At 49.1% G+C, this 49,472-nt stretch carries 34 protein-coding genes and 1 tRNA gene; 29 read left to right on the top strand and 6 right to left on the bottom strand.

What is annotated here, in order from left to right; genetic code table 11:
- Positions 1-60 precede the first annotated feature (60 nt).
- From DXC51_RS27570 to DXC51_RS27505, 13 genes are all read left to right on the top strand, one after another.
- Entirely contained in the window at positions 61-654 is a 594-nt protein-coding gene (locus DXC51_RS27570) for an ABC transporter permease subunit (RefSeq protein ID WP_330413887.1), read from the top strand.
- 17 nt (positions 655-671) lie between these two features.
- Positions 672-1,565 (top strand): carbohydrate ABC transporter permease, encoded by an 894-nt coding sequence (locus DXC51_RS27565; RefSeq protein ID WP_117545858.1) that lies wholly within the window; start codon positions 672-674, stop codon positions 1,563-1,565.
- A gap of 49 nt (positions 1,566-1,614) precedes the next feature.
- On the top strand, positions 1,615-3,354 hold the full coding sequence (locus tag DXC51_RS27560; RefSeq protein ID WP_117545857.1) for a type 2 periplasmic-binding domain-containing protein: 1,740 nt from the start codon (positions 1,615-1,617) through the stop codon (positions 3,352-3,354).
- A 269-nt stretch (positions 3,355-3,623) separates the two neighbouring features.
- On the top strand, positions 3,624-6,266 hold the full coding sequence (locus tag DXC51_RS27550; protein ID WP_181970219.1) for a glycosyl hydrolase family 2 protein: 2,643 nt from the start codon (positions 3,624-3,626) through the stop codon (positions 6,264-6,266).
- A 55-nt stretch (positions 6,267-6,321) separates the two neighbouring features.
- Positions 6,322-7,428: a glycosyltransferase WbsX family protein gene (locus DXC51_RS27545; RefSeq protein ID WP_117545854.1), complete on the top strand. Its 1,107-nt coding sequence runs from the start codon at positions 6,322-6,324 to the stop codon at positions 7,426-7,428.
- A 207-nt stretch (positions 7,429-7,635) separates the two neighbouring features.
- Positions 7,636-8,436, top strand: a complete 801-nt coding sequence (locus tag DXC51_RS27540; RefSeq protein WP_117545853.1) for a MurR/RpiR family transcriptional regulator — start codon at positions 7,636-7,638, stop codon at positions 8,434-8,436.
- Between the two features lie 86 nt (positions 8,437-8,522).
- Entirely contained in the window at positions 8,523-9,860 is a 1,338-nt protein-coding gene (locus tag DXC51_RS27535) for an alpha-L-fucosidase (protein WP_117545852.1), read from the top strand.
- Between the two features lie 31 nt (positions 9,861-9,891).
- The gene (locus DXC51_RS27530) at positions 9,892-11,034 is read left to right on the top strand and encodes an extracellular solute-binding protein (protein WP_117545851.1); all 1,143 of its coding nucleotides are present in this window, start codon (positions 9,892-9,894) and stop codon (positions 11,032-11,034) included.
- 97 nt (positions 11,035-11,131) lie between these two features.
- Positions 11,132-12,142: an ABC transporter ATP-binding protein gene (locus tag DXC51_RS27525; RefSeq protein ID WP_117545850.1), complete on the top strand. Its 1,011-nt coding sequence runs from the start codon at positions 11,132-11,134 to the stop codon at positions 12,140-12,142.
- Between the two features lie 18 nt (positions 12,143-12,160).
- Positions 12,161-13,867, top strand: coding sequence for an ABC transporter permease (locus tag DXC51_RS27520; protein WP_117545849.1), 1,707 nt, complete (start codon positions 12,161-12,163; stop codon positions 13,865-13,867).
- A gap of 43 nt (positions 13,868-13,910) precedes the next feature.
- The gene (locus DXC51_RS27515; RefSeq protein ID WP_117545848.1) at positions 13,911-15,347 is read left to right on the top strand and encodes a phosphoglucomutase/phosphomannomutase family protein; all 1,437 of its coding nucleotides are present in this window, start codon (positions 13,911-13,913) and stop codon (positions 15,345-15,347) included.
- A 227-nt stretch (positions 15,348-15,574) separates the two neighbouring features.
- Entirely contained in the window at positions 15,575-16,762 is a 1,188-nt protein-coding gene (locus DXC51_RS27510) for a cellulase family glycosylhydrolase (RefSeq protein WP_117545847.1), read from the top strand.
- A gap of 129 nt (positions 16,763-16,891) precedes the next feature.
- Entirely contained in the window at positions 16,892-19,084 is a 2,193-nt protein-coding gene (locus DXC51_RS27505) for an alpha-L-rhamnosidase (RefSeq protein ID WP_181970218.1), read from the top strand.
- 176 nt (positions 19,085-19,260) lie between these two features.
- On the opposite strand, the gene DXC51_RS27500 is transcribed toward DXC51_RS27505, so the two are convergent.
- Positions 19,261-20,622, bottom strand: a complete 1,362-nt coding sequence (locus tag DXC51_RS27500; RefSeq protein WP_117545845.1) for a carbohydrate ABC transporter permease — start codon at positions 20,620-20,622, stop codon at positions 19,261-19,263.
- A 15-nt stretch (positions 20,623-20,637) separates the two neighbouring features.
- A complete protein-coding gene (locus tag DXC51_RS27495; protein ID WP_025489014.1) occupies positions 20,638-21,537 on the bottom strand; it encodes a carbohydrate ABC transporter permease in 900 nt (299 codons plus the stop codon).
- Between the two features lie 253 nt (positions 21,538-21,790).
- On the opposite strand from DXC51_RS27495, the gene DXC51_RS27490 reads away from it, so the two are divergent.
- From DXC51_RS27490 to dapA, 4 genes are all read left to right on the top strand, one after another.
- The gene (locus DXC51_RS27490) at positions 21,791-23,203 is read left to right on the top strand and encodes an extracellular solute-binding protein (protein WP_025489015.1); all 1,413 of its coding nucleotides are present in this window, start codon (positions 21,791-21,793) and stop codon (positions 23,201-23,203) included.
- A 113-nt stretch (positions 23,204-23,316) separates the two neighbouring features.
- Positions 23,317-25,254, top strand: coding sequence for a cache domain-containing sensor histidine kinase (locus DXC51_RS27485; RefSeq protein ID WP_117545844.1), 1,938 nt, complete (start codon positions 23,317-23,319; stop codon positions 25,252-25,254).
- Positions 25,251-26,789, top strand: a complete 1,539-nt coding sequence (locus tag DXC51_RS27480; RefSeq protein WP_117545843.1) for a response regulator transcription factor — start codon at positions 25,251-25,253, stop codon at positions 26,787-26,789. The genes DXC51_RS27485 and DXC51_RS27480 overlap by 4 nt, the downstream gene beginning before the upstream one ends.
- A 126-nt stretch (positions 26,790-26,915) precedes the next feature.
- On the top strand, positions 26,916-27,821 hold the full coding sequence (dapA, locus tag DXC51_RS27475) for a 4-hydroxy-tetrahydrodipicolinate synthase (RefSeq protein ID WP_117545860.1): 906 nt from the start codon (positions 26,916-26,918) through the stop codon (positions 27,819-27,821).
- 117 nt (positions 27,822-27,938) lie between these two features.
- Here the strand turns inward: dapA and DXC51_RS27470 are convergent.
- Positions 27,939-28,009: transfer RNA gene (locus DXC51_RS27470), tRNA-Trp, on the bottom strand.
- Positions 28,010-28,223: 214 nt separating this feature from the next.
- Between DXC51_RS27470 and DXC51_RS27465 the strand changes: the two genes are divergently transcribed.
- Positions 28,224-29,018 carry an HAD family hydrolase gene (locus DXC51_RS27465; RefSeq protein ID WP_021639637.1) on the top strand — a complete coding sequence of 265 codons (795 nt, stop codon included), beginning with the start codon at positions 28,224-28,226 and terminating at the stop codon, positions 29,016-29,018.
- A gap of 73 nt (positions 29,019-29,091) precedes the next feature.
- On the top strand, positions 29,092-31,140 hold the full coding sequence (locus tag DXC51_RS27460) for a beta-galactosidase (protein ID WP_021639636.1): 2,049 nt from the start codon (positions 29,092-29,094) through the stop codon (positions 31,138-31,140).
- A 137-nt stretch (positions 31,141-31,277) separates the two neighbouring features.
- Here the strand turns inward: DXC51_RS27460 and DXC51_RS27455 are convergent, their stop codons facing one another.
- The 3 genes from DXC51_RS27455 to DXC51_RS27445 form a co-directional block, all read right to left on the bottom strand.
- On the bottom strand, positions 31,278-32,069 hold the full coding sequence (locus DXC51_RS27455; protein ID WP_021639635.1) for a class I SAM-dependent methyltransferase: 792 nt from the start codon (positions 32,067-32,069) through the stop codon (positions 31,278-31,280).
- Between the two features lie 105 nt (positions 32,070-32,174).
- Entirely contained in the window at positions 32,175-32,765 is a 591-nt protein-coding gene (locus tag DXC51_RS27450) for a TetR/AcrR family transcriptional regulator (RefSeq protein WP_035323912.1), read from the bottom strand.
- Between the two features lie 310 nt (positions 32,766-33,075).
- Positions 33,076-33,753 (bottom strand): VanZ family protein, encoded by a 678-nt coding sequence (locus DXC51_RS27445; RefSeq protein ID WP_083493059.1) that lies wholly within the window; start codon positions 33,751-33,753, stop codon positions 33,076-33,078.
- A gap of 330 nt (positions 33,754-34,083) precedes the next feature.
- On the opposite strand from DXC51_RS27445, the gene DXC51_RS27440 reads away from it, so the two are divergent.
- The 10 genes from DXC51_RS27440 (at position 34,084) to DXC51_RS27390 (ending at position 49,467) form a co-directional block, all read left to right on the top strand.
- Positions 34,084-34,965: a VIT1/CCC1 transporter family protein gene (locus DXC51_RS27440; protein ID WP_198168687.1), complete on the top strand. Its 882-nt coding sequence runs from the start codon at positions 34,084-34,086 to the stop codon at positions 34,963-34,965.
- Positions 34,966-35,410: 445 nt separating this feature from the next.
- Complete coding sequence (locus tag DXC51_RS27430; RefSeq protein ID WP_025489024.1) at positions 35,411-39,202, top strand: phosphoribosylformylglycinamidine synthase; 3,792 nt, start codon at positions 35,411-35,413, stop codon at positions 39,200-39,202.
- A 275-nt stretch (positions 39,203-39,477) separates the two neighbouring features.
- Positions 39,478-40,665 carry a carbamoyl phosphate synthase small subunit gene (locus DXC51_RS27425; RefSeq protein ID WP_025489025.1) on the top strand — a complete coding sequence of 396 codons (1,188 nt, stop codon included), beginning with the start codon at positions 39,478-39,480 and terminating at the stop codon, positions 40,663-40,665.
- 1 nt (position 40,666) lies between these two features.
- Positions 40,667-43,861: a carbamoyl-phosphate synthase large subunit gene (gene carB, locus DXC51_RS27420; RefSeq protein ID WP_035323905.1), complete on the top strand. Its 3,195-nt coding sequence runs from the start codon at positions 40,667-40,669 to the stop codon at positions 43,859-43,861.
- A 10-nt stretch (positions 43,862-43,871) separates the two neighbouring features.
- Positions 43,872-44,528, top strand: coding sequence for an epoxyqueuosine reductase QueH (locus tag DXC51_RS27415; RefSeq protein ID WP_021639623.1), 657 nt, complete (start codon positions 43,872-43,874; stop codon positions 44,526-44,528).
- 178 nt (positions 44,529-44,706) lie between these two features.
- A complete protein-coding gene (argS, locus tag DXC51_RS27410) occupies positions 44,707-46,476 on the top strand; it encodes an arginine--tRNA ligase (protein WP_021639622.1) in 1,770 nt (589 codons plus the stop codon).
- A 291-nt stretch (positions 46,477-46,767) separates the two neighbouring features.
- Entirely contained in the window at positions 46,768-47,673 is a 906-nt protein-coding gene (locus DXC51_RS27405) for a DUF6017 domain-containing protein (protein WP_025489027.1), read from the top strand.
- A gap of 178 nt (positions 47,674-47,851) precedes the next feature.
- Positions 47,852-48,202, top strand: coding sequence for a DUF7768 domain-containing protein (locus DXC51_RS27400; RefSeq protein WP_021639619.1), 351 nt, complete (start codon positions 47,852-47,854; stop codon positions 48,200-48,202).
- 102 nt (positions 48,203-48,304) lie between these two features.
- On the top strand, positions 48,305-48,787 hold the full coding sequence (locus DXC51_RS27395; protein ID WP_021639618.1) for a PcfB family protein: 483 nt from the start codon (positions 48,305-48,307) through the stop codon (positions 48,785-48,787).
- Complete coding sequence (locus DXC51_RS27390; protein WP_243003283.1) at positions 48,784-49,467, top strand: type IV secretory system conjugative DNA transfer family protein; 684 nt, start codon at positions 48,784-48,786, stop codon at positions 49,465-49,467. Before DXC51_RS27395 ends, DXC51_RS27390 begins: the two co-directional genes overlap by 4 nt.
- The last annotated feature ends 5 nt before the right edge of the window (positions 49,468-49,472 follow it).

Below are 49,472 nucleotides of genomic sequence, written 5' to 3'. Positions count from 1 at the left end.
AGCGGAAGGTGCCAAAAAGAGATTTAGTGTAACTTTCATGCAAAGTTCAGATACAAAAGAATTATTCAGACACTGACATCTTTTCCTAACTTTATATCATGGATTATTGTGTTTTCAATTGCGGCAACTTTTTTTTCAGTTGAAGACGGATTAATTAATCAGGTCTTTTTTGACAAGCTTGGCTGGTTGAGTGTGCCTACCAACTTTTTGGCAAACGCAGACATTGCAAAAGTTTTTCAGACCTTCTTTTTAAGTGTATGGAAAAATTGCGGATGGTCTGCAATTATATATCTGGCTGCAATTACAGGAATTGATCAAAGCCTTTATGAGGCAGCTAAGGTCGATGGAGCAGGTCGTATTAAAAGAATTATTTACATTACAATTCCGGGTATTATGCCAACATTTATTGTATTGTTGGTTTTGGGGGCAGCGAATATTTTAAACACGGGATTTGATCAGTATTATGTTTTTACAAATGCAGTTACGCTGCCGGTATTAGATAACTTGGATACATATATTTATCGAACTGGAATACAAAACCTGAATTTTTCATATGCGACAGCAGTAGGTATGAGCCGCTCAATTGTGAGTGTATTACTTCTGACCGTAATTAACCGGGTTGCTTACCATGTAAATGGTGCAAAAATTATATAGGAAGGAGGGGTGGAAATATGTATCGAAGAAATAATCTGGGCGATAAAATTTTTATGGGAGTGGTTTGGCTGATTTTGACTTCATTTGCTTTTATTTGCCTGTATCCATTTTATATCGTAATAATAAATTCTTTTTCTAACCCGGATGCGGTATTGGGCGATATGGCTTTAGTTTTACCCAGAGAACCGACGCTAATTAATTATGTTGAAGTAATAACCAGAAATAATATTTTTAAACCTTTCTTTGTTTCCGTTGCAAGGACCGTTATCGGTACTATACTGTCGGTTACCGGCTGTTCTATGCTGGCTTATGGCCTTACAAAAAAAGAATTGCCGTTCCGTAAACTGATGTATCGGATATTGGTATTCAGTATGTATATATCTGCAGGTGCAATACCGGTATATGTAACTTTTACAAAATATGGCTTTCGTAATAATTTTTTAGTATACGTAATACCGGGGATGATTTCAGTTTATAATATGATTCTGGTAAAAGTATTTATTGAGCAGCTTCCTGCTGAAGTAGAAGAAAGTGCAATGATTGATGGCGCGAATTATTATCAGATTTTTTTTCGGATTATATTACCTGTGATAACGCCAATCACAGCTACTATTGCGACATTTACGGCAGTTGCCCAATGGAACAGTTGGGTGGACAACCTGTGGTATTGTTCTGATAAAAATCTGGAAACCTTACAGCTTATGCTTTTAAATTTTGTTCAAAGTCAGTCTATGAATTTAAGTGAAGCGGCTCGTTTGAGTGGTGACGCACTAAAAGAAAAACTTAGGGTCAATCCAACATCGATACGTATGGCGGTAACGGTTATTACAATTACACCAATTATGCTGGTGTATCCGTTTACACAAAGGTTTTTTGTAAAAGGAATCATGATTGGGGCAGTCAAGGGCTAACGTGCGTAGCCGCACAGTTAATATATAAATTTAAATGGAGGATAAGTGTATGAAACTAAAAAAATGTATTGCTGTATTGATGTGTTCGGTACTATTTATGATGACCGGATGTGGGGAAAATACAGAGGGGGTGCAAAATGATAACCAAACATCACAGAATGTTGACAGTACGGAGAGCAAGGAAGCGGATGTGACAAAAGAAATGGTGACATTGACAATATTTAATCATAATGCATCTAATATGCCATCGAATATATTAGATAACCCTGTGATGAATAAAATAGCTGAAGAAACAGGTGTTATTCTGGATTGGTCTCCCTTTATGGGAAACAATACGGCAGATGAAGCCGCTTCAATGCTGATTGCATCTAATGAATTGCCGGATATTTGGCTGGTTAACAGTCCTTCAATCAATCAGACTTTACTGAATAATAAACTTATTATAAGCATTGATCCTTATTTAGATAGTTTTGGGAAGGATATTCAGGAAGTAGCTCAGGATGCTTTGGATTTTACAAGATTTAAATTTAACACTCAGGAAAATTATTTTATTCCAGCTCAGGTTGGCGGTATTAACTGGTATCCGTCAGGCTATGATAATACATTTTCATATAGGTACGATTTGTGGGAAGATATGGGGAAACCAGAACTTGAAACCTATGATGATGTTATCAATTATTGTGTGGAGGCAATGAAATTAGAACCTGAAAATGAGGCGGGACAGAAGAATTATGGTGTTGCAATCCCTCTTGGCAGTAAAGAATTTGGATACCTGGATTGGAACTTTGCACACTTTATTGGCCAGGGGGATAAGAATATTTTTGTAAATATAGATTTTGAAAAAGATGAATTAGTTCCCCGACTGGCAGAAGACAGTGCATGGCTTACAGGCGCTGAATTCTTCTTTAAAATGAATCAGGCAGGCGCGCTTGATCCGGAGTCGGCAACGATGAATGGGGATCAGGTACGTGAGAAAGGCGGTGCTCAAAGGTATTTCCTTGGTCTGGCAAACTGGCAGATTGGTTGGCCGAATGACAAATTAGTTGCAGCTCAGGATAAGGAAAAAGGGTATGCACCCTTAGTAGTAGGGGACAGGGGCGACTATGTTTTCTGTAGGACATCCTCTCCTTATGGAAACGGATCTTACTATGCAATATCAAAAACATGTAAGGATGTTGAAGCAGCCATTCGTTTTATAAACTATACAGCTTCCTGGGATGGCACAGAAGTAATGGCTAATGGCCCGGAGGGGACAACGTGGGAATATGTGGATGGTAAACCCAAAGCTTTCCCGAATGATCCGACTGTAGAAAAAGATCCGGACGCATATAAAAAAATTGGTATAAGCTATGTGGCGCCTGGTTTGCAGGTAAATGGCTATCGGGAGGATCCCAGAGGATGGAAGACAATTTTTGCCCAGGAAGATACTTCTACCTTCAGAGAGAATATGTCTGCAGCAGAGTTGAAATTTATTGATGACAATGGCTATAGTTATGGAACGGAGTATTATGATAAAAACTTTGAACATAACACATTTGCTACTCCGATTTTTGATATGATTGCACCACTTAATCCGGCTGACGAACTGTCAGTGATAGAAACGGATGCAACAACTCTGGCAATTGAGTATTCTGTAAAACTGATTTATGCCACGGATCAGACTGAATTTGATAAGATAAAGACTGAGTTTCTGTCGGAATTAGACAGAATTGGTTATCAGAAGGGTGTCGATTATTACAAAGAAGAGTATAAATTAGCGAAACAAAAATTTGAAGAATTTTCAAAATAGTAATATAAGACAATCACCCGGTATACATAAACTACCGGGTGATTTGTTTCAGAAGGATAAAAATGCAAACTTGGTAAAATGGAGTGTGGACAGAGGACGTTTTTTTCACGGAAATATGAAAAATCGCCACTTGCGAACCTGTGAAGAGGTCTTTAAAATGAAGGCATATTACGGGGCCGGGCAGGACCGGATTTTCTCCAAAAAATATGGCCGGAAGGCTGAGTAATGCAGTATCGCGCAGAAAACGGCGGTACGCGGGAGGGGCAGATATGGAAGCAGAAAAAAGTTATTTATGTCCGTTGTTCTGGCAGCATCATGAGGATAAAGAGATTTTGCTCAGGGAGCTGCGGCAGATGAAGGAAAACGGGATCGGAGGATTCATTGCGGAGTCCAGGCCGCATCCGGATTACCTGGGCAGCGGCTGGTGGGAGGATATGGAACTCCTTGTGCAGGAGGCAAAGCGGCTGGGACTTAAGATGTGGATTTTTGATGACGGAAGCTATCCCAGCGGAACGGCAAACGGGCTGATTGGGGAACGGTATCCCCAATATACGAAAAGATATCTGGCGGTGCAGTATGTGGATGCCATCGGGCCGGCCAGTGAACGGGGAGTCCTCATTGATCAGTGGCTGGAGGACGGGGAACGGTTCCTGTGCGCTGTGGCGGGCCGGCGGCTGGATTACGATGCCAGGTTCTCCATGGATTCCCTGATCGATGTGACCGGTTTTGTGCAGGACGGGATTCTGTACTGGGATATTCCGGAAGGGGAATGGCGGATTTTTATATGCAAGGTGACTGGGAACGGAGGGGAGGAGTGGACGAAGAATTATCTGAATCCGCTGGATCCGGAGGGGACCAGGGCTTTTCTGGATTTGGTATATGAAGAGCATTACAGGCATCTTGGCGCAGATTTCGGGGATACCATACAGGGCTTTTTTACGGATGAGCCGCGGTTTGGGAACAGTCCGGGCTATGACAGACTGTTAGGGGACGATATGGTGCTGCCATGGTCAGAAACGCTGCTTGAGGAACTGGCCGGGGAGGCCGGTTGCGGGAAATCTTTTTCTGGGAATTCTCCTTGCGGGGATTCTTTTGGAGGCTTTTTTTCGGACTTTGTCCGGCTGCTTCCGGCGCTTTGGTTTGACTGCGGGGAGAGGACGGCGGATGTCAGATATCGGTATATGGACGTGGTATCCCGGCGGTTCGGAAAGAATTTTATCGGGCAGATGGGAGACTGGTGCCGGGAACACGGTGTGCGGCTGATTGGGCATGTGATTGAGGAAAACGGAAGCCATGCAAGGCTGGGCTATGGGCCGGGTCATTATTTCAGGGCCATGGACGGGCTGGATATGGCGGGAATTGATGTGGTCAACAATATCTATCCCGGCAGGAGGGACGGCAGGTTCCTGACGCATTTCAATAATTATGATGCGCAATTTAATCACTGGGGGCTTTCCAAGATGGCCAGCTCCTGTGCCCATCTGGATCCGCGCAAGCGGGGAAACTCTGTCTGCGAGGCTTTTGGGGCCTACGGATGGTCGGAAGGGCTGAAGATGATGAAATGGATTACTGACGCCATGTGCGTCAGGGGGATAAACCATATTATTCCACATGCTTTTTCCCCGATGGAATTTCCGGATCCGGATTGTCCTCCGCATTTTTATGCGGGCGGGAACAACCCTCAGTTCCGGCTGTTTTCCGTGTGGGCGGATTATGCCAACCGGGTGTGCGCACGGCTCTGTGACGGCGTGCACGTGGCCAGTGCGGCCGTGCTGTATCATGGGGAGAGTGAGTGGGGAGGGGCGTGCGATCCCTTTGAAAAGGCGGTGAAGGCGCTGATGCTGCGCCAGATTGACTGTGACGTGGTGCCGGGGGACTGGCTGGTGGACCGGGAGCGCAGCCGCGTGGAGGACGGGCGGCTGAAAATCGCGGAGGAAAGCTTCGGCGCGCTGATCGTTCCTTATGCGCAGTATCTGCCCGGGCAGGTGACAAAACGGCTGCAGGAACTGGCGGCCCAGGGAATTGCGGTGGTGTTCGCCGGGGATTTTCCAAAGAGAAGCTATCTGGGGGAAAAATTCGAGCCTGTCTGCGGGATGAAGAAGGCGGCTTATGATGAGCTGGCAGGGGTGCTTACGGAAATGGATTTGCGGGACATCGAGGTTGAGGACGGGGGAAGCTATGGGGAATATCTTGTCTTTTACCATTACAGACAGGGGGAGAGGGATTCTTATTTCCTGACCAATGAAAGCCTTTTTCAGAAGGTTGAAGCGGAAGTTTGTTTCCGGGACGGACGGCAGGCATGTTTTTACGATGCTATGACAGGGGAGTTTCTGGAAGCACATCAGAGACGGAAAGTGGGGAAGGACGGGGAAAAAACAGTGGTGTCCCTGCTGCTTCGCCCCTATGAATCCGTTTTTGTAGTGTTCGGGGAAACGGGTGTGAAATGCGGGAAGAACCGCCGGATGTATGCCCGAAAAACCGGGGAAGTGGTGGAACTTCCAGCGAAGGGCTGGGAAATCAGCGTGAGTAGACCGCTGGCCTGGCCGGAATTTACCAGGACGGAATATACGGAAACGGGCAGTCTGGCCGCACCGGGCAGGCTGCCGGAATTTTCAGGCACCGTCCGTTACCGGATGCAGTTTGAGGCAAGGGCAGGGAGGGCTGTGCTTTCCCTGGGAGAGGCCTACGAGGCTGTACAGGTGTGGGTGAATGGACGGAAGGCGGGAGACGCCATCTGCCCGCCTTATCTGTTTTTTCTGGAGGAAGGGATGCTGCAGGATGGGGAAAATGAACTGGTGGCGGAGGTGACGAATACACTGGCCAAGGCGCATCATGACAATGTTTTTGACCGGTACTGGGTGCAGGAGCCTACGGGGCTTTTGGGGCCGGTGAAGGTGGAGTATATGGAATAGCGACGGATCAGCCGGGCTGATCCTGAATAAAGGGTTACAGGAGGAAATGGGGACTATGGGAAAATATGATGTGGCGGCTTATGTCTGGCCCGCCTATACAGGGCGGGATAAAAGGAGCCTGATGTTCTGGCCGGAAGGGATGGGAGAATGGCAGTCTGTGAAAAATGCCGTGAAGAAGTTTCCGGGGCACAGCTGGCCGAGAAAGCCTCTGTGGGGCTATGTGGACGAGGCGGATCCTTATGTGATGGAAATGGAAATCGAGGCGGCAGTGGATCACGGCGTCAATGTTTTCATATATGACTGGTACTGGTTTGACGGAAGGCCTTATCTGGAAAACTGTCTGAACGAAGGCTTCCTGCAGGCAAAGAACCGGGATAAAATGAAGTTCTATCTCATGTGGGCCAACCATGATGTGAATTATACATGGGATATCCGTCTTTCCTGGGAACAGGACACCACAATCTGGAAAGGGGGCGTAGACCGGGAGGAATTTGAGCGGATCTGCCGCAGGATAATCCATAAGTATTTTGTACAGCCCAATTATTACCAGATAGACGGGGAACCTGTTTTTCAGATTTATGAACTGGGGATTCTGATCGACGGGCTGGGCGGTCTGGAAAATACCAGGGACGCGCTGAACTGGTTCCGGGAAGAAACAATAAAAGCCGGATTTAAAGGGCTTCACCTGCAGCTGACGGCGCACGGCGGCGTGCCCAATCTTTCCGGCCTGGACAAAGAGAGCGCAAAAGCAGGCGGTGATATCGGCACCTTCCTTGGTTTTTCCAGCGTTACCCATTACCAGTTTGTACATATTACGGATATTGACCGGGACTATGAGGACATCCTTGCGGATGTGGAGAAGGAATGGGAAAAAATCGGGCGGGATTATGCCATTCCCTATTTTCCCCATATTTCGGTGGGCTGGGACAACAATCCCAGATTTACCGGGCTGCGTCAGGGAATTGTGAAAAATAATTCCCCCCAGGCGGTTAAAAAAGGCTTTGAAATGGCCCGGGCCTACGCCGACAGCCATCCCAAACAGCCGCCGCTGATCACGGTAAACAGCTGGAATGAATGGACGGAAACTAGCTATCTGGAACCGGATGATTTGTATGGGTATGGTTATCTGGAGGCGTTGAAAGAGGTTTTTAAAGAAGAATAGACGGAGGGGAGAAAGAACATACAGAGGCAGGGGCGCCTCAGGAGGGATAACGGTGGAATACAAAATTGAAAGAACAGGCGGTTATTGAAGCTATGTAAAACAGGCTTACCACCTTTCGATTGTAACAGGACATGCGGTATGATATAATAAATGAGCATTGTTGAGACGATAAGTAAAAGAAATGTTCTCTATAAGAGAGGTGGAAAATTGAATATACTGTTAAACCGTCTTTTAGCCGTAATCAATGAAAAGGAGTCTTCCTCGATTGAGTATTATATTGCATATTCTTTTTTGCAGAATCTGTTTAAAATCAGTCAGTTTACTATCGGTGAAACAGCCAGGCTATGTAATGTATCCAAATCAACAATCTCAAAGTTTGTCAGAGAAATAGGCTTTGACGATTATATGGATTTTAAGCTTTCCGCCATGGCTGCAAGAGAAGGCGTGGTATATGGTTGGGGTGAAAATATTATAGATTACTTAGGAAAATTTGGAATTGATAAATATGTAGATATCCTGAAGGCGGATATGGAACTGATGAAAACGAGCATTGATATGGCTGGAATCGAGCAGTTGGTGAATGATTTGATTTGTTACGAAAAGGTGGCTGCTTTCGGTATAGTTCATTCGCAGACGGCCGCTCTGGATTTGCAGTTTAAGCTTGCTTTCCATAAAAAGATAATATATACCAACTTAAGTGATATCAGCCAGGAAGATTATATACTTAATGCCGATGAACATACCCTGATTATTATTTTCAGTAATTCTGGCAAATATATTACAGAATATCAGTTGAAGGAAGGCTATCCCAGAAAGGATATATTCAATTTGACGAAAGGAAAGATTGTTCTGATTACGTCAAACAGAAAGCTTGCGGAGGACAGCCGGGTAGATTTATGTATAGGATTTGATTATAGTTCAAATGTCCAGAATCATCCCTATTATTTTCAGTTTATTACGGATTTAATCGCAGTGAAATACAAACAAAAAATGGAAGAATTAACCTGATTAAAGAAGCAGTTTCCAAAACGCGAAATTTTTGGAAGCTGCTTTTTTCGTGATATACTAATAAAAAACAATAAGAGAGGTTTCTAATGTGTACAAAAATACCAATATGTAAAGAAGAGTATGAAAAAAATATAGCCGAAACCAGGGAACAGAGAATGGGATGGTGGCGGGAAGCCAGATTTGGAATGTTTATTCATTACGGTTTGTATTCCACAAAGGGAACGCATGAATGGGCAATGGCGTATGAAAATTATACCCAGGAAGAGTACAGGGAATTTTTGAAAAATATGACATTTGATGCCTCAATGCCGGAGAAATGGGTAAGGACAGCTAAAAAGGCAGGAATGAAATACATTGTACTAACTACACGTCATCATGAAGGTTTCAGTCTCTGGGATTCCAAGGCCAACCCGTACAATTCGGTAAATTGTGGGCCTGGGGTAGATATTGTAAGGCTGTTTGTAGATGCCTGCAGAAAAGAAGGAATCAGAATTGGCTTTTACTTTTCGCTGATGGACTGGATACATCCGGATGCATGGAAATGTGCGGTGGATGCACAGGCGAGGCTTAGGTTTACGGAGTACCTGCAGGGGATGCTTAAAGAACTAATGACCCAATATGGCAAAATAGATATTCTTTGGTATGACATTTCAAGACCTATGGTTTCCTGGGAGGGTTGGGACAGTCTCAGAATGAATCAGATGGTAAGGGAACTGCAGCCGGATATTATTATTAATAATCGTTCAAAGCTGGAGGAGGATTTCGGTACTCCGGAGGAAAAAATCGATGCCGAAAAAGGGGATTGGGAAGCATGTATGACATTTAATGGGATCAGCTGGGGATATATTGATTCGGATTCCTGCGTTCCATACAGTTATAATGCCCATGAAATTATCAGAATGCTTTGCAAGGTTACTGCTGAAGGGGGGAATCTTCTTCTCAATGTAGGCCCAAAACCAGATGGAAGTCTGCCGGATGAAGTTATGAAGCCTCTGGAGACAGTAGGGGCATGGCTTGCAAAGAATGGCAGTGCGGTGTACGGAAGAAAGAAGCCAACTGTGGTCTATCGAACGAACGGACTTTGCAGCGCCACACAGGATGGGAACAAAGTCTATCTCTGGAATTGGATTTGGCCGAAGGAAAAGGAATTGAGACTGGGCGGCTTTATGACGGTATTGAAACAAGTCAAGGTGCTGGGAACAGAAATACAGGTGGAATTCGATCAGAATGAGCATTACATCAGATTAAAAAATCTGTCGGAAAAAAACAGGGATCCTCTCTTGTCAATTACGGTTTTTGAATTGGAATTTGAAGAAGAGCCGGAGTATGCGAGAGCATTTCTGTATCCGCAGCTGCATTTGGGAAAAGTCTATACAGATAAGATCAGGGAACTCAGGGATAAGTTAAAGGAGAAGGAAATATAATCAAGCAAACCTAACTTAAGGAGGAAGAGGTATGAGAAACAAAAAAATGAAGAAAATATGGGGACTGACCACAGCAGTTATTTTGGCGGCCAGCAGTATTATGGCAGGATGTGGGAATTCCCAGACGGCTAAGGAAACACAGCCGACCCCTGTGCAGGAATCCAGCGCTGCAGCAGAAAGCAAAGTTTCGGATGCTCAGGAAACAGAAGAAGCCCAAAAGCAGGCCGGAGCAAAGACGTTGGTGGTTTATTCCAATACAGATGAGGCCGGAGCCAAGGCCATGGAGGATGTGGGAAAAGAAATCGGTATTGAAGTGACCGTAGTCAGGTTAAATGGCGGAGGAGAAGTAACCGACCGTATTATGGCAGAAAAAAATAACCCTACGGCTGATATTGTATATGGGATTAATCATATTGGTTTTGCCAGGCTCAAAGCAGCAGACTGCCTGCAGCCTTTTACACCGGTATGGGATGATAAGGTAGAAAGCGGCCTGAAGGATCCGGACGGTTATTATTATGGAGTAGGTATTTCGGCAGTGCTTTTGGCTTATAATCCGGAAGCTGCGGGTGATAATGCTCCCGCAGACTGGACGGATTTATGGACAAAACCGGAGTGGAAAGGCAAATATTTTGTCAATCCTTCTACTTCTGGCGGAACAACGCAGCTTGTGCTGTCCGGAATACTTACCAGATATCGGGACGATAACGGAGAACTTGGCATTTCGCAGGAAGGATGGGATGCAATAGCTGCCTATTATCAGAATGCTTATATTCAGCAGGAGGGGGATGATTTCTTCGCTATGCTGACCAAAGGAGATATATGGGCCGGCCAGAATTACAGCAAAGGCGTATTAAAGGCGGAAGCAGACTATAATGCGGATATTGCCTGGGCCACCCCTGAGGCAGGCGTGCCGTTTGCAGTGGAAATGGTTGGTATTGTTAATGGCACAAAGAATTATGATACAGCAAAGGAATTTCTTGATTATTATGGCAGCGCTGAAGTGATGGAGAAAGTTTCTTCTACTTATCCGGCCAATGAAGATGCGAGAGGACAGGTGGATCCTGATCTGAAAGCACTTACAGATTCCGTAAAAGTACAGAATATTGATTATGACTTTGTAGCGGAAAATCTGGATGGTTGGCTTGAAAAGATTGAGCTGGAATTGATTCCTTAAAATAGAACAGAAAGATAAAAGGGAAGTCTGTGCTGATACACAGGCTTCCTGTAAATTATGAAAGCTTTAATAAAGTATCAGTGTGAGGGAATGAAATATGATCAATTTTGAGGATGTACAGGTTAAATACGGGAATACGGTAATTATCGATCATTTGGACCTTCAAATAAATACCGGTGAATTTTTTACATTTCTGGGAGCCTCGGGCTGCGGAAAGACAACGACCCTGCGTGCGCTTGCGGGATTTCTGACCCCTTCCCGGGGAGATATTCTGGTAGACGGCAAAAGTATTGTAAATGTACCGGTTGAAAAAAGGGGAATTGGTGTTATTTTCCAAAATTATGCGTTATTTCCCAGTATGACTGTTTATGAAAATATAGCCTTTGGTTTAAAAGTTAAGAAGATGAAAAAGCAGGATATCAGGGAAGCTGTAAATAAAGTGGCTGATATGGTGGAACTCAGCCAGGAGCAGCTTGGGAAAAATATAGCCAGGCTTTCCGGAGGACAGCAGCAAAGAGTGGCCATCGCGCGTGCATTAGTAAATAACCCCGAGGTCCTTTTGCTTGACGAACCGCTGTCCAATCTGGATGCTAAATTGAGAAAACAGCTGCGGACAGAGCTTAAAAAGATGCAGAAGAATTTTGGAATCACATCTATTTACGTAACCCATGATCAGGATGAGGCGCTTACTCTTTCCGATCGTATTGCAGTTTTTAATAAGGGGAAAATTGAACAGGTCGGGACACCGGATGAGCTTTATAACAAGGCGGAAACGGAATATGTATGTAATTTTATCGGAGATGTGTCAAAGCTGAGCGGTGAGGTGATACGGCTGATAAATGAAGAACTGGGGGAAACAAGGTTTCATCCTGATGCGGCAAGCTATATCAGACAGGAGAGAATAGAAACGGACAGGCTGAGTCCGGACGCGGTTGCAATGGAAGCGAAAGTACTGGAACGTGAATTCTACGGAACACATTCCATTTATACATATGGAATACTTGACTCAACGATAAAAGGATATGTGAAGGAATGCGGCGGCATGCCTTATCAGCCGGGAGAAGTGATAAGAGTTTACATAAATCCCAGAGATATCCTGCAGTATTAATATGGGGAGTGGTTAATTATGAAGCTTAAGAAGAACAATCATCTGCTGTACCTGACGCTGGTAAGTCTTTTCCTGGTATGGTTTATTGCGGCTTTTTTAATATTTCCGAACGTAAACATTGTATACCATACTTTTTTCTCGGACGGTAAATTTTCCTTCCGGGCAATCGAAAAAATTTTCACCTCGGCGAGAGCTGTAAAGGGGTTGAAAAATAGTTTCCTGCTAGCGTTTACAATTACAATTACGTCTAATATTCTCGGCATTTTTGTTGTACTGGTAACCGAATACTACAAGGTGGCAGGAGCAAGATTCCTGAGCGTGATATACAAAATACCGATGGTGTTCGGAGGTGTGGTTCTTGCAAACGGCTATTTGTTCGGATATGGGGCCCATGGGTTTCTGACCGGGATATTGACAAAGGTATTCCCGGAGTTGGATCCCTACTGGTTTTCAGGATATCTTGCCGTTGTGTTTGTAATGACCTTTGCATGTACGACGAACCATCTTATTTTCCTTAAGAATGCGCTTGTAAATATTGACTACCAGACCGTGGAAGCTGCAAGAAACCTTGGGGCAGGCAGTTTCTATATTCTGCGGCGGGTGGTACTGCCTGTGTTAAAACCGGTGCTGCTGACCTGCACCATCATGCTGTTTCAGACAGGACTGATGGCGGTATCTGCGCCTACTATGGTGGGCGGAAGGGATTTTCAGACTATCGGGCCTATGATACTGACCTTTTCGGAAAGAACGAGTTCAAGGGATATTGCGGCGGTCCTGTCTTTGATATTGGGAATTGCTGAGATGCTGCTGCTCTATATATCCATACGGATAGAACGAAAAGGAAATTACATTTCTGTTTCAAAGGTCAAAACACCGCTTCAGAAACAGAAAATCAGTCATCCTGCGGCCAATGTAATTGTGCATGTGCTGGCCTATCTTCTGGTGGTAATTTATCTGCTTCCGCTGGCTGCTGTAGTTCTGTTCTCTTTTACAGACAGGTATTGTATTACCAATGGAGTATTCGATCCAAAAAGGCTTACCCTGAAAAATTATCTTGCAGTCTTAACGGACGCCGCTGCGTATAAGCCATTTCTGACAAGTATTATATATTCGGCACTTGCATCCCTGGCTGTAATTATAATCGTATTGATCTGTATTCGGCTGATATTGAAATATCAGAATAAGGCGACAGCCCTGTTGGAGTATTTGCTTCATATTCCGTGGTTTGTACCGCCCGTCATGTTTGCGTTGGGAATGATAATTACTTTTGATCTGCCGCACTGGATTATGTTTAACCAGCCGCTTGTCGGGACGGTATTCATTATGCTGATAGCGTACAGTGTAGTTATGATTCCGTATACGCTGCGGATGCTGAAATCCGCTTTTGCTTCCTTTGATACCAATTTAGAGGATGCCGCGAAGAATCTGGGGGCCTCCGGAATCCGGATTTTCATGCAGATTATCCTGCCCTGCATATTACCTGTGGTGCTTGCTGTCTTTGCGATCAATTTCAATGGAAAGCTGTCGGATTATGATATCTCGGCCTTTATTTACCATCCATTGTATCCTCCGCTTGGAGTTGTTATTAAAAATAATGTATCAAATAATATTGAAGGTGACGCCCAGGCGCTGAACCTGGTATATTCGGTGATCCTGATGGTGATAAGCAGCGTGATCCTGTATCTGGTTTACGGACGCGGCGCCAATAAAAATAAGGAGCAGTGATTGGCATATAAACATAGAAAGACAGAATAGGAAGCGGTATTATATGATAAAATTTGGAACTGGCGGGTGGCGAGGCCTGATTGGAGAAGAATTCACAAGAGAAAATGTTGAACTTGCGGCGCGGGCCATGGTACAGCTGCTGACGGATGAGAAGAAGACCGAACGGCCGGTTATTATAGGCTATGACAGAAGGTTTTTGTCAAAGGAGGCAATGTACTGGATTGGTCAGATTCTTGCTTCCCATGGCATCAGGACGCTGCTTGTGAAAAGAGCATCTCCTACGCCGCTCATCATGTATTATGTGCAAAAGCATGAACTGTATTATGGGATGATGGTTACTGCGAGCCACAATCCGGCAAGATACAATGGAATAAAGGTATTCATAGAAGAAGGCAGAGATGCAGGGGAGGCTGTAACCGAAAAGATAGAACGGGCGGCGCTGCTGGTGGAAGAGGAGGAGAGATTCACAGAAAAGCTTTCCCTGGAGGAATTGAGAGCTTCAGGTTTGTTGGAAGAAATCAATCCAATCAACGAGTATCTGGATGATATTCTGGAAAAGATTGATGTTCAGGCAATCAGGAACAGAGAACTGCGTGTGGCGGTGGATCCGATGTTTGGCGTCAGCATGAGATCTCTTAATATTATTCTGGCCACAATGCGCTGCGAAACTGAAATCCTCCATGCCCGGCATGATACGCTTTTTGGAGGGAAAATGCCTGCGCCCGCCTGGGAAACAATACAGGCCTTACGAAACCATGTCATGGATTATGATTATGATATAGGGATTGCAACGGACGGAGATGCCGACAGACTTGGTATCATTGATGATAAAGGACAGTATCTCTCAGCGAATGACATAATCAGTCTTATCTATTATTATTTTCTGGAGTATAAAGGCTGTAGAGGGCCAGTGGTAAAAAATATAGCAACCACGCAGCTTTTGGATAATATCGCCGCCGCTTATGGACAGAAATGCTTTGAAGTTCCGGTTGGGTTTAAACATATTTCGGCAAAGATGGAAGAAACAGGAGCGTTGATTGGCGGAGAGTCTTCGGGCGGGCTTACGATTGCAAGCCATATTAAGGGGAAGGATGGAATTTTTGCTGCGGCTCTTTTAATTGAAATTATGGCGAAAACAGAAAAAACGCTCTCCGCGCTGAAACAGGAGATGGATGACAGATTCGGTTCCTTTTATACGGATGAGAGAAGTTTTCGTTTTACTCCGGAAGGGAAAAGAAAGCTGGAAGAAGAGATCTTTGACAGAATGCATCTGCCCGTGTTTCCCTGTAATGAAAGGAAGCTGTCATGGGAGGATGGATGTAAGGTTTATTTTGATACAGGCTGGCTTCTTATTCGTTTTTCAGGGACAGAACCGCTGCTCCGGCTGTTCTGTGAGATGCAGGACAAAGTACAGGCGCAGCGGATAAATGATTTGGTGGAAGAATATTATTCTTTAAGAAAAATGGAAGCATATAGGTAAATAATAATTTTAAAACGGCATATTGATAACACTGTATGTGAAATGCTGCAGGTTATCAAAAGCCGTTTTATTAATTTAGAGAAGTGTTAACGTAGAAGGAAAATTGGAGATTCCGTTTTACTTTTGTCTTCCTTCTTTTCAGGAAAGTGCTATAATATTATCAGTAAACATATGAAAAGAATTTTTAGTATCATAGCATAAGAATCCACAGGAAAAGGAGAAACAAAATGAAAGACTGGAAAGATCGAATCAAGGGAGACTACAGTGATCTGCGCGGGGTATGCCACAACCCTAAGGCCGGCCAGACAAAGGAGGAGATGGCTCAGCAGCTGGAGTATGCGGCGCGTCTGAACCTGAATGCCGTCCGCTTCTGGATGTCCCAGGAGGAATGGGAAAAGAATCCGGAGGCCTATGAGAAAATGCTGCTTGATTTTACAGACAGCTGTGAGGAAAAGGGAATCAGCATCATGCCTATTTTCTGGAACGGCAATTTTATTGAGGATTATACGGAGGCCGGCGAAGAGGAATGGAAGAAAAAAAGAACCTATGCTGAAGCGATTATTTGTCTGTTAAAGCCAAAGAAAGGGCTGCTGATGTGGGATGTTTTCAATGAACCGTTTTGCAATACCTATCTGGGAAGCGCCTCCCCGGAGGACTATCCCCGGAAAAAGGAAAAACTGGCAAAGGACTTAAGGAAGCACTGTGAACTGATCAGAGAACTGGATCCGGACACACCGATCACGGTAGGCCACGAACTGTCATCCCATATGGATTCCACATCCGATCTGGTTGACGTACTCAGCTTCCATGACTACATGCCTACCAGAAGCAGGATGGAAGCCGCTTATCAGACTGCCGTTCAGTTATCCGAAGCAGAAGGCGGCAAGCCGATCCTGAACACGGAAACCGGCTGTATCGGCAGGGCCAACCCCTATGACCTGGAGCTGGAAATGTGTGAAAAATACCACTGCGGTTTCTTCCTTTTCAACCTGATGATTGAAGGCTTCTGGGGGGAAATCCACGGTCTTGTATACCCGGACGGCACAATCCGGGATCCGGGTATTGTGGCTGCGCTGTACGGTTTCAGAAGAAACTGCGGCGATAACAGGATCCTTGCCAGAGGAAACCGGGAAGGCCATGCGCTCAAGGCGGTAAAAGCGGTGGAAGACGTCCTGAAGCTGGAAAATAAAGCCATGTTCGTCAGCAAGGCAAAAAGCACGGATGAGATTCTGGAAGCCGCCGAGTACTGCATCAATATTCTGGAGCCCTGCGAACTGGTGCCGATGTGGGACAGCTTGTCGGCGCAGCTGTGCCATTACAGGGACCAGAAGGCTGAGGAGCGCGACGAATGGGAAATCCAGCAGTTTGCCTATGATTGTGCCATTCGGGTGAAAAAGGCCTTTTTAATTATGTAGGAATATGATTATAAAGGAATGCAGCCTGAGCCTTGATTGTTTCAGGAATGCTTTATGTGCATAGGGGAAGTTTACGCCCTTTTTGTAATAGTTAGCGGAAAAGGATTAAAAAAAACAGGAGAAAAAGTAATGGGAATTTGGAGTCAGGCAAAATGGATTACAGCAAAAAGATATGGAAAGCAGATGCCGGTGTTCGGACGGGACCTGTTCCTTAAAAAGCAGCCTGCAAAGGCGGAAATTCACATTTGCGGCCTGGGGCAGTTCGCATTATTCGTGGAGGGAAAGGAAGTAAACGAAGGCGTTTACGAGCCGGGCTGGACCAATTACAGGAAAACCTGCCTTTACAGCACCTATGATGTAACTGCTTTTCTGAACCGGGGAAAAAACAGGCTCCGGGTCATGATTGGAAACGGCATGTATCATGTGGACGGGGAACGGTATGTGAAATTCACCGGTTCCTTCGGGGATCCGCTGCTGATTATGGCGCTCTGTGTGACCTATGAGGATGGAACGGCGGAGAAATTTGTCACGGACGGAGAGTGGAGCTGCTGTCCGGGACCGGTGATGATGTCCTGCATTTACGGCGGTGAGGATTATGATGCGTCTGTCTGCGGCTGGAAGGCAGCCATATCGGAAGGAAAGGCGGAGTGGATTCCCGCTGCAATCTATGAGGGGCCTGTGGGGGCGCTGAAGAAGGCCGGCCAGCCGCAGGTGCGGATTCAGAAGGAGCTGCAGGCCGTGGATGTATGCAGGCTGGAAGACGGAAGGATAAGGTATGATTTCGGAAGGAATTTTGCCGGGCGCATTAAAATTAAGGCCGCCGGGGAAAAGGGGCAGCAGGTTATTATTACGCCGGGCGAGCTGCTCCTTGGGGACGGAAGCATCAACCAGGAGTTTACGGGAGATCCCCATTATTATGTCTATACCCTCTCCGGGGAAGGGGAAGAAACCTGGATGCCGCGTTTTACCTATTACGGCCAGCGGTATGCCCTGATCCGGACGGATGCCCGGATTTTGGAGGTTACCGGGCAGGAGCAGTATGCGTCCTGTCCTGAAACCGGTTACTTTAAGTGCTCCAATGAAATGTACAACCGGATCCATGAAATCATCGTGGGGGCAATCCGCAGCAATATGCAGAGTGTTTTCACCGACTGCCCCCATAGGGAAAAGCTGGGCTGGCTGGAGGAAACACATTTGATCGGCCCTGGCATCCTGGCTGATTTCGATGCAAAGAAGCTGTTTGAAAAAATCCTGGATGACATGGAGGATTCCCAGACCCCGGAGGGCCTGGTGCCCAGCATCTGCCCGGAATTCGTACAGTTTGATCTGGGCTTCCGGGATTCCCCGGAATGGGGCTCCGCCAGCGTGCTTCTGCCCTGGTATCTGTATAAAAAATACGGTGACAGGCAGTTGTTGGAAAAGCATTACGGACTGTCCGAAAGATACGTTGCTTATCTGCTGTCAAAAGCCAGGAACGGCATCCTGAATTACGGGCTGGGAGACTGGCTGGATGTGGGACATTATCCGTCTCACCCGGCCAATACGCCCATACCGGTTACGGCGACGGCCATTTTGTATCAGGATCTGACGGTTATGGCCGAAACAGCGGGTGTGCTGGGCAGGAAAGAGGAGGAAGAGCATTACCGGAAGCTGGCGCAGGACTGCCGGAAGGCCTTTAATGAAGCCTTTTTCTATCCGCTGTCCAAAAACTATGCTAACGGCAGCCAGACGGCCAATGCCATGGCGCTGTTTCTGGAACTGCCGGAGGAAGAATACAGGGAGCCGGTGCTTCAGAATCTGGAAGAGGATATCCGTTTAAAGGGCGGCCATTTTACCGGAGGGGATGTGGGGCATCCTTATATCCTGCGCGCGCTGGCAAAGTACGGCAGGAACGATATCATTGCGGAAAATTTTATGAAAACGGATTTTCCAAGCTACGGTTATCAGGTGAGCTGCAATGCAACAACGCTGTGTGAGGACTGGGACGGCCCCAATCAGGAGCATCCCGTGATGAGCCAGAATCATTTTATGCTGGGCGCGGCGGAGGAATGGTTTTACTGCTCCCTGGCAGGCATCCGGGCGGACGCTTCGGCCAGGGAGCGCATCCGGATACAGCCCTGCTTCCCGGAAGGCGTGGACTGGGTGGACTGCCGGACGCTGACCCCGGCGGGCATGTGCAGGGTATACTGGGAGAGAAAGGAAGAGTATATCCGGGTGGAGGTGACGCTGGAAAAAGAAGAAAGGATTTGTCTTATCCTGAACGGTGAAGAAGAGATCGTGAAGGTGCAGGGCAGCCTGGAAAGGGAAGTGAGGGTGAAATAACGCAAAGCCGGATACTGCAAAGCCAGATACCGCAAAGCCAGATGCTGTTTTATCATCCGGGACATGTGCATACCTGTGACAGCAGCAGAGAAAAAGGCCATGTGAATTCTAAATTTAAAAATACGAAAAGGCATGGCGCCGGTGCCATGCCTTTTTCTGGGACTATTAATCGCCTTCTATCCCTTTACGCCGGAAGCCACAATACTCTGCTTCAGCTGTTTGGAGAACAGGATGGATAACAGAATAACAGGCGCGATGGTCACCACGGAAAGCCCCATGATGGCATTCTGCTTCGTGCCCATATTATTTGAAATATTGTAAAGCGCCACGTTCAGCGTCCACAGCTTCTGGTCCTCCGTAACCAGCCAGGCCCAGAAGAAATCGTTCCAGTTGCCGATAAAGGTCTGCAGGGCGATGAGGGAAATGATGGGCTTGGACAGCGGCATGCAGATTTTGCTGTACAGATAAAGGTTGCTTGCGCCGTCAATGGAAGCCGCTTCAAAATAACTGCTTGGTATCTGGTCGAAAAAGCCCTTGTACAGATACACATAAAAGCCGTAAGGATAAAGGAAGGGCAGCAGCAGGGCGGCGTAATTGTTGTAAGCGCCCAGCTGGCGGTACATGATCAGCTGCGGCAGCATGATGCTGGCGAAGGGCACCATCATGGCTCCTATGAAGAACAGCAGCACGAAGTTCCCGGCCTTCCTTGTGAGCAGGCGGCTGATGACATAGGCGCAGATGGAGCAGAGAATCACCTGGGAAATCATGGCGAAGCCGATGACGATGATACTGTTCATGACAAAGGTCATGAAGCCGAACCGGACGATCATACTGCTTTCCGGATAGATGTAGGCAGGCATTTGCAGATAATATTTGAAGCTCTCCAGATTCAGCAGGTTGTTGACCTTATGGCTGACGCCGGTCAGCGTACCGGTCAGTGCATATTTTTCTGCCAGGATGCCGGATACCTGATTGAAAAGTTCTGGCTCCTGTGCCGGCGTGATATCGGTCCCGATGCCGTCCGCCCGGAAGGTATAGCCGATGGAATCACAGGCCCGTATGTAACGATCCCCGTGGAGAAGCACTTCTTTTTTTACAGCGGAGCTTTTGTAGATACCATAGTCCCGCTCCATCTGCAGCTTCATCTGGTGTGCTCTGGAATGGAAAATGGTCTTTCCGTCCCGTGTGGCATAGACATGGATTTCCATAATGGACTGATCCGCCATCTTGTAGTTGATACCGAACATTGCGAGAATGTTGTCCTGCATTACCGCATCCTTCAGCGCGGCCTCATCTGCAAAATCCATGCCGGTATAGTCAATGGTCAGGGTCAGGCTGTTGGCCCGGTTGGGGAGCAGCCTGGGCGGAATTTCATAAATCTGGCTGTTGTCCTTCATGGAACTGGAAATGGAAAAAACCAGCGGATAGAGCATGAGGACCGTGAACAGCAGTGATATCACAACAGCGCATATTTTCAGACGGCGTTCGGAGCCGCTTACTTTGATTTTTCTTCTTCTGGCGGACTTGTTTTTCTTCATATCTGTTTCACACTCCTATTCTTTTTCCGCTTTTTCAAAATGCATCTGAAGCATGGTCAGGGCTGCAATGACAAGCAGCAGGATGACGGAAGCGGCGGAGCCTCTGCCGTAATTGAGATCCTGGTTGAAGGAATTATAAATGAATATGCCCTGGGTGGTGGAAGCGCCGCTGGGACCTCCTGACGCATACATATATGGGGCGTCCAGAAGCTGCATCGTAGTGATGACGGCCATGATGAGCTGGATAAAAATCATAAAGGAGATGTTGGGCAGGATAATATGAAGTATTTTTCCAAAACCGGTGCAGCCGTCCAGGGAGGCGGATTCCATGATGTCCGGGGAAACGCCCTGGATGGCAGAGAGGTACAAAAGCACGGTAAGCCCACCGCCGAGGACGCCGGGGAAGATAATGCAGAATTTTACCAGCGCCGGGTCGCTCAGCCATGCCTGCGGCTGTCCGCCGAAAAACTTTACGATTTGATTTGCCACGCCGTAATCGGGATGCCAGATCCATTTCCATATTATTACATTTACCGAGGTGGGAATCAGGGCGGGCAGGATATATAATGTAGTCAGGCACTTCTGCAACCGGATCAGTTCATTTAACAGAAGCGCCTGGATGAGCGGGATGAAAAAGCACATGGAAATCTGTAGAAGAAGGAAGATAAACGTATTCTTCCAGGCATCCCAGTAATGCTGCATGCCGAACATGCCGATATAGTTCTGCAGCCCTGCAAACTGTCCCGGTGGATTGATGGGATCATAACGGAACAGGGAAATAAAAAAGGCGCTGAAGATAGGATAGTACTTCAGCCATATGGTAAAAGCCATGGGCAGTGCAAGGATACACCAGGGAGTTATTTTCTTCCGGAACATATAACCGCCCGGTATTTTAAGGGAACTGTTCTTTTTCATGGGAAACCTCCGGTTCTATATATTTGCAATAGCGTCAGTTTCATTATAAAAAAGAAGCCTGCCGCTGGAAATAAGCGTATTACACCGTAAGGTCACTTTTCTTAAGATAGTTGGAAAAAAGAAATTATACCTTAAAAAAGGTGACCTTCCTATTTGAAACCCGTTAGTTTTGGATCATTTTCAGCAAAGAATGAATTTGTTATGATAACTGTAACGAAAACAAGTCATATTTATTGACAAGAAGGAGGGCTTCATGAAAAAGAAAATAATTGCAGCTTTTATTTGTCTGTGCATGGGCGCGTCGGCGCTGGCCGGCTGCGGCAGCAGTCCCGCAGCAACGGAAAATACGGCGCCCGCCGTAAAGGAATCGCAGGAACAGGCGACGCCGGCGGAAGAAAGCAAGGCGCAGGGAACTACGGCAAAGGAAACCGCATCAGAGGAAAAGGAGCCGGTGGAGCTGACACTGTGGGTGACAAGCCGTAATTCAGACGACTGGTCTACGGAAATGGAAAACAAGTTCCTGGAGGAGCATCCCTGGATTACCTTAAATAAGGTAGTAAAGGAAGGGGATCCCGGAAATGAATTCTATCAGGCAGTGGCGGCGGGCACCGCTCCGGATCTCGTAAACTGTTCCTTTACCATGATGAATTCCTTTATGGCGGCGGGCATTCTGGAGCCGCTGAACCAGTACACTGACAACTGGGATGAATGGGGGAATTTCACCAAAGAGTATACCGACATGTTTACCAAAGACGGAACACTGTATGGTCTGCCTTCATCAGTAGCGCCCATGCTTTTTGGTTATAACAAGGCTCTGTTTAAGGAAGCAGGCATCAGCGAACCTCCCAAAACCTGGGACGAAGCAATCGAAGACGCCAAGCTTATAAATAATCCCGATAAACAGATTACCGGTTATGCAACACTGGCGGCGGAATGGACGGAATGGTTCTTCCAGTATTATGTATGGCAGGCGGGCGGCGATCTCACCAAGGAAAATGAAGACGGCACCGCAGAACTGACCTTTACGGATCCGGCAGTAATTGAAGCGGCAAAATATTACCAGAGACTGAGGAGCGAAGGCGTTCTCCAGAGCGACCTTACCCTGAAATTCAGCGACCTTGTAACCAACTTCGGCCTTGGCAAAATCGGTATGATGCCATTTGCAGGAGACTGGGTGTCCGAGGCTGCGGCTAACGGTATCGACCCGGATGATATCGGGCTGTCTCTGCCTCCGGCAGGACCTTCCGAAGACCGTACCACGGCAATTGCAGGAATCTGTTATGTCATAAATGCGAAAATAGACCAGGCGAAAAAGGATGCTGCCTGGGAGTACATCAAATATTACTGCAGCAAGGAATATCTGTCCTCTTACTTTGAAAACCTGGCAACCAAGGGCGCTCCCAACCCGGTTATCATTCCCAGGGATGATATGAGCGTTACCGATTTCTATGATTTCCCGGAGGAATACAAAACCGTCCTGGAAGAAGCAAAATCCGTGGGACGCCTGGAATTCTACGGAAAAGCAGACTTCGGCTCTTATGTAGACCGTGCGGTACAGAAGATACTGGTTGACCCCAATGCTGACCCTGAAAAGGAATTTGCAGAAGCACAGAAACAGTGCGAAAGCGAAGCGCTGCCGGCCTTTAACGAAGCAAATAAAAGATAATGGACAGCTTTTAGCGCAGTCCCTCTGGAGAAGTGCAGGAATTTATTCTTGCGCTTTTCCTGTTTGAAGGGGATATGCTATAATCATTCCATAACAGGCAGGGGAGGGAATCTATGAAGATACTGCAGGGTATCCGGGCCGGTAAGCGGCGCTGCGATAACGGGATCAAAATAATACTGCGCAGGGTGAGCATTTTTAAAAGGCTTAATTCCTCCTTTCTGCTGCTGATTCTCACAACAGCTATTTTTCTCACGTTCTTCAGCTTCTATAAATATTCGGATGAAATCAGCGATAATATAGACCGTTATGCCTCCCTTCTCGTACAAAATGTGAAGATGAAAATTCAGGACAGCCTTGAGGCGTATGAAACCGAAGCTCTTGCCTTTTATGATAATTCCCAGGTGATTGCGGCGCTGCAGGAAAATGCCGCGCTTGCACGGGAGGGCGTCGATCCGGAAAATGACCGGTATGCCAGAAACCGGTACAGCGTTGAAAACCGGCTTTATAACATGCGCAGGAATCAGAGATATATTGTGAATATCCAGTTTGTTTCCCCGACGGAGCAGTATCGTATGGTGGAGGGCAGCGGTTTTACCCGGGGCGGGCTCATCAAAGACATGGAGAAATTCTATCAGTCCGATTTTTATCTGCTTCCACAGGAGAAGAAGGGGTATCCTGTCTGGATTGATTCCCAGGAACAGACCTGGACTTTTTATAAAAATGAGCAGAGCATCTATGGGCTGGGCAATATCGTTACATTATGTGTGGCGGTCTATGGTCCGATTGATAAGGATTTTCTGGGGGTTCTTATTATGAATATCGACCTGAAGGCGTTTTCCGGGGCAATGGAAGGGTACGAGTCCTACCGGGATGGAAATGCGTTCCTGGTTGGAAGGGACGGCGTGCTGCTAAGCTACAATCCCAGTATTCAGGCGCCCGCCTTTCCGAAGGAAAGCCATCTGTATGAATTGATGGAGAAGGAGAAGAGCGGTATCACAGAGGAGAAAATTGATGGGAAAAAGGTGCTGATTGCTTTTGAACGGGTATCAGGCACCGGGATGTTTGTTACCTATTTTGCGGATATGGATGTTTTGTTTGCGGGAACACATCATATCAGGAACCTTTGTATCCTTGTACTGCTGATTACAGTGGTTGCCTGTTTTGTAATTTCCTATTATGTGACAGTCAGCATATCCGATCCGGTGAAGGAGTTGGTGGAGGTCATGCAGGAAACGGGAGGCGGGAAATGGACGGCCCGGTATCCCAATTCCGGGAATGACGAGCTTACGGTACTGGGAGAACGGTTTAACGAAATGGCCGATAAAACGGATCAGCTGATAGAACAGGTGTACCGGTCGGAAATCCGCAGGCAGGAGATTTCAATCAGCTGGAAGAATGCGCAGCTGAGCGCGCTGCTGATGCAGATCAATCCTCATTTTCTGTATAATACGCTGGACATCATCCGCTGGGAGGCGATGTACGAGGCGGGCGGGGAGAGCCGCGTGACACAGATGATAGAGAAGTTCAGCCAGCTGTGCAGGATGGGTATGTGCGCCGGGGGCAATACCATCACCCTGAAGGAGGGGATTGAGCACGCGAAAACCTATCTGGAGGTGCTTAATTTCAGGCATACTGAAAAGATTGGGCTGGAAATCAAGTGTGAGGCGCAGGAGAACAGGCTTTATATGCCCCAGTTTATACTGCAGCCTATTATGGAAAACTCGGTAATCCATGGTTTTGAGGATGGAAGTCATGGTTTTTCCATCCGCATCCGCGCCTTCTGCAGGGAGGAAAAGCTGCTCCTTTATGTGCAGGACAACGGAAAGGGAATGGATGAACAGGAGCTGGAGCTGCTGCGGGAATCCATGGAGCGGACAGAAACGGAGGAGGGCAGTATCGGCCTGGCCAACGTACATCAGAGGATACGTCTGTTTTACGGAGAGGAGTACGGGCTGCGCATCAACAGCAGGGCGGAATTCGGTACAGAGGTGGAAATTTCCCTGCCGGTAAGATACCAATCGGAAAATATGGAAGGAAACAGAGAAGAATGACTGAGGCCTATGAGGTTTTAATTATAGACGATGAGGAAATTGTGTGCAGGGGGCTTGCCCAGTTCGTAAAATGGGAGGCTCATGGCTTTCAGGTGGCGGGCACCGCTTATAGTGTGGATGAAGGCCTGGCTTTCCTGGAACGCCATCCGGTGGACGTAGTCTTCCTTGACATCCGTATGCCGAAAAAGACGGGACTGGATATGCTTAAGGTAATGCACAGTGTGTATCCGGAAACAAAGGCCGTGATTCTCAGCGGTTTCAGCGAATTTTCCTATGCACAGGAGGCTGTCCGTTACGGGGCGGCGGATTATCTGACCAAGCCTGTCAATCTGAAGGAGGTGGAGGGGCTTCTGGACAGGCTCAGGGAGGAATTCATGAAGCGGCGACAGGACAATGCGGTGAGAAGCAGCCGGGTGGAGGGGCTTCTTTTGTCTGCGGCCAGGGGATATGGGGATGTGAAGGCGGAGGATTACGGGATTACCATGCCGGATCAATGGTACGGGCTGGCTGTGCGCCTTTTGGATCAAGAACTTCCGGAACAGGAAATCTGTGAAAAGAAGGAATGGCTTAAACAGATGACAGAGGGTGTTGTTCCGGGGGCGATTGTGCTTAATAATGAGAGTTACGGCCTTTTTGCCGTCATTCCCTGCCGCGGGGAGGAGGAAGCGGAGTATTTCATTGAAATCCTGGAACAGAGCGTTGATATGAAAAGGGAATGGGCCTGCGGCGTGAGCAAAATCAAACACGGCTTCGGGGATCTCAGGGAGGCTTATCAGGAAGCGGGGCAGGCCCTGCGCTATCACCGGGCCAGTGAGAAGGAGGGCGTCATCTGGTATAAAAATATTGAAGCTCTGTTTTCCCAGAGCATTCCGGAGGTGACGGAGCTGATTACCCGGCTTTACGGCCGAATTACCGGTCCCAGTGAGCGGGCGGAGGCTGTCCCCGAACTTATGGAGGCACTGGAGCGGTTGGAGAAAAAGCCGCTGACGCTGGCCCAGATGCAGACGCTGTGTATCCGCTGTCTGATTGAGCTGAACGGCCTGCTGCAGGGGCTGAAGCTGCAGGATGTGGATCTGCACGGTCAGCTGAACCGGACACTTGAAAAAATCCTTTTAAGCAGCGATATCAACAGCGTTTCCGGCTGTGTGGGCGATTACGTTAACTGGCTGGTAGAGCGGATGGGCGCTGCGGACGACCAGCAGCTGGGGAAGGGTGTGATCCGGGAGATGCAGCTTTATATCCGCAAACATTACCAGGAAAATTTGTCCCTGAATGCACTGGCGGAACAGTTTTTCCTCCATCCCAACTATTTAAGCCGCCTGTTTAAGGAAAAGACGGGAAAAAATTTCGTGGAATACCTGACAGAGGTACGGATGGAAAAGGTGATGGAGCTGCTGGACGGGACGGAGGATAAAATCGCGGATATCTGTGCTATGGCGGGGTATGATAATCCCAGGTATTTCAGCAAGGTTTTCAAGCAGTATACGGGGATGACGCCCAGCGAATACCGGGATCGGAATGGATGGAATGTGTGATTTTCTGCTGCCGGGTAATAAAAATAATAAATTCAGGCACACATTTTATGATTTTTGCATTATGATATTTATAAAGAGTAAGAATAGTGGAAGCGGACCGGGTGCGGCGCGCGGATGGGAGCGGATATGAAGAAAGTGATTTTCAGGGGAGTGGGGACGGCGATTATTACGCCGATGAAGGAAAATGGGGAGATTAATTATCCGGTGTTCAAAAAGCTTCTTGACAGGCAGGCGGACGGCGGGGCGGATGCTGTGGTGGTAGCCGGGACAACGGGGGAAAATGCCACGCTGGATGATGATGAGCATCTGGAGCTTGTGGAGTTTGCGGTGAAGGAGATTGACGGAAGAATTCCGGTGATTGCCGGGGCTGGCAGCAATAATACGGCCCATGCTGTCTGGATGTCGCAGGAGTGTGAGAAAATCGGGGTGGATGGGCTGCTTCATGTGACGCCATATTATAATAAAACGTCCCAGGAGGGGCTGTACCGCCATTTCAGGGCCTGTGCACAGGCCACGGGGCTTCCGGTGATTCTGTATAATGTGCCTTCCAGGACAGGGGTGAATATTCTGCCGGAGACGTACCGGAGGCTGAGTGAGATTGACAGTATTGTGGGCTGTAAGGAGGCAAGCGGTAATTTCTCACAGATAGCCGGGATAGCGGCGCTTTGCGGGGAAAACCTGACGATTTATACGGGAAATGACGATCAGATAACCACTGCGCTGGCTCTGGGGGCGCAGGGGGTGATTTCGGTGGTGGGAAATCTGCTGCCCCGGGAAACCCATGACATCTGTCAGGCTTATTTTGACGGGAACTGTGAGGAGAGCAAAAGGCTGCAGCTGAAATATCTGGAACTGATGCAGGCCCTGTTTATGGATGTGAATCCGATTCCTGTGAAGCAGGCCATGCGAGCTATGGGGTATGATGTGGGAGAATGCAGGCTGCCTTTGTGTGATATGGATAGTGTTAAAACGGAAAGGCTGCTGCAGGTGCTTAGGGATTATGGGCTGGTTGAAGAGAGTGTGAAGGAGTGAAGGAGGGCGCCAAAAGAGGTGTCCGGCTGCGGAAGGATTAATTATACTCATAAAGAAGCTGGAAAGTTCAAGTAAAACAGCAAAAGAAAAAAGCCTGAGAAACTCAGGCTTTTTTTACAGGAGCAGTAGGAATCGAACCCACATCGATGGTTTTGGAGACCACTGTTCTACCTTTGAACTATGCTCCTACAATCAGCTCTTACCGAACCGACGAATTGTATTATAGCATAGCATACAGGGGAAAAGCAAGCCCCTTTTTAAGAAAATTTTACAAAAAAATACTATTGGAAATCCTATAAATATAGTAGAATATTAAATAACTGTGAAGGGACTGAACAGTTATTTAAGCAGGAAAGATTAGCAATATCCGTTTCCTGCCTGCAATAATAAGAAGGGAAAAATATGACAGACAATATACGAGTGATTGCAAGTGACTTTGATGGCACGATTTTAAAGGACGGCGCGCAGCATGTGGACGAGGTGTATTTCCCGCTCATCAGGGAACTGAAATCCATGGGCATTTCCTTTATTGCCGCCAGCGGAAGGCAGTATGCCAACCTGCGCAGGCTTCTTTGGCCTGTGGCGGATGAAATCAGCTATATCTGTGAAAATGGGGCGCTGATCGCCCAGGGCGGCAGGATTCTGTACCAGAATGAGATTGACAGGAGGATCGCCCTGCCGCTGATTGCGGACATGCAGGCGGTTTCCGGGACAGAGACCGTGGTATCCGGGGCGGATTCCTCCTACCTGGTGCCTGTGGATCCCCGCTTCCCGGTTCTCCTGCGGGAAAAGGTAAAAAATCAGGTGACTGTCCTGGAAAATTTTGAAGAAATGCCCGTTCCCATGATCAAGATATCCATTTTTTTTCCGCAGGGAATCCCTGCCGATAAGGAGGCCTGGTTCCATGAAAAATATGATCCGTATCTGAATGTGGTGGATGGCGGAAACGGCTGGCTGGATTTTACCAACAAAGGAGTGGATAAGGGCAGCGCCCTGAAGCTTTTGGCCGCAAAGGAGGAATTTTTCCTGGAAGAGGTGCTTGCCTTTGGGGACAGTGAAAACGATATGGCCATGCTGAAGGAAGCGGGCCTGAGCTATGCCATGAATACGGCCAGGGAGCATGTGAAAAAATGCGCCGACAGGGAATGCAGCCGGGTAAATGAGGTGCTGGAGGAACTGATCGCAGGGCGTTTGTAGGAGAATGGCCGGAGCGAATGGAAAAAAATGCCGCGGCAGATGCTGACAGAGAATAGAAAGAGGAGGACGCATTATGAAAGAAATTATCACCAAATATCCCCATCTCCTTCATGGCGGGGATTACAATCCGGAGCAGTGGATTGACTGCCCCCAGGTGCTGGAGGAGGATATCCGGCTGATGAAGGAGGCCCACGTAAACTGCGTTTCCCTGGGGATTTTTTCCTGGGCGAAGCTGGAGCCGGAGGAAGGGGAATTCCATTTCGGCTGGCTGCGCAGAATCATTGACCGTTTGTTTGAAAACGGCATTTACACCATCCTGGCCACACCCACAGGCGCAATGCCCCACTGGATGACGGCCAAATATGAAGAGGTAAGGCAGATGGGGCCGGACGGCGTGAGGAATCTGCCGGGCAGGAGACACAATTTCTGCTATACCTCCCCTGTGATGCGCAAAAAGATGAAGAAAATCAACCACGAGCTGTCCCGCCATCTGGGAAACCACCCTGGCGTGATCCTGTGGCATATTTCCAATGAATACGGCGGCAACGGATCCGACGCGTCCTGTCACTGCCCGCATTGCCAGCAGGCTTTCCGCGAGTGGCTGAAGGAAAAATATAAAACCCTGGACAACTTAAACCATGCCTGGTGGACCACCTTCTGGAGCCATACCTATACCGACTGGTCCCAGATCCACAGCCCTGTGCCCAACGGAGAAAACGGCCTGCACGGCCTGAATCTGGACTGGAAGCGTTTCGTCAGCCATCAGATCCAGGATTTCTGTAAGGAAGAAATCCATGCCGTGCTCAAATACAGCGTGCTGCCCGTCACCATCAATATGATGGAATTTTTCAAGCCTCTGGATTACTTCAAGTTCGCGCCCCAGCTGGATATTATTTCCTGGGATTCCTATCCGGAATGGCACAGTAAAAAGGACGAGGTGGATATCGCAGTGCGGGCGGCGGCCTGCCATACGCTGATGCGCAGTCTGAAAAAGGCGCCTTTCCTTTTAATGGAAAGCACGCCGTCCATTGTGAACTGGAAGCCGGTGAATACCCAGAAGCGTCCCGGCCTGCATGAGCTTTCTTCCCTCCAGGCCGTTGCCTGCGGCAGCAACAGCGTCCAGTATTTCCAGTGGCGGAAGAGCCGGGGAAGCTCGGAAAAATTCCACGGCGCGGTGGTAGATCACAGAAATGGAAGCAATACCCGTGTTTTCCGCGAGGTGTCCGCCCTGGGACAGCGTATGGAGCAGATTTCGGACGCCGTTTATCCCACCTGCAACCGGCCTGAGGCAGCCATTGTTTTTGACTGGGAAAACTGGTGGGCGCTGGAGGATATCCAGGGGCCGAGAAGAGATATGGCCTATCTGGATACGGTGCTGGCCCATTTCAGGCCATTCTGGGAAATGGGAATCGATGTGGATTTTGTGGATGAGGACAGCGATCTGAGCGGCTACCGTCTTGTAACGGCCCCTCTGAATTATTTGTATAAAAAAGGCTATGCGGCTAAGGTGAAAGCCTATGTGGAGGCCGGCGGCTGCTATGTATCCACCTATTTCAGCGGCGTGGTGGATGAAACTGACCTGTGCATTTTGGACAGGCACCCGCTGGAGGAGGTGCTGGGAATTTGCACCGAGGAAATGGATGCGGCCAACGAATATCATCCCAACAGTATTTATTTCGGGGGAAAATCCTATCAGACAGGCTGTCTGCGCGAGGTATCCCATGTGGTGCCCGGATCCGGCACGGAGGTGCTGGCATCCTATGAGGCCGATTATTACGCAGGGCTTCCCGCGCTGACCTGTAAAAGGTACGGAAATGGCAAGGCATATTATCTGGCCTGCGAAACGGAAGCGGATTTCCTGCGGGCTTTTTACGCACAGCTGGCAGGGGAAAACAATGTGGACGGCGCGTTTACCGGAAAGCTGCCCTACGGCGTCACAGCGTCCCGCAGAGAGGGGGAAAGAAACCTCTGGTTCCTTCAGAATTTCAACGCTTCGGAAGTGGAGGCGGAGCTTCCCGATACCTATACGAGAGTGGCCGATGGAGCCAGGGTGGAGGGCAAAGTCGTGCTGAAGCCCTATGAGTGCCTGATTCTTGCTGAAAAGCAGGCGGACGGCCTGTGACAGTACAGCTGATGTAAGTGTATAAAAAAAGGAAGGCTGCGGCCCGATTCCGTTTTCTGATCTGCAGAAACGGAATGGGCGCAGCCTTTTTTATCGGAAACTGTTTGTGTAAATTACCGGAGAAGCGGATACTGCGGTTATTTTCGGAAAATATCAAGTGCATGGCTCGTAATGCCAAGAAGATCCTCCCGCTCGCAGGTAGCAAAATGGTATTTCAAAAACAGAGCAAAGGTATCGTCATCCATGGCGTCAACAGCTTCCCGCATGAATAAAGCACAGCCGTCTGACGCGGCGTAATGCAGCCGGGTGACGGGAAATATGGACATCAGATCGTCGATATCCTCTTTCCGCACAAGCTCAAATAAATCCTCCGGTTTCGAACTGGCGGCAAATGTCCGGGAGTCGAGCAGCCCCATTTTAATATATTGGGCCACATTGATATTGCCGCGATGGAAGCCCTCGTCAAGGAGACAGCCGTCGGAGATAACATAGGCTGCGAAAATGACGCCTCCCGGCCTGGTCACACGGATCGCCTCGCGCAGGGCCTGTTGTTTGTCTTCCCTGCTGTAAAGATGGTACAGGGGGCCTAACAGCAATGTAATATCATACGTATTGTCCTGGAAAGCGGACAAATCCAGGGCATTGCCCTGGACGACAGTTATGTTCTCTCCGGGCAGCGTGTTCCTGCGGAAAATTTCTATATTATGCTCTATCAGCTCCACCGCATCAACAGTATGGCTTTGACGTGCCAGCGCATGGGAATATCTGCCTGTCCCTGCGCCGATTTCAAGCACCCGGTCGCCGGGATTTATGTATTTTCCTATATAATGCATGGTGGTAAGGAACTCGACTGAGCCATGCTTTACCGTAAGCCGGCTGTCCTCGTCGTAGTTATTGTAAAAATCAGTTAAATACCTGTTTGTTTTCATGGGATACCTCCTGTATGCCGTGAGTTTGCCTGGATACAGCCTTAACCAGCAGGCTGAAAGGGCTTTCGCCCCGGTTGGTTACCGGCTTTTTTCCGGTTATGTAAATCAGGCGCCGGGCAGCTCCCAATCCGGTTTTTCCTGCCTGACCAGGGCGGACAGCAGCTTGGACAGCATTTTTTCCGCAGCGTTTCTGTCTAACGATAACTTTTTCGTGGCTGTTAAGACTGCCATGCCGTGGGAATAAAGGAACAGGTCCAGAAATATTTCTTTTGCCCGTTCCGGTTCGACGCCGATGGCTTCCGAAAAAATCCCGGCCTTCTTTTCATTCCCTTTTTCCCTGTAAAAATCCATGGCCTCTGCCATTTCCAAATCCATATCCTTAATAAATAACAGCTTGAACAGATTGGTTTCGTCCCGGGCAAATTCAATGTATGAGAGGGGCAGGAGCAGGCAGGGGCTTACCTTGATGGAAGCGCTGTAATCAGCCACATACTGGCTATAGAAATCATAGGCGAAGTCCAGAAATCCGGCTTTCAGTTCTTCCATGCTGTTGTAGCAGGTAAAAATCGGTCTTGTGGAGCACTGCAGTCTTCCTGCGATGCTTCTTGCGTTTACCGCTTCAAATCCCGCTTCTCTTGTAATATCCAAAACAGTATTCAATATCATTTCCTTCGTTATCCTGGCTGCAGGCGGCATAGGGAATCCTTCTTTCAAAAAATTGATGTATAACATATGTTACATAACAATTGTTGCATATCGGCCCGGATATGTCAATAATAAAAATTTTTCTTACATTTTCCTGCCTTGGCAGAAGAAAAAAATTTTCCTGCTTTCACAGTTGTATGGGCAGGAGAAATAATCCCCTCCCCATGGCATACGGCATGAAAAAACGGCGTTTCCGTTTTCCCGTAGGAAAATACGTAAACGCCGCAAAATCAGTGAAAACCGTAAAACAGTAAAAACAGTAGAGCCCCTGCATTCAGGAACCTGCCTTTTATCTTGCCTTTTATTTTACGATAGGAAGCTCACCTGTATAACGATGGGTGTATGCGGGCTCCGCCCCCTGTTTGCCCCTGTCCGGGAGAGATTTTCTGTAATCTCGTCTTTCCCGAAAGGAATCCTCCCCATCGTCCTGCCGTTCCTCTTCCTCCTGCCTTCCATCTATGGAAAGCGGCCTGAAAATGGTCTTTCGCCCAATAAAGCAGATCAGCCGTGTCAGTTCAATCCCGGCAAAGATACCGATGCTGTCGATTGCCACATCCCTTGGGGAGGGAGAACGGCCCGGCACAAAGGACTGATGCCATTCGTCCAGCCCGGCGAAGCACACGCAGAACAGCCCGGCGGCAAGCACCAGCCGCCAGCCCCGCAGACGGTATACATACAGGGGGAAGGATACGGCGACGGCAAGCAGGAAGTATTCCGTCACATGCGCCAGCTTGCGTACATAATGTTCAATCCGTTCCGCATAATGCGCGATCTGCGCATCGCTCCATCCCCTGTCCAGGGCTCTGTCACACACCTGGACGAACCTTACGCTCACCGTACTGCTCACTGAACTGGAGGCTGTCCCGTCCTGGGCGGAAAAATTAAATATTACAAACATCATCATAAGCGCCGGCAGAAAGGACAGCGGCTTTAAAACATAACGCAGCAGCTTCTTTAAAAACATTTTAAAATATTTCATAGGCATTCCCTTAAGCTTTCTTTTCCTGTACTGGCAGCCCTGCATTAATGGTCCGGACGGCCATAAAAAATCTACTCTTAAATAATGTGAACATAATAGCACACAAAAATACCGAAAAAAAGCAATTACATTAAAAATTAAATAAATATTTAGAAATTTTGCTATAATTTAAGATATTGGCACAAAACGTCAGGATGCCTGTAAATGATTGATTTTATTAAAAAGGGGCTGTAAAATATTAACAGGACGCAGAAGGCTGCGGTATAGGGAAAAAGGCGGCGGCAGTTGATTTTTTGACGTTGGTATTTCTGGTAAAAGGAGGAAATGGGGATGGCGGAACTGAAGGAAGAATTAAGAAAGGCAGTGATAAAGGCGCAGGCCGATGAGGAAACAGGAGTTGTTTTATATTCTTATCTGGCAGAAAGGCAGAAGGATGAAAACAACCGGAAGATATTCAGGCAAATGGCGCAGGATGAACAGAAACATGCCGGCGTATGGAAATCGGTGACAAAGGAGGAGGTCAGGCCGAAGGGCTTCCATATTTTCTGGCTGAAGCTGCTGTCAGCGGTTCTGGGTTTTACTTTTGTGGTGAAGCGCATGCAGAAGGACGAGCAGATCAGCGGGGAAATTTATGAAAACATGAAGTCCGAAATACCCCAGGCGGCCATGATGCTGGAGGATGAAAGGCGTCATGAAAAAGAGCTTTACGGCATGCTGGACGAAGAGCGTCTGCATTATGTGGGAGCCATGGTCCTGGGCCTGAATGACGCGCTGGTGGAGCTGACGGGAGCCATTGCGGGTGTGACCTTTGCGCTGGCCAATACGCGGCTGGTCGCCATGACGGGCATAATCACCGGGATATCGGCCACGCTTTCCATGGCGGCCTCCAATTATCTGGCGGAGCGCGCCGACGGCAACGAAAAAGCATTGAAATCAAGCGTCTATACCGGCGCAGCGTATCTGGTTACAGTGGCGCTTCTGGTACTGCCTTACCTGCTGTTTCCCAACCAGATGTATGCGGCGGCCTTCGGCGTCATGATCGTGACGGTCCTGTTGATTATCCTGTTTTTTAACTATTATATATCCGTTGCAAAGGAAGAGCCGTTTCTGCGCAGGTTTGGGGAAATGGCGGTGATATCCCTCTCCGTGGCGGTGATTTCCTTTGTAATAGGCATTATTGCGAAAAATGTGCTGGGGATCGATACCCTGTAAAATGAAAGAGGTTAAGCCGGGAAAATCCGCAGGAAAATGGCGGACGCCCTGGAGGGTGGCAATGGAATTTCCGGTATATGCTGGCATCCTGCACAGTTTCGCACCGCCTGTTCCCGGTTTTCTGTGACTTTCGCCGTGGGACGGACATAAAAAGCACCCGGCGGCAGGCAAAGCCTGGCCTGACTTACAAACTTCACTTAATTTCAACAATTTGCATTGAAAAACCCCGCGGATTTTGTATAATAAGAAGAGAATGCCCGCCTGCAGGACAGCGCCAGGATTTGCCAGGGAAGGAAAAAGGCTGCTGTCAGCAGGGTGGAGCGTGTAACGGAATTCATTTCCGCAGGACTGATGTATATTGCGGAGGATAGTTTTTTGCATGCTCCAAGCAGCCGGCGCTTGGGAAAAAAGAAAAGCCGGCCACAAACATTTGGAGGAGCCATTCATGGGAAATGTAAGACGTATCTATGTAGAGAAGAAAGCCCCTTTTGCCGTGAAAGCGAAGGAACTGAAAGGCGATCTGAAGAACTATCTGAACCTGAAGGAAGTAGAGGATGTGAGGATGTTCATCCGCTACGATGTGGAGCATATCAGCGACGAGGTTTTTGAAAAGGCCTGCACCACGGTGTTTTCCGAACCGCCGGTAGATATTCTTTACAGAGAACAGATTGAGGTCCCGGAGAACGGAAGAGTTTTTTCCGTGGAATTTCTGCCCGGACAGTTTGACCAGAGAGCGGATTCTGCCCTGCAGTGCGTGAAGTTTTTGAACGAAGAGGAAGAGCCTATCATCAGGACGGCGGTAACCTATCTGATTACCGGAAAGCTGACGGATGACGAGTTTGACAGAATAAAGGCATACTGCATCAACCCTGTGGATTCCAGGGAAACGGATATGATAAAGCCGGAAACGCTGGAAACCGTGTTTGAAGAACCCGCGGATGTGAAAATTTTTGACGGTTTCAAGGATCTGCCCGAGGAGGAGCTGAAGGCTCTGTATTCCTCTCTGGGCCTGGCAATGACCTTTAAGGATTTCAAGCATATCCAGAACTATTTTGCCGGGGAAGAAAAAAGAGATCCTTCCATGACGGAAATCCGCGTACTGGATACCTACTGGTCGGATCACTGCCGCCATACCACCTTCTCCACCGAGCTGAAGAACGTGGAATTCGGCGAGGGCTATTACAGGACGCCCATGGAAAGCACCTACCAGAGCTATCTGGATACCAGGGAGGAGATTTTTAAGGGCAGGGATGACAAGTTCATCTGCCTTATGGATCTGGCACTCATGGGAATGCGCAAGCTGAAAAAAGAAGGAAAGCTCCAGGATATGGAGGAATCCGATGAAATCAACGCCTGCTCCGTCATCGTGCCCGTGGAGATGGATTACGGCGACGGCCCGGTGACCGAGGAATGGCTTGTTTTCTTCAAGAATGAAACGCATAACCATCCGACCGAAATCGAACCCTTCGGCGGTGCGGCCACCTGCCTGGGCGGCGCCATCCGCGATCCCCTTTCCGGACGCGGCTATGTATATCAGGCCATGCGTGTGACCGGCGCGGCCGACCCTACGGTTCCTGTTGCGGATACCCTGAAGGGCAAGCTGTCCCAGAAAAAACTGGTGCGCGGCGCGGCTGACGGCTATTCCTCCTACGGCAACCAGATCGGCCTGGCTACCGGCTATGTAAAGGAAATTTATCATCCCAACTATGTGGCGAAGCGTATGGAAATCGGCGCTGTCATGGGCGCTGCCCCCAGAAAAAATGTCATCCGTGAAACCTCTGACCCCGGCGATATCATCATCCTCCTGGGCGGACGCACCGGCAGGGACGGCTGCGGCGGCGCAACCGGATCCTCCAAGGTACATACGGAGGAAAGCATTGAAACCTGCGGCGCTGAGGTGCAGAAGGGCAATGCTCCCACAGAACGTAAAATACAGAGACTGTTCCGCAGGGCAGAGGTCAGCAGGCTGATAAAGAAATGCAACGACTTCGGCGCAGGCGGCGTATCCGTTGCCATCGGCGAGCTGGCTGACGGCCTTCGCGTGGATCTGGACAAGGTGCCCAAGAAATACGCGGGCCTGGACGGCACTGAGCTTGCTATTTCCGAATCCCAGGAAAGAATGGCGGTGGTAGTGGCTCCCGAAGATGTGGATACCTTCTTAGGCTATGCCGTGGAAGAAAACCTGGAAGCCGTAAGCGTGGCTGTGGTTACGAAGGAACCCCGCCTGGTTCTTACCTGGAGAGGCAAAGAGATAGTAAATATTTCAAGAGCCTTCCTGGATACCAACGGCGCGCATCAGGAAACCAATGTTTATGTGGATATCCCGGCGGAAGGAAGCAGCTATTTTGACAAATATGCGGTGCCCGAGGCAGGAGAAGCGCTGGAAGCGGGCGACGTAAAGAAAGCATGGCTGACCCTGCTTTCCAACCTGAATGTATGCTCCCAGAAGGGGCTGGTGGAAATGTTTGATTCCTCCATCGGCGCAGGCAGCGTGCTGATGCCCTACGGCGGCAAATACCAGCTGACAGAAACCCAGGCCATGGTGGCCAAGCTGCCGGTACTGAAGGGAAAGACCGATACCGTGACCATGATGAGCTACGGCTTTGATCCCTACCTGTCCTCCTGGAGCCCTTACCACGGCGCAATCTACGCGGTAACGGAATCCATGGCGAAAATCGTGGCTGCAGGCGGAGATTTCCATAAGATCCGTTTCACCTTCCAGGAGTATTTCCGCAGGATGACAGAGGAACCGGAAAGATGGAGCCAGCCCTTCGCGGCGCTACTGGGCGCTTTTGACGCACAGGTAGGCTACGGCCTCCCTTCCATCGGCGGCAAGGATTCCATGTCGGGAACCTTCAACGATATCGATGTACCGCCCACACTGGTATCCTTTGCAGTGGATGTGGCTAAAGAAAAGAATATTATCACTCCGGAATTTAAGATTCCCGGCAGCAAAATAGTCCGTTTCTGCCTGGAAAGAGATGATTTTGATATTCCTGTTTATGAAAGCGTTATGGAACTCTATGACAGGATCAGCGAAATGATCCGCGACGGCGTGATCGTTTCCGCCTATGCCCTTGACAGCAAGGGCGCCGCGGCAGCTCTTCCCAAGATGGCCTTCGGCAATCATCTGGGCGTTGAGCTGAGCGAGGAAGCGGATCTGAAGGAACTGTTTGAAAACTCCCTGGGCGACATTATCGCGGAAGTTCCCGCTGATAAATTCAACCTGATTGACACAGCTTACGAGCTGATTGGTACGATTACCAAAGAGCCTGCCGTTACCTTCGGAGAGGTGAAGATCGCTCTGGACGACATGCTTGCCGCATGGAAGGGAACCCTGGAAAAAGTATTCCCCACCAGGGCAAGCCAGGAAACAGATCCTGTAAATACCGGTCTGTATCAGGCTGACAGCATCTATGTTTGCAAAAACAAGGTGACAAAGCCCACCGTATTCATCCCCGTATTCCCGGGAACCAACTGTGAATACGACAGCGCCAGAGCCTTTGAACGCGCCGGCGCCAGCGTGGTGACCAAGGTATTTAAGAACCTGAGCGCCGAAGACATCAGGGATTCCGTGGGAGAATTTGAAAAAGCCATCAATGAAGCCCAGATCATCATGTTCCCCGGCGGCTTCTCCGCAGGCGACGAACCTGACGGCAGCGCCAAATTCTTTGCCACCGCCTTCCAGAATGCGAAGATTAAGGAAGCGGTCATGAAGCTGGTGAACGAACGCGACGGCCTCTGCCTTGGAATCTGCAACGGCTTCCAGGCCCTGATTAAGCTGGGGCTTGTGCCCTTCGGTGAAATTGCCGGACAGACGGCGGATTCCCCGACCCTGACCTTCAACACAGTCAACCGCCACATTTCCAAGATGGTATACACCAAGGTGGTTTCCAACAAATCACCCTGGCTGGCTGGCGCGCAGCTGGGCAAGACCTATGTAACCCCGGCTTCCCATGGCGAAGGCCGCTTCGTGGCAAGCGAAGACTGGATCCGCAGACTCTTTGAAAACGGCCAGGTGGCAACCCAGTACGCCGATCCGGAAGGCAATATTTCCATGGATGAGGAGTGGAATGTAAACGGCTCCTATGCCGCTATTGAGGGCATTACCTCCCCCGACGGCCGTATCCTCGGAAAGATGGCCCATGTGGAAAGAAGAGGCGACAGCGTTGCCGTGAATATTTACGGCGAACAGGATCTGAAGATTTTTGAATCAGGCGTAGCTTACTTTAAATAAACAGATGTATTTTGAAATCCCACGGCGGCTGCTGTGGGATTTCTTTAGTAACAGTTCAGGCAGGTTTGCGCATTCACTGCGCAATCCGTGAGAAAACGTGGTGGCAGCAGGCATCCGCCCCTCGCCGAAGGCGACTTATCATGGGTGGATGCAGTAACAGTTCGGCCGAAGGCTGAACTGTTACTTTCTTGAACTGCCGGAAGGAAAAAATGATTGCCCGCCCTTTGCATTTGTGATACAATTAATCGATTATGGGAAAGGATGTGCAGATGAAAATGAAGGCATTTTTGATACTGGAAGACGGCACGGTATTTGAAGGAATTCATATCGGGGCCGAAAAAGAGATAATCAGTGAAATCGTATTTAACACATCGATGGCCGGTTATCTGGAAGTGTTGACAGATCCCTCTTATGCAGGACAGGCCGTATGTATGACGTACCCGCTGATTGGTAATTACGGCGTATGCAGGGAAGATTGCGAATCAAGAAGACCCTGGCCGGACGGCTTTATCGTAAGAGAACTGTCCAGAATGCCAAGTAATTTCCGCTCCGACTGTACGATCCAGGAATACCTGGAGATACACGGCGTGCCTGGAATTGCAGGCATTGACACCAGAGCGCTGACGAAAATCCTGAGAGAAAAAGGAACCATGAACGGCATGATAACCACCAACGCAGATTACTGCCTGGAAAAAATCCTGCCGCGGCTGGCAGAATACACCACTGGCAAGGTGGTGGAAAAGGTAACCTGCGAGGCCAAATACGAAATCAGGGGCGTGAAGGATCTGGCTGATAACGGCCCGCTTTCCGGAAGCGCCGTATTTAATAAGGAAGACTTCCTTTCCGGGAAGAAAGAAAAGAAGCCCTCCCTGGTAAAAGAACTGAGCGGAGCCGGCAAAAGGGTGGCCCTGCTGGATCTGGGAGCCAAGGATAACATCGCCCGCTCCCTCGCCATGAGAGGCTGCGACGTCACCGTGTATCCGGCGCTTACAAGCGCGGAGGAAATCATTGCGGACCGGCCGGACGGCATCATGCTTTCCAACGGCCCCGGAGACCCCAAAGAATGTGAAAGCATCATCGCTGAAATCAGAAAGCTGTATGAAACGGACATCCCGATCTTTGCCATCTGCCTGGGGCACCAGCTCATGGCCCTGGCTACGGGAGCCGATACCTTTAAGATGAAATACGGCCACAGGGGCGGTAACCATCCGGTAAAGGATCTGTCCACCGGAAGAGTGTATATCTCCTCCCAGAACCACGGCTATGTTGTGGATATGGACAAGCTTGACAGCAAAGTGGCAGTTCCTGCTTTTATCAATGTCAACGACGGAACAAACGAGGGCTTAAGCTATACGGGAAAAAATATTTTCACCGTGCAGTTCCATCCCGAGGCCTGCCCGGGGCCTCAGGATTCCGGCTACCTGTTTGACCGGTTTTTTACGATGATGAATGGAGGAATGTAAGATGCCAAAGGATCCCAATGTAAAAAAAGTAATGGTCATCGGTTCCGGCCCTATCGTTATCGGCCAGGCCGCTGAATTTGACTATGCAGGCACCCAGGCCTGCCGTTCCCTGAAGGAAGAGGGCGTGGAGGTGGTGCTTGTCAACTCCAACCCCGCAACCATCATGACGGACAGGGATATCGCGGACAGGGTTTATATCGAGCCTCTGACCGTAAAAGTTCTGGAACAGCTCATTGAAAAAGAAAAGCCGGACAGCCTTCTCCCCACCCTGGGCGGCCAGGCCGGCCTGAATCTGGGAATGGAGCTGGACGAATCCGGCTTCCTGGCGGCCCACAATGTGAAGCTGCTGGGCACCACCTCCCAGACCATCCGCAAGGCGGAGGACAGACAGGAATTCAAGGACACCATGGAAAAAATCGGCGAGCCCTGCGCTCCCTCCCTGGTGGTAAGAAATATCGAAGACGGCGTGGCTTTTGCCAGGAAAATCGGCTATCCCGTAGTGCTTCGCCCGGCCTATACCCTGGGCGGTTCCGGCGGCGGCATCGCCCACAGCCAGATGGAGCTGGAAGAGATTCTGGCAAACGGCCTGCGGCTTTCCCGCGTGGGCGAGGTTTTAGTGGAACGCTGCATTGCCGGCTGGAAGGAAATCGAATACGAGGTAATGCGTGACAGCGCCGGAAACTGCATCACTGTCTGCAACATGGAAAACATCGATCCGGTAGGCGTGCATACCGGCGACAGTATCGTTGTCGCCCCTTCCCAGACCCTGAGCGACAAGGAATACCAGATGCTCAGAAGCGCCGCCCTGAATATTATTGATGAGCTGCAGATCACAGGCGGCTGCAACGTCCAGTTTGCCCTGCATCCTGTGAGCTTTGAATACTGCGTGATCGAGGTCAACCCCCGTGTCAGCCGTTCTTCCGCGCTGGCAAGCAAGGCTACAGGTTATCCTATCGCCAAGGTGGCGGCTAAGATTGCCCTGGGCTACACGCTGGATGAAATCAAAAACGCAATTACCGGAAAGACCTACGCAAGCTTTGAACCCGCACTGGACTACTGTGTGGTGAAGCTGCCCCGTCTGCCCTTTGATAAGTTTATTACGGCAAAAAGGACGCTGACCACCCAGATGAAGGCGACCGGAGAGGTTATGAGTATTGCAAATAACTTTGAAGGCGCGCTGATGAAGGCCATCCGTTCCCTGGAACAGCATGTGGACTGCCTGCTGAGCTATGATTTTTCAGAGCTTACGGCGGAAGAACTGAAGGAACGCCTGAAAAAAGTGGATGATCAGAGAATTTATGTCATTGCCGAAGCCATTCGCAAGGGCATCGACTATGATACGATTCATGAAATCACCATGGTGGATCACTGGTTCATCGATAAAATAGCCATACTTGTGGAAATGGAACAGGCCCTTCAAACGCAGCCGCTCACGGTACAGCTGCTGCGCGAAGCGAAGCGCATTGAATTCCCGGACAATGTAATCAGCCGCCTCACCGGCCTGCCGGAAGCCGAAATCAAGCAGATGCGCTATGACAACGGCATCGTCGCTTCCTATAAAATGGTGGATACCTGCGCCGCGGAATTTGCAGCCAGCACACCTTATTACTATTCCGTTTACGGCGGGGAAAATGAAGCGGTGGAAACAAAGCCCCTGAAAAAGGTCCTGGTCCTGGGCTCCGGCCCGATACGAATCGGACAGGGCATCGAGTTCGATTACTGCTCCGTACATGCCACCTGGGCTTTTTCCAGGGAAGGCTATGAGACCGTGATTATCAACAACAACCCGGAGACGGTCAGCACCGACTTCGATATTGCGGATAAGCTGTATTTTGAACCCCTCACACCGGAGGATGTGGAAAATGTGGTAAACATCGAGCATCCAGACGGCGCGGTGGTGCAGTTCGGCGGGCAGACTGCCATCAAGCTCACGGAAAGCCTGATGAAAATGGGAGTTCCCATTCTGGGAACCAGCGCGGAAAACGTGGACGCCGCAGAGGACAGGGAGCTGTTTGACAAGATTCTGGAAGAATGCGAAATCCCCAGACCCTCCGGCGGCACCGTGTATACGGCGGAGGAAGCCAAGGCTGTTGCCAACAAGCTGGGCTATCCGGTTCTGGTGCGCCCTTCCTATGTACTGGGCGGACAGGGCATGCAGATTGCCATTTCCGATACGGAAATTGAAGAATTTATGGAAATCATCAACCGGATTGCCCAGGATCATCCCATCCTTGTGGATAAGTATCTGCAGGGCAAGGAGTTGGAGGTGGATGCGGTCTGTGACGGCACCGACATCCTGATCCCCGGCATCATGGAGCATATCGAACGTGCAGGCGTCCACTCCGGCGACAGTATTTCCGTATACCCGGCCCAGACCATCAGTGAAAAGGTAAAGGCCACCATTGCCGAATATACAAGAAGGCTGGCAAAATCCCTTCATGTAATCGGCCTGATTAATATCCAGTTCATCGTGGTGGGCGAAGATGTTTATGTGATTGAAGTGAATCCCCGTTCCTCCAGGACGGTGCCCTATATCAGCAAGGTGACGGGAATTCCCATCGTGGATCTGGCTACCGAGGTCATTATTGGCAAGAAAATCCGTGACCTGGGCTATGAACCCGGGCTCCAGCCGGAGGCAGGCTATGTGGCAATCAAGATGCCCGTATTCTCCTTTGAAAAAATCCGCGGCGCGGAAATCAGCCTTGGGCCGGAAATGAAATCCACAGGCGAATGCCTTGGCATTGCCAAAACCTTTAACGAAGCGCTTTACAAAGCCTTCCTGGGCGCGGGCGTGGATCTGCCCAGGCATAAGCAGATGATCATCACGGTAAAGGATGCGGACAAGGGAGAGGCAATCGAAATCGCCCGCCGTTTTGAAAAGCTGGGCTACATCATCTACGCCACCAGAAGCACTGCCGCGGCGCTGAGAGAAGCCGGCGTCAAGGCCCGTCAGGTCAATAAGATCAACCAGGAATCCCCTACGGTGATGGACCTTATCCTGGGACACCGAATCGACCTGGTTATCGACACGCCCACCCAGGGCCGGGATAAATCCAGGGACGGCTTCCTGATCAGAAGAACCGCCATAGAAACGGGCGTCAACTGCCTGACCAGCCTGGATACCGCAAGGGCGCTTGTGGGAAGTCTGGAAACAAAGAGCAATGAATTATCGTTAATAGATATCGCAAAACTATAAAACAGGTGAAATGAATAAAGTAAATTATCAGAAGCAGCTGGATGAGCTCCTCCGGCAGCTTCCGGAAAAAGAATCGAAAAAAAAGCTTCTTCTGCATAGCTGCTGCGCCCCCTGCAGCAGCTATGTGCTGGAATATTTAAGACAATATTTCGACATCACCGTCCTGTACTATAATCCCAATATTACGGAGCGTGAGGAATATGAAAAGCGCGCGGCGGAACAGAAGCGCCTGATTCGGGAAATGAATGAAGAAGCGGACGGAGACTGCAAAAACCGTATTCTGGCGGAAGAGGGCCGTTACGATCCGGAGCGTTTTTTCGCGGCGGCAAAAGGCCTGGAGCTGGTGCCGGAGGGCGGGGAACGCTGCTTTAAGTGTTATGAAATCCGCCTGCGGGAGGCTGCACGGATTGCCAGAGAGCAGGGCTTTGACTATTTTACAACCACCCTTACCATCAGCCCTTTAAAAAATGCGGACAAGCTCAATGAGATTGGAAACAGACTGGCAGAAGAGTACGGCGTCGCCTTCCTTCCCTCGGATTTCAAGAAAAAGAACGGATATAAACGCTCCGTGGAGCTTTCGGAAAAATACGGATTATACCGCCAGGACTACTGCGGGTGTGTTTTTTCAAAGGCGGAGCGTGAAAGAAGCAAAGGTTCGGGTTCCTGAGCTGTTTTAGAAGAAGTCAAGGATCAGGTGCATGGGCTGCTATGGAAAAAAGTAAAGATTCAGTGTCTGAATTACTATGAAAAAGCAGCGGTTCAGGTGTCTGGGCCATTATAAAAATGAAAAGCAACTGTGAAGAAGCGGAACAGTTGCAAAGATAAATGTGCAGAGGAGATCAGCCATGAAAAAGATTTTGGATGCCATTTCAGAGGAAATGAGAAAGGCGTTTGCGGAGGCCGGCTATGACGAGGAACTGGGAAAGGTAAGCCTTTCCAACCGTCCGGACCTTTGTGAATACCAGTGCAACGGCGCTATGGCAGGCGCCAAGAAATATCACAAAGCGCCGATTATGATAGCCGGCGAGGTGGCCGAAAAGCTGAAGGACAGCGCCGTATTTTCAGAAGTGAACGCGGTGGCGCCGGGCTTTCTGAACCTGAAGGTTTCCGACGTATTTTTATGTGACTACCTTAAAGGGATGGAAGCGGCGGATAAATTCGGCCTGGAAACTCCTGAGGAAGAAAAGACCGTTATCGTGGATTACGGCGGACCGAATGTGGCAAAGCCCCTCCATGTGGGACATCTTCGTTCAGCGGTAATCGGGGAAAGCGTCAAGAGAATTGCCCGTTATGCAGGCTACAAGGTTATCGGAGACATCCACCTGGGAGACTGGGGACTGCAGATGGGGCTTATCATAACGGAGCTGCAGGAGAGAAAGCCGGAGCTGCCTTATTTTGACGAAAGCTTCACCGGGGAATATCCCAAGGAGGCTCCCTTTACCATTTCCGAGCTGGAGGAAATTTATCCCACGGCCAGCGGCAAATCCAAAGAGGATCCCGCTTATAAGGAAAAAGCCATGGAGAATACATTTAAGCTGCAGAACGGCGTAAGAGGACACCGCGCCCTGTGGGATCATATCATCAGCGTATCCGTGGCGGATATGAAGCGCAACTATGAAAAGCTGAATGTGGAATTCGATCTCTGGAACGGGGAATCTACCGTACAGTATCTGCTTGCGGATATGGTGGAGGAAATGAAGAAGGGCGGCTATGCATACGAAAGCGAAGGCGCTCTTGTGGTTGATGTGAAGGAAGAAAGCGATACGAAGGAAATCCCTCCCTGCATCATCTTAAAATCCGACGGCGCCGCCCTCTACAGCACCACGGATTTGGCTACCATCAGTGAACGTGTGACGAAATACAATCCGGATATCATGATTTATATCACCGATAAACGCCAGGCCATGCATTTTGAGCAGGTATTCCGCTGCGCCCGCAAGACGAAGCTTGTGGGAGACGATACAAAGCTGGTGCACATCGGTTTCGGCACGGTAAACGGCAAGGATGGGAAGCCCTTTAAGACAAGAGACGGCGGCGTGCCGCGCCTGGAAAACCTGATTCATGACATCGATGAGGAAATGTTCCGCAAAATCGTGGAAAGCCGTCAGGAAATGCCGGAAGAGGAAGCAAGGAATATTGCGGAAATCGTCGGACTGGCAGCCATCAAATACGGCGATCTTTCCAACCAGGCCGCGAAGGACTACAGCTTCGACGTGGATCGTTTCACCTCCTTTGAAGGCGATACCGGCCCGTATATCCTTTACACCATCGTGCGTATCAAATCCATTCTGGCAAAATACCAGGATCAGGGCGGCAGCCTTGAAAATCTGGAGCTTGCCCCTGCCATCAGCCCGGATGAAAAGGCGCTGATGATGGAAATCGCCAAATTCAATACCATGATGGAAACTGCATTCGCCGAATGCGCGCCCCATAAAATCTGCGCGTATATTTATGATCTGGCCAATGCCTTTAACCGGTTCTATCATGAAACGAAGATTATTTCGGAAGAAGATGAGGCGAAGAAGGCCGGACTGATTGCGCTGCTGGTGCTGACGAAGGAGATTCTGGAGACTTGTATTGAACTGCTGGGATTTTCGGCGCCTGACAGGATGTAATGTTCTGTTAGATTTGAGTATTTGGCAGAAAATAAGCTGTACAGCTGAAATCTCTGTGAAAGATAGAAATGTTAGTTGTATGATATCCTGTTTGAAACACAAGACGTTTGTAAATTATAAAACCCTGGACAGCATTAGCTGGTGCCGATTAAGGAAACTAAAAAATAATACGGCAGACGGCTAAACGGGCAAGGGTTTAAGGCAACATGCACGAAAAGGGACACTGTTTTTACGGTGTCCCTTTTTCGCGCCCTTTTTCGGGCAGCCGTTCCCAGGAAAGGGGGCGAAAACATGGCCGAGCCGGGCGCATTGGAATACTTCTATGGCACCGAGGCAGAGCAATATACCTTTTACCGGATTCCCAAGGTGTTGTTCACCGACCCCGGTTTCAAACAGACAACTGGCGACGCGAAAATTCTATATGGCTTGATGTTGGACCGTATGGGGCTTTCCATACGCAACGGCTGGCTGGACGAACAAAACCGGGTGTTCATCTACTTCACCCTGGAGGAAGCGATGGGCGCGATGGGCTGCGGCCACAACAAAGCGGTAGCCCTTTTTACCGAACTGGACAAGGTGGGTCTGATTGAGCGTAAGAAGCAGGGCCAGGGCCGCCCCACCAAAATCTATGTCAAAAACTTCATTCGGAGGGAGGAAGTCAAGACTTCCGAAAAGCGGAAGTCTGCACTTCCGGAAACGGGAAGTCTTGACTTCCTAAAATCGGAGACAATCAATACTGATAAGAATTATACTGAATCGAATGATACCGATCCATCTATCTATCCGGCAGCAAGGCTAACGGAAGATAAACCACCTGCGGCGGCTGATAGGATTGATACGATACGGATTTATCGGGAGATTTTGAAAGAGAACATTGAGTACGACCATCTTTGTGAGCGTGTGGGCTATGACCGGGATATGTTAGATGAAATGCTTGAAATTCTGGTAGACACAGTTTGCTCCACCAGAAAGCAGATCCGCATTGGCGGCCAGGACTATCCCAACGAGGTGGTCAAAAGCAGGCTCTTAAAGCTGGATTCCAGCCACATAGAGTATGTGATGGACAGCCTGCACCAAAACACAACAAAGGTTCGGAATATCCGGGCCTATCTCCTGACGGCGCTCTATAATGCGCCTACCACAATCAGCAGCTACTACACCGCACTGGTCAACCACGACCTGTACGGTAGCGGGTAACTGCTTTTTTCATAATCAAATAAGGGCGGCAAGCCGGTCTTATCCGGTTTGCCCTTGATTACCCAACTGCAAATGAACGGCACTGTGTCAAGAACGCGCACGGTGCGCGTTCATTTTATTCTTGACACGGGGCCGTTCATTTGCCACCCGGCACAACGCTGGAGAAAGGAGCGACCCCGTGAAAAAACCTTTTGCTTACATTACCGCCGCATGGACCGGCCAGGAGTTTACGGACACCGATCAGGCCGTTGTCTATTGCCGCAAGGTCTATCAGGCTGGCTTCACGCCAATCTGCCCGATTCTGTATCTGCCGCATTTTCTGAATGACACGATTCCCGCCGAACACAAGGACGGGATTGATATGGCCCGCGATCTGCTTCGCCGCAGTCATGTTCTTATCGTCTGTGGTGATGAGGTGGACGAAACCGTAAAAAACGATATTGCCGTTGCCCAGCGATTAGGCATTACGGCCACCACATTGGACGGTATCCTGAAAATCAGGAGCCAGGGCCATGAAGAAGCCTGCTGACCTGCGCCACCGGCTGCTGCGGTTTCTGCTGCACAGGCTGGTGGTTCCGCCTTAGATTCTCTCTTTTCCACTTTCACCCTGCCGGAAAGGAGGAAATAGCCCATGCAGGAAGAAATGGAAAAAAAGGCCGTGGCTATCAGCATTAAAGCGGGCAAACTGTCTGCCAATTTACTGAAAGCGGCCATTCGCAAGTGCCTGGCGGAAATGGAGAAAAGCCAGAAGAATCCCAAAGTTTATAAGGGAAAGCAAAGTGTAAAGCACCTTGTCCGGCAGGGCGCAGGCGTTTCCAATATCGAGGTGACGGACGGTAATATCAAGTCCTTTGAACAGGTTGCCCGGAAATATGGTGTTGACTTTGCACTGAAAAAGGATACCACCTCACAGCCGCCGCGCTATCTGGTATTTTTCAAAAGCCGTGACGCGGACGCGCTGACTGCCGCCTTTGCGGAATATTCCGGCAAAGTGGTTAAGCGCAAGGCCCAGGAAAAGCCCTCTGTTCGCGGACGGATTGCGCAGCTTCAGGAAGTGGTCAAAAATATGGCCCAATCCCTCTCCCGAAATAAACATCAGGAGGTGGAGCGATGAAGAAGCTGCCGAAAATCAACGCGGCCCAAGTGCTCAAAGCCAGTCTGCCCTATGTTATCATCGGGCTGCTGTGTACCAAGCTGGGAGAAGCCTACCGGCTGACAACCGGCGCGGATATTCTGGATAAGGTGCTGGGCACATTTACCACGCTGGGTACGGTCTTTCAAAATCCGTTCCCCAGCCTGCACCCGTTTGATCTTTTCGTGGGTGCTGCTGCGGCTGTGCTGGTAAGGGCCATTCTCTATTTCAAGGCAAAGAACGCCAAGAAGTACCGACACGGGGAAGAATACGGCACCGCCCGATGGGGCACCCAAAAAGATATAGAGCCGTTCATCAACCCCGATTTTTCACAAAATATCCTGTTGACCGATACGGAACGCCTGACCCTGGGCAAGATTGCCGACCCTGAAAAAAGGAACGTCAATCTGAATGTTCTTGTGATTGGTGGTAGCGGAAGCGGCAAGACACGCTACCATATCAAACCGAACCTACTCCAGATGAATGGCTCATATGTGTGCTCCGATCCAAAGGGAACCGTTGTGGAGGAGGTGGGCCGGGTGCTGTTGCAGCAAGGGCATTATAAGCTGAAAATCCTAAACACCATAGATTTCAGCGCGTCCATGCACTACAATCGTGCGACTTGTTCGCCGCTGAAAAGGCGGCGCACAGCGCTGTTTTAATCAGT

The organism is Eisenbergiella massiliensis, from assembly GCF_003435485.1.
The sequence above is the reverse complement of the archived record's forward strand: the minus strand, read 5'-3'. Positions and strand labels throughout refer to the sequence as shown.

Bases quoted from the DNA above. Each gene is read 5' to 3' on its own strand.
- DXC51_RS27565 (WP_117545858.1), top strand. From the start codon at position 672: ATGTATCGAAGAAATAATCTGGGCGATAAAATTTTTATGGGAGTGGTT.
- DXC51_RS27560 (WP_117545857.1), top strand. From the start codon at position 1,615: ATGAAACTAAAAAAATGTATTGCTGTATTGATGTGTTCGGTACTATTT.
- DXC51_RS27550 (WP_181970219.1), top strand. From the start codon at position 3,624: ATGGAAGCAGAAAAAAGTTATTTATGTCCGTTGTTCTGGCAGCATCAT.
- DXC51_RS27545 (WP_117545854.1), top strand. From the start codon at position 6,322: ATGGGAAAATATGATGTGGCGGCTTATGTCTGGCCCGCCTATACAGGG.
- DXC51_RS27535 (WP_117545852.1), top strand. From the start codon at position 8,523: ATGTGTACAAAAATACCAATATGTAAAGAAGAGTATGAAAAAAATATA.
- DXC51_RS27530 (WP_117545851.1), top strand. From the start codon at position 9,892: ATGAGAAACAAAAAAATGAAGAAAATATGGGGACTGACCACAGCAGTT.
- DXC51_RS27525 (WP_117545850.1), top strand. From the start codon at position 11,132: ATGATCAATTTTGAGGATGTACAGGTTAAATACGGGAATACGGTAATT.
- DXC51_RS27520 (WP_117545849.1), top strand. From the start codon at position 12,161: ATGAAGCTTAAGAAGAACAATCATCTGCTGTACCTGACGCTGGTAAGT.
- DXC51_RS27515 (WP_117545848.1), top strand. From the start codon at position 13,911: ATGATAAAATTTGGAACTGGCGGGTGGCGAGGCCTGATTGGAGAAGAA.
- DXC51_RS27510 (WP_117545847.1), top strand. From the start codon at position 15,575: ATGAAAGACTGGAAAGATCGAATCAAGGGAGACTACAGTGATCTGCGC.
- DXC51_RS27505 (WP_181970218.1), top strand. From the start codon at position 16,892: ATGGGAATTTGGAGTCAGGCAAAATGGATTACAGCAAAAAGATATGGA.
- DXC51_RS27500 (WP_117545845.1), bottom strand. From the start codon at position 20,622: ATGAAGAAAAACAAGTCCGCCAGAAGAAGAAAAATCAAAGTAAGCGGC.
- DXC51_RS27495 (WP_025489014.1), bottom strand. From the start codon at position 21,537: ATGAAAAAGAACAGTTCCCTTAAAATACCGGGCGGTTATATGTTCCGG.
- DXC51_RS27490 (WP_025489015.1), top strand. From the start codon at position 21,791: ATGAAAAAGAAAATAATTGCAGCTTTTATTTGTCTGTGCATGGGCGCG.
- DXC51_RS27485 (WP_117545844.1), top strand. From the start codon at position 23,317: ATGAAGATACTGCAGGGTATCCGGGCCGGTAAGCGGCGCTGCGATAAC.
- DXC51_RS27480 (WP_117545843.1), top strand. From the start codon at position 25,251: ATGACTGAGGCCTATGAGGTTTTAATTATAGACGATGAGGAAATTGTG.
- dapA (WP_117545860.1), top strand. From the start codon at position 26,916: ATGAAGAAAGTGATTTTCAGGGGAGTGGGGACGGCGATTATTACGCCG.
- DXC51_RS27465 (WP_021639637.1), top strand. From the start codon at position 28,224: ATGACAGACAATATACGAGTGATTGCAAGTGACTTTGATGGCACGATT.
- DXC51_RS27460 (WP_021639636.1), top strand. From the start codon at position 29,092: ATGAAAGAAATTATCACCAAATATCCCCATCTCCTTCATGGCGGGGAT.
- DXC51_RS27455 (WP_021639635.1), bottom strand. From the start codon at position 32,069: ATGAAAACAAACAGGTATTTAACTGATTTTTACAATAACTACGACGAG.
- DXC51_RS27450 (WP_035323912.1), bottom strand. From the start codon at position 32,765: ATGCCGCCTGCAGCCAGGATAACGAAGGAAATGATATTGAATACTGTT.
- DXC51_RS27445 (WP_083493059.1), bottom strand. From the start codon at position 33,753: ATGAAATATTTTAAAATGTTTTTAAAGAAGCTGCTGCGTTATGTTTTA.
- DXC51_RS27440 (WP_198168687.1), top strand. From the start codon at position 34,084: ATGGCGGAACTGAAGGAAGAATTAAGAAAGGCAGTGATAAAGGCGCAG.
- DXC51_RS27430 (WP_025489024.1), top strand. From the start codon at position 35,411: ATGGGAAATGTAAGACGTATCTATGTAGAGAAGAAAGCCCCTTTTGCC.
- DXC51_RS27425 (WP_025489025.1), top strand. From the start codon at position 39,478: ATGAAGGCATTTTTGATACTGGAAGACGGCACGGTATTTGAAGGAATT.
- carB (WP_035323905.1), top strand. From the start codon at position 40,667: ATGCCAAAGGATCCCAATGTAAAAAAAGTAATGGTCATCGGTTCCGGC.
- DXC51_RS27415 (WP_021639623.1), top strand. From the start codon at position 43,872: ATGAATAAAGTAAATTATCAGAAGCAGCTGGATGAGCTCCTCCGGCAG.
- argS (WP_021639622.1), top strand. From the start codon at position 44,707: ATGAAAAAGATTTTGGATGCCATTTCAGAGGAAATGAGAAAGGCGTTT.
- DXC51_RS27405 (WP_025489027.1), top strand. From the start codon at position 46,768: ATGGCCGAGCCGGGCGCATTGGAATACTTCTATGGCACCGAGGCAGAG.
- DXC51_RS27395 (WP_021639618.1), top strand. From the start codon at position 48,305: ATGCAGGAAGAAATGGAAAAAAAGGCCGTGGCTATCAGCATTAAAGCG.
- DXC51_RS27390 (WP_243003283.1), top strand. From the start codon at position 48,784: ATGAAGAAGCTGCCGAAAATCAACGCGGCCCAAGTGCTCAAAGCCAGT.